This is a genomic window from Xylanibacillus composti, from assembly GCF_018403685.1.
GTDB lineage: Bacteria > Bacillota > Bacilli > Paenibacillales > K13 > Xylanibacillus > Xylanibacillus composti.
Genome location: NZ_BOVK01000004.1, coordinates 1 through 46,222, shown reverse-complemented (window position 1 = coordinate 46,222; position 46,222 = coordinate 1). Strand labels below are relative to the sequence as shown.

The 46,222-nt window shown below is 52.5% G+C and carries 43 protein-coding genes and 1 riboswitch; of the genes, 11 read left to right on the top strand and 32 right to left on the bottom strand.

Features of this window, described 5'->3' with window-relative positions; genetic code table 11:
• A partial coding sequence (locus tag XYCOK13_RS01545) for a hypothetical protein (protein WP_213410088.1) occupies positions 1–202 on the top strand: 202 nt, incomplete at its 5' end.
• 4 nt (positions 203–206) lie between these two features.
• Here the strand turns inward: XYCOK13_RS01545 and speB are convergent.
• Positions 207–1,076: an agmatinase gene (gene speB / locus XYCOK13_RS01540; protein WP_213410087.1), complete on the bottom strand. Its 870-nt coding sequence runs from the start codon at positions 1,074–1,076 to the stop codon at positions 207–209.
• Positions 1,077–1,119: 43 nt separating this feature from the next.
• Positions 1,120–1,950 carry a polyamine aminopropyltransferase gene (gene speE / locus XYCOK13_RS01535; RefSeq protein ID WP_213410086.1) on the bottom strand — a complete coding sequence of 277 codons (831 nt, stop codon included), beginning with the start codon at positions 1,948–1,950 and terminating at the stop codon, positions 1,120–1,122.
• Between the two features lie 402 nt (positions 1,951–2,352).
• On the opposite strand from speE, the gene XYCOK13_RS01530 reads away from it, so the two are divergent.
• Positions 2,353–4,416 (top strand): transglycosylase domain-containing protein, encoded by a 2,064-nt coding sequence (locus tag XYCOK13_RS01530; RefSeq protein ID WP_213410085.1) that lies wholly within the window; start codon positions 2,353–2,355, stop codon positions 4,414–4,416.
• Between the two features lie 105 nt (positions 4,417–4,521).
• Here XYCOK13_RS01530 and XYCOK13_RS01525 read toward each other — a convergent pair whose 3' ends face one another.
• Positions 4,522–5,028 (bottom strand): YwhD family protein, encoded by a 507-nt coding sequence (locus tag XYCOK13_RS01525; protein ID WP_213410092.1) that lies wholly within the window; start codon positions 5,026–5,028, stop codon positions 4,522–4,524.
• Positions 5,029–5,107: 79 nt separating this feature from the next.
• Between XYCOK13_RS01525 and XYCOK13_RS01520 the strand changes: the two genes are divergently transcribed.
• The 3 genes from XYCOK13_RS01520 to XYCOK13_RS01510 all read left to right on the top strand — a co-directional run bounded on the left by XYCOK13_RS01520 (position 5,108) and on the right by XYCOK13_RS01510 (position 8,818).
• Positions 5,108–7,192 carry a M1 family metallopeptidase gene (locus tag XYCOK13_RS01520; RefSeq protein WP_213410084.1) on the top strand — a complete coding sequence of 695 codons (2,085 nt, stop codon included), beginning with the start codon at positions 5,108–5,110 and terminating at the stop codon, positions 7,190–7,192.
• Between the two features lie 10 nt (positions 7,193–7,202).
• Positions 7,203–8,030: a hypothetical protein gene (locus XYCOK13_RS01515; RefSeq protein ID WP_213410083.1), complete on the top strand. Its 828-nt coding sequence runs from the start codon at positions 7,203–7,205 to the stop codon at positions 8,028–8,030.
• A 166-nt stretch (positions 8,031–8,196) separates the two neighbouring features.
• Positions 8,197–8,331, top strand: a riboswitch (cyclic di-AMP (ydaO/yuaA leader).
• 4 nt (positions 8,332–8,335) lie between these two features.
• Positions 8,336–8,818, top strand: coding sequence for a C40 family peptidase (locus tag XYCOK13_RS01510; RefSeq protein ID WP_373314291.1), 483 nt, complete (start codon positions 8,336–8,338; stop codon positions 8,816–8,818).
• A gap of 124 nt (positions 8,819–8,942) precedes the next feature.
• On the opposite strand, the gene XYCOK13_RS01505 is transcribed toward XYCOK13_RS01510, so the two are convergent.
• Positions 8,943–10,574, bottom strand: coding sequence for a stalk domain-containing protein (locus XYCOK13_RS01505; protein WP_213410082.1), 1,632 nt, complete (start codon positions 10,572–10,574; stop codon positions 8,943–8,945).
• A gap of 257 nt (positions 10,575–10,831) precedes the next feature.
• On the opposite strand from XYCOK13_RS01505, the gene motA reads away from it, so the two are divergent.
• Both motA and motB read left to right on the top strand, forming a co-directional pair.
• Complete coding sequence (gene motA / locus XYCOK13_RS01500) at positions 10,832–11,644, top strand: flagellar motor stator protein MotA (protein WP_213410081.1); 813 nt, start codon at positions 10,832–10,834, stop codon at positions 11,642–11,644.
• The gene (gene motB, locus XYCOK13_RS01495) at positions 11,622–12,425 is read left to right on the top strand and encodes a flagellar motor protein MotB (RefSeq protein ID WP_213410080.1); all 804 of its coding nucleotides are present in this window, start codon (positions 11,622–11,624) and stop codon (positions 12,423–12,425) included. Before motA ends, motB begins: the two co-directional genes overlap by 23 nt.
• Before the next feature lie 68 nt (positions 12,426–12,493).
• On the opposite strand, the gene hflC is transcribed toward motB, so the two are convergent.
• From hflC to XYCOK13_RS01480, 3 genes are all read right to left on the bottom strand, one after another.
• On the bottom strand, positions 12,494–13,372 hold the full coding sequence (gene hflC / locus XYCOK13_RS01490) for a protease modulator HflC (RefSeq protein ID WP_213410079.1): 879 nt from the start codon (positions 13,370–13,372) through the stop codon (positions 12,494–12,496).
• Positions 13,369–14,391 carry an FtsH protease activity modulator HflK gene (hflK, locus tag XYCOK13_RS01485; RefSeq protein WP_213410078.1) on the bottom strand — a complete coding sequence of 341 codons (1,023 nt, stop codon included), beginning with the start codon at positions 14,389–14,391 and terminating at the stop codon, positions 13,369–13,371. Before hflK ends, hflC begins: the two co-directional genes overlap by 4 nt.
• A gap of 209 nt (positions 14,392–14,600) precedes the next feature.
• Positions 14,601–15,107, bottom strand: coding sequence for a DUF420 domain-containing protein (locus tag XYCOK13_RS01480; protein ID WP_373314292.1), 507 nt, complete (start codon positions 15,105–15,107; stop codon positions 14,601–14,603).
• 319 nt (positions 15,108–15,426) lie between these two features.
• Here XYCOK13_RS01480 and XYCOK13_RS01475 point away from each other — a divergent pair, with 319 nt between their 5' ends.
• Positions 15,427–16,311, top strand: coding sequence for a thermonuclease family protein (locus tag XYCOK13_RS01475; protein ID WP_213410076.1), 885 nt, complete (start codon positions 15,427–15,429; stop codon positions 16,309–16,311).
• Positions 16,312–16,967: 656 nt separating this feature from the next.
• Complete coding sequence (locus XYCOK13_RS01470; RefSeq protein ID WP_213410075.1) at positions 16,968–17,387, top strand: hypothetical protein; 420 nt, start codon at positions 16,968–16,970, stop codon at positions 17,385–17,387.
• Between the two features lie 857 nt (positions 17,388–18,244).
• On the opposite strand, the gene XYCOK13_RS01465 is transcribed toward XYCOK13_RS01470, so the two are convergent.
• The 5 genes from XYCOK13_RS01465 to pdhA form a co-directional block, all read right to left on the bottom strand.
• Positions 18,245–18,994 carry a hypothetical protein gene (locus XYCOK13_RS01465; RefSeq protein WP_213410074.1) on the bottom strand — a complete coding sequence of 250 codons (750 nt, stop codon included), beginning with the start codon at positions 18,992–18,994 and terminating at the stop codon, positions 18,245–18,247.
• Positions 18,995–19,555: 561 nt separating this feature from the next.
• Entirely contained in the window at positions 19,556–20,968 is a 1,413-nt protein-coding gene (gene lpdA / locus XYCOK13_RS01460) for a dihydrolipoyl dehydrogenase (protein WP_213410073.1), read from the bottom strand.
• Between the two features lie 3 nt (positions 20,969–20,971).
• The gene (locus XYCOK13_RS01455) at positions 20,972–22,249 is read right to left on the bottom strand and encodes a dihydrolipoamide acetyltransferase family protein (RefSeq protein WP_213410072.1); all 1,278 of its coding nucleotides are present in this window, start codon (positions 22,247–22,249) and stop codon (positions 20,972–20,974) included.
• 12 nt (positions 22,250–22,261) lie between these two features.
• Positions 22,262–23,239, bottom strand: a complete 978-nt coding sequence (locus XYCOK13_RS01450; protein WP_213410071.1) for an alpha-ketoacid dehydrogenase subunit beta — start codon at positions 23,237–23,239, stop codon at positions 22,262–22,264.
• A gap of 111 nt (positions 23,240–23,350) precedes the next feature.
• Complete coding sequence (gene pdhA, locus XYCOK13_RS01445) at positions 23,351–24,436, bottom strand: pyruvate dehydrogenase (acetyl-transferring) E1 component subunit alpha (RefSeq protein WP_244864929.1); 1,086 nt, start codon at positions 24,434–24,436, stop codon at positions 23,351–23,353.
• Between the two features lie 274 nt (positions 24,437–24,710).
• Here pdhA and XYCOK13_RS01440 point away from each other — a divergent pair, with 274 nt between their 5' ends.
• Positions 24,711–25,442, top strand: coding sequence for an alpha/beta hydrolase (locus XYCOK13_RS01440; protein ID WP_213410070.1), 732 nt, complete (start codon positions 24,711–24,713; stop codon positions 25,440–25,442).
• A 6-nt stretch (positions 25,443–25,448) separates the two neighbouring features.
• On the opposite strand, the gene XYCOK13_RS01435 is transcribed toward XYCOK13_RS01440, so the two are convergent.
• On the bottom strand, positions 25,449–26,267 hold the full coding sequence (locus XYCOK13_RS01435) for a lipoate--protein ligase family protein (RefSeq protein WP_213410069.1): 819 nt from the start codon (positions 26,265–26,267) through the stop codon (positions 25,449–25,451).
• Positions 26,268–26,378: 111 nt separating this feature from the next.
• Between XYCOK13_RS01435 and XYCOK13_RS01430 the strand changes: the two genes are divergently transcribed.
• Positions 26,379–27,152, top strand: a complete 774-nt coding sequence (locus XYCOK13_RS01430) for a zinc ribbon domain-containing protein (protein WP_213410068.1) — start codon at positions 26,379–26,381, stop codon at positions 27,150–27,152.
• 70 nt (positions 27,153–27,222) lie between these two features.
• Here the strand turns inward: XYCOK13_RS01430 and XYCOK13_RS01425 are convergent, their stop codons facing one another.
• The 19 genes from XYCOK13_RS01425 to XYCOK13_RS01335 all read right to left on the bottom strand — a co-directional run bounded on the left by XYCOK13_RS01425 (position 27,223) and on the right by XYCOK13_RS01335 (position 46,185).
• A complete protein-coding gene (locus tag XYCOK13_RS01425) occupies positions 27,223–27,723 on the bottom strand; it encodes a hypothetical protein (protein WP_213410067.1) in 501 nt (166 codons plus the stop codon).
• 153 nt (positions 27,724–27,876) lie between these two features.
• Positions 27,877–29,781 (bottom strand): LTA synthase family protein, encoded by a 1,905-nt coding sequence (locus XYCOK13_RS01420; protein ID WP_213410066.1) that lies wholly within the window; start codon positions 29,779–29,781, stop codon positions 27,877–27,879.
• Between the two features lie 311 nt (positions 29,782–30,092).
• Complete coding sequence (locus XYCOK13_RS01415) at positions 30,093–30,983, bottom strand: TIGR01777 family oxidoreductase (protein ID WP_213410065.1); 891 nt, start codon at positions 30,981–30,983, stop codon at positions 30,093–30,095.
• Between the two features lie 242 nt (positions 30,984–31,225).
• A complete protein-coding gene (locus XYCOK13_RS01410; protein WP_213410064.1) occupies positions 31,226–31,495 on the bottom strand; it encodes an HPr family phosphocarrier protein in 270 nt (89 codons plus the stop codon).
• A gap of 120 nt (positions 31,496–31,615) precedes the next feature.
• Positions 31,616–32,548 (bottom strand): DNA-binding protein WhiA, encoded by a 933-nt coding sequence (gene whiA / locus XYCOK13_RS01405; protein ID WP_213410063.1) that lies wholly within the window; start codon positions 32,546–32,548, stop codon positions 31,616–31,618.
• Between the two features lie 5 nt (positions 32,549–32,553).
• Positions 32,554–33,540: a gluconeogenesis morphogenetic factor MgfK gene (gene mgfK, locus XYCOK13_RS01400; protein ID WP_213410062.1), complete on the bottom strand. Its 987-nt coding sequence runs from the start codon at positions 33,538–33,540 to the stop codon at positions 32,554–32,556.
• Positions 33,541–33,557: 17 nt separating this feature from the next.
• A complete protein-coding gene (gene rapZ / locus XYCOK13_RS01395) occupies positions 33,558–34,436 on the bottom strand; it encodes an RNase adapter RapZ (protein ID WP_213410061.1) in 879 nt (292 codons plus the stop codon).
• Positions 34,437–34,471: 35 nt separating this feature from the next.
• Entirely contained in the window at positions 34,472–35,422 is a 951-nt protein-coding gene (locus XYCOK13_RS01390) for an ROK family glucokinase (protein ID WP_213410060.1), read from the bottom strand.
• Between the two features lie 112 nt (positions 35,423–35,534).
• Positions 35,535–36,482, bottom strand: a complete 948-nt coding sequence (trxB, locus tag XYCOK13_RS01385) for a thioredoxin-disulfide reductase (RefSeq protein ID WP_213410059.1) — start codon at positions 36,480–36,482, stop codon at positions 35,535–35,537.
• A gap of 212 nt (positions 36,483–36,694) precedes the next feature.
• Positions 36,695–38,431, bottom strand: coding sequence for a tetratricopeptide repeat protein (locus tag XYCOK13_RS01380; protein ID WP_213410058.1), 1,737 nt, complete (start codon positions 38,429–38,431; stop codon positions 36,695–36,697).
• A gap of 83 nt (positions 38,432–38,514) precedes the next feature.
• Positions 38,515–39,468, bottom strand: coding sequence for a ribose-phosphate diphosphokinase (locus XYCOK13_RS01375; RefSeq protein WP_213410057.1), 954 nt, complete (start codon positions 39,466–39,468; stop codon positions 38,515–38,517).
• A 139-nt stretch (positions 39,469–39,607) separates the two neighbouring features.
• The gene (gene hisIE, locus XYCOK13_RS01370) at positions 39,608–40,285 is read right to left on the bottom strand and encodes a bifunctional phosphoribosyl-AMP cyclohydrolase/phosphoribosyl-ATP diphosphatase HisIE (RefSeq protein ID WP_213410056.1); all 678 of its coding nucleotides are present in this window, start codon (positions 40,283–40,285) and stop codon (positions 39,608–39,610) included.
• Positions 40,282–41,040: an imidazole glycerol phosphate synthase subunit HisF gene (hisF, locus tag XYCOK13_RS01365; RefSeq protein ID WP_213410055.1), complete on the bottom strand. Its 759-nt coding sequence runs from the start codon at positions 41,038–41,040 to the stop codon at positions 40,282–40,284. Before hisF ends, hisIE begins: the two co-directional genes overlap by 4 nt.
• A 48-nt stretch (positions 41,041–41,088) precedes the next feature.
• Positions 41,089–41,823, bottom strand: a complete 735-nt coding sequence (hisA, locus tag XYCOK13_RS01360; RefSeq protein WP_213410054.1) for a 1-(5-phosphoribosyl)-5-[(5-phosphoribosylamino)methylideneamino]imidazole-4-carboxamide isomerase — start codon at positions 41,821–41,823, stop codon at positions 41,089–41,091.
• A gap of 7 nt (positions 41,824–41,830) precedes the next feature.
• Positions 41,831–42,442, bottom strand: coding sequence for an imidazole glycerol phosphate synthase subunit HisH (hisH, locus tag XYCOK13_RS01355; protein ID WP_213410053.1), 612 nt, complete (start codon positions 42,440–42,442; stop codon positions 41,831–41,833).
• A 3-nt stretch (positions 42,443–42,445) separates the two neighbouring features.
• Positions 42,446–43,042 carry an imidazoleglycerol-phosphate dehydratase HisB gene (hisB, locus tag XYCOK13_RS01350; RefSeq protein ID WP_213410052.1) on the bottom strand — a complete coding sequence of 199 codons (597 nt, stop codon included), beginning with the start codon at positions 43,040–43,042 and terminating at the stop codon, positions 42,446–42,448.
• A 2-nt stretch (positions 43,043–43,044) separates the two neighbouring features.
• Positions 43,045–44,331 (bottom strand): histidinol dehydrogenase, encoded by a 1,287-nt coding sequence (gene hisD / locus XYCOK13_RS01345; RefSeq protein WP_213410051.1) that lies wholly within the window; start codon positions 44,329–44,331, stop codon positions 43,045–43,047.
• 3 nt (positions 44,332–44,334) lie between these two features.
• Positions 44,335–44,970 carry an ATP phosphoribosyltransferase gene (hisG, locus tag XYCOK13_RS01340; RefSeq protein ID WP_213410050.1) on the bottom strand — a complete coding sequence of 212 codons (636 nt, stop codon included), beginning with the start codon at positions 44,968–44,970 and terminating at the stop codon, positions 44,335–44,337.
• An 18-nt stretch (positions 44,971–44,988) separates the two neighbouring features.
• Positions 44,989–46,185 carry an ATP phosphoribosyltransferase regulatory subunit gene (locus tag XYCOK13_RS01335; RefSeq protein ID WP_213410089.1) on the bottom strand — a complete coding sequence of 399 codons (1,197 nt, stop codon included), beginning with the start codon at positions 46,183–46,185 and terminating at the stop codon, positions 44,989–44,991.
• Positions 46,186–46,222: the final 37 nt, after the last annotated feature.

Genomic DNA, 46,222 nt, shown 5'->3' with positions numbered 1-46,222 from the left:
CGCCCATGCTGGGCGTACCACGAAAGAAAACGCCTTCAAGAAAACGTTTTCTACATTATATAACAAAACTAACATCGGCGACAAGGGGAACGGTGTCGGATTTCTTATGATTATTTTTCTACAAAATAAGAGGCCCGTGCACCTTGCACCAGCCTCTCAATATGGGTTAAAAGTTCGGTATCGGGATGCTACAATGCTCTAAACTCTTACTTCACAAATCCCAGCAGCATCTCGCGAATCAGCTTGGAAGCTACGATCTGGGTCTGTTCGGAATGGTCGTACACCGGCGCAACTTCCACCAGGTCGGCTCCGACCACCTGCACATCGGATTTGGCAATAGCGTGAACAGCCGCCAGCAGCTCCTTCGAAGTGATGCCGCCCGCTTCCGCCGTGCCGGTTCCCGGTGCAGCCGAAGGGTCCAGCACGTCAATATCAATCGTGACGTAAACCGGGCGTCCGGCCAGGCTCGGCAGCTCCCGCTGGAGCGGCTCCAATACGTCGAAGGGATGGAAGTGCAAATGATTGCGTCCGTACTCGAATTCTTCCTTCATGCCGGAGCGAATGCCGAACTGGTAGACGTTGCCGCCCCCAATCAGCTCGGCAGCCTTGCGAATCGGCGTGGAGTGGGACAGCGGCTCGCCTTCATACTGCTCGCGCAGATCGGCATGGGCGTCGATATGTATTAACGCCAGATCGGGATAACGCGCATAGACTTGCTGGATCACCGGCCATGATACCAGATGCTCGCCGCCCATGCCGAGCGGGAACTTCCCATCTGCGAGCAGCCCCTTCACATAGTCGGCGATGATCTCAAGACTGCGCGCCGCATTGCCGAAGGGAAGCAGCAGATCGCCGGCGTCGAAGTAGCGAATCTCGTCCAAAGACCTGTCCAGATAAGGGCTGTACTCCTCCAGTCCGATGGAAACCTCGCGGATGCGCGCAGGGCCGAAGCGCGAACCGGGGCGGAAACTTACGGTATAGTCCATGGGCATCCCGTATAGAACGGCCTGCGCCTCCTGATAATTCTCGGAGCTGGCAATAAACACGTTGCCCGAGTAGGCTTGATCTAATTTCATTCGTTGCCTCTTCCTTTCTCTAGTTCAACTGCAGTTCCCGGCTTCAGTCTTGTAAAAGCTCCTCGACCAGCTTCGGCAGCGCAAAGGCCGCTTTATGCAAACGGGGAGAATAATATTTCGTGTTCAATTCCGCAATAGCGGACTCGTCCACGGCCAGCGGATCGTATTTTTTGCTCCCCATAGTGAACGTCCACAGTCCGCTCGGATACGTCGGGATATTGGCCCCGTATACTCGGGTAATCGGGAAGATTTCCTTCACATCGCGGTGCACACTGCGGATAAGGTCGGCCTTGAACCAGGGGTTGTCCGTCTGCGCCACGAAGATCCCGTCCTCCTTCAACGCCTCGCTGATCCCTTGGTAGAAGCCTTTCGTGAAGAGCTCCACTGCCGGTCCTACTGGCTCTGTCGAATCTACCATAATGACATCGTAAGCCTGCTTATGCTCATGAATGTGCATATAACCGTCCCCGACAATGACCTCAACTCTAGTGTTGTCCAGCTCGCCCGCGATTTCAGGCAAGAATTTCTTCGAATACTCAATGACCTTGCCGTCAATATCCACGAGCACCGCTTTTTTCACCTTCGGGTGCTTCATAACCTCGCGAATGACTCCACCATCACCGCCGCCCACTACGAGCACATGCTCCGGATTCGGATGCGTGAACAACGCCGGATGAGCCACCATCTCATGGTAGACGAACTCATCCCGGACCGTTGTCATGACCATGCCATCCAGAAGAAGCATCCGGCCGAATTCCACCGTATCCACAATGGCCAGGTGCTGAAAATCCGTCTGCTCGACTACTAACGTTTCTTTAATGTTGAATGTGATGCCGTAGTGCTCTGTTTGTTTTTCGGTAAACCATAATTCCATGCCGTTCAACCTCTTTCTTCTATATATCGATTATCGGTCTGCTTCCAAATTCGCTCTGGCTGCTGACGGGACTTTTTCCGTAGTGTGCCTCATTGGTATGGAAAACATCCCCTTGATTATAGATGATCTTTGCAAAAATGCAAGATATCCGGACGCCCTGCTTTCAAAAATATTTTGTAAAGGAAAAATCGAGTTGAAGTGAATAGGCTTCTCTATGATTTACCCATACTGCATAATAGATAACCTTTCCTTCCAAGGGGATCAAACTGCAAGGTCAACGGCTCGTCTGGAGCAGCTCTGCATCGTGTGGGCATGGACAAACATCGAAAAGCTGCAGGGCCGATTTGCGCTGCCATATTGACGTACACAGATTGGCTTGTAATGGAAAAAGGGGTTGGTGATATGGAGGAACGAAGCAGAAGTCAGCTACATCATTCTCCTCCTCGCTCGGGATGGCGCTGGATACGGAAGCTGATCAGCCTGACGATGTCAGTCTGCTTGCTGTGTGTGGCCACATTGGCGGGATCGCTTTTGTATTTGCGCGGGCAATCACTGCCTGTCTCCTATACGCCGCAGACGACCACTATCTACGATGCGAACGGGGAAGTGATTGACTCGCTGTTCAATGGGCAGAACCGCGATGTCGTGCCACTCGATCAGATCTCCCCGCATCTGATTAAAGCGACGCTGGCAATCGAGGATCATCGCTTCTTCGACCATTACGGCATTGACTTTCGCGGACTCGCTCGTGCCGTCGTTACGAATGTGCAGCAGATGAACAAGAGCCAAGGCGCCAGTACCATCACCCAACAGCTGGCTCGAAATCTGTATTTGACCCACGAGAAGACCTGGAACCGCAAACTAAAGGAAGCTGCCTATGCCGTGCAATTGGAAATGCAATATTCAAAGGAAGAAATCCTGGAGAAATATCTGAATCAAATTTATTATGGCCATGCGGCGTATGGTATTGAGGCGGCGGCCCGCATGTACTTCGCCAAGCCGGCATCCGAGCTGACGCTGGCCGAAAGCGCGCTGCTCGCCGGTGTGCCGAAGGGACCTTACTATTATTCCCCGTATATGAATGAAGCGAATGCCATTTCCCGGCAGCAGCTGATCTTAGATAAAATGGTTGAAGTCGGACTGATTACGCAGCGCGAGGCAGAAGAGGCGAAACAGGAGCCCTTAACATTTCAAAAGCTGGAACGGAGCGCGCCCGCTGAAGCTCCTTATTTCCGCGATTATGTGCGTCATGTAGCCGTACATGAGCTGGGGATTGATGAGCAGATGTTCGAAGAGGGCGGACTTGCTGTCTATACCACGCTTGATCTACACGTACAGCGTATTGCCGAACAGGCCGTTCGGGATCAACTGGGCAACAGCGAACTGCAAGCGGCTTTGGTCGCCATCGATCCGCGCAACGGGTATGTGCGAGCTATGGTCGGCGGAAAAAATTACGCGGAAAATCAGTATAATCGCGTATTTGCGGAGACGAGGCAACCCGGCTCCTCCTTCAAGCCGTTCGTGTATTTAACAGCGCTCGAGACGAACGCGTTTACGCCCATGACCAAATACTTGAGTCAACCGACTTCCTTCACCTATGACGAAGGACGCAACGTTTACCAGCCTAGCAATTTTGGCAATCGCTATCCGAATAAGGAAATCGATATGCGTGAGGCGATTTCAAAATCTGACAATATATATGCTGTGCACACGATCTTGGATGTTGGTGCGGAACAGGTGATCGAAACGGCCAGACGGCTAGGCATCGAGAGTCCCATGCAACCTCTCCCTTCATTGGCGCTGGGGACGTTCCCGGTGAGTCCCTTCGAAATGGCATCGGCGTTCAGCGCCTTTGCCAATGGCGGCGTGCGTTACAAGCCGGTTGCCATTACCCGAATTGAAGACAGCACCGGGCAAGTGCTGTATGAAGCAGAATCGGTGTCCGAGCAGGTTGTGGAACCAGCCTATGCCTATGTGCTCACCCATCTCATGCAGAGCATCTTTAGTCCCGGTGGCACGGGTTCCCGCGTCGCTTCCATGCTGAAGCGGCCTGTTGCCGGCAAGACCGGCACAACGGACTCGGACGCCTGGATGGTCGGCTATACGCCTGAGCTGGCAACCGCCGTTTGGGTCGGCTATGATCAAGGCCGTACGATCAGTGCCACAGAAACGCATCTGGCGGCGCCTATCTTTGCGGCGTTCACGGAACAGGCGCTGGAAGCTGTGCCTCCCAAGCTGTTCCCTGTGCCGGATGGCGTCGTCAGCGTGTATGTCGACCCGGCCACCGGGAAGCTGGCAGGCCCCGACTGTCCTGATCCGAGAGCCGAGGTATTCGTGCAGGGAACGGAGCCTACCGAAATCTGCATGCTGCACCATCCGCACGATGCAGAGCCCGAACCGCCTGCGGAGCAACCGGACCCGGACCGCTCATGGTGGGAAGACGTCAAGCGCTGGTGGAGCGACTAACGCAAGCTGCCCCCAAGTCCTCGTGACTGGGGGGCAGCTTGTTCGTATTGCCGCTAACGGGTCGAGAGTTTGTTCTTTATAAAGGCATCGTTCGCCGTTCGCCTGTTAGGACAGTCCTTGCTTAAGCTCCTCCGGAGATCTTTCCCACATCTCTTCATTATTCGCGATCAACGCTCTCTTCAAAGAAGCCCGTTCTGTCTCGCTCAGCCCCTCCAGTATTATGCGGCGCTTGAGCGCATAATCCATCAGGTTTACGTGATGAGCGAGAATCTTCCATCCGCGTTTGGCCTCTGTATCAATCGCCATCTCACAGGCCGTGACACCCGCGTAATAAGCCTCTCCCTGCTCAGTGCGATCCACCGCTACCCAGACGACCCAGCATTTGCGTCCGTTCGGCACTTCTGACCGTTCGGTGGTAAATTTGATGCCCCGCTCCACCTTGCTCTTGGCGTGAATTGCGCCGATATCCACGTATGCCTCGTCGCCATCGATAATGATGCTCGACAGATTGCTCAGGTTGATGGAACCTGCTCCAAAACCTTTATGATCTCTTTTCTTCGGCACAATATTTAAAGAAAGCTTCTCCGTTTTCTTCTCGTCAGACATGATCATCCCGCCTTTCAATTTCTTGCGACTATTCCTTTTGTGACAAGCATATACATGCTGTAGACGCTTGTCAACGAGGTGAGAAATGATGGTGCGACCCTGGAAACACAAAACATCCGGCATATGGGCGGTATTGATAATGCTGCTCACCGTCTTTGCCCTATTTCCGGATGGTCCGGACGGCGGCTCGGAACAAGCCGTTCCCGTCTGGACAGACGTTACACGATCTGAAGAAAGCCTGCTGTACGCCTCCGGCCAGCCGGAGAAGAAGCCCCAGACGACCGACAGCCAGTCATCGGGACCAGGCACACCGAAGTCAGCTTCGCCCGGCGCCAATCCGGATGCGGCTGGAGATGCGCCAGTCAAGCCCAAATCGCTCAGCGAGCATGTTACCGAATACCATATTCAAGTAACGCTTGACGAGGCCAACAAGCGGTTGACCGGCACCGAGACCGTCACATGGAAAAACCCCGGCAGCCAAGCGGTCCGCAATGTCGTGTTTCACTTGTATCCCAACGCCTTCCGCTCGAAGGATACTACCTTCATCCGGGAATCGGGGGGACGGCTGCGCAACGATCAGATGGTAGAAGGCGGCTGGGGCGAAATGCGCATTACCGGCATTCGCCATTCAGGCGAAGGCGACCTGCTGCACCGTACCCGCTACCTGCAACCAGATGACGGCAATGAGCAGGATCGCACATTAATGGAAGTCAAACTGGCCGAACCGATTCCGCCTGGCGGCAAGGTCACCTTGCATCTGCAGTTTGAAGTAGATTTGCCGAAAGTGTTCGCCCGCATGGGCTACCATGATGACTTTGTCATGGCCGGACAATGGTTTCCCAAAATCGCCGCCTATGAGCGAAAGGGAACAAGAGGCCGGGCAGAGGAAGGCTGGAATCTTCACCAGTACCACGGCAACTCAGAGTTCTACGCCAACTTCGGGATTTATAGTGTGCAGATCAATGTGCCGGAATCCCATATTGTCGCTGCAACAGGTTTTCCTACCGGCAAAGCTTCTGTCACCGACGGCCGCAAGATATACCGCTTCTATGCCGACGATGTGCATGATTTCGCCTGGGCGGCTTCCCCCCATTTCGTATACGCCGAAGAGCCTTATGCCGACAAGAACATACCGGGGGTTAAGATCAAGCTGTACCTGGATCCGCTGCACGCCGATCTCAAGGAGCGCTATTTCTTCGCGGCCAAGCAATCCTTGAAAAAGTATAGTGAATGGTTCGGTCCTTATCCTTATTCCACCTTGTCGATTGTTGTTCCCCCGGGGGAAGCGAACGGGGCTGGAGGCATGGAATATCCTACGCTGATTACAGCCTGGGGCGCAGCCGAGGAGCAGCCGGACTGGTCGCTGGAGCAGGTGCTCGTTCACGAGATCGGCCATCAATATTGGTATGGCATAGTCGCCAGCAACGAGTTCGAGGAAGCTTGGCTGGACGAGGGATTCACCTCCTATGCCGAGGATAAGGCCATGAAGGCCATTTACGACTTGTCCGGCTATCTGCCGCTGCAGGCCGCTTCCCTTACGTCGCCTGCGCCGTTGAGGCAAAATTCGTGGGAGTTCGAGAATCACCGCCAATACGCAGACAATGTATATACGCGAGCCAAGCTCGTGCTTATCGATATCGAAAGACAGATTGGCGAGCAGCGCATGCAGCGCGTCATGCGCTCTTATTTTCAACAATGGCGCTTCAAGCATCCCGGGACGGATGACTTCCGCAAGGTGCTGGAGAAGGTCACCGGACAAAGCTGGGACCTCTACTTCCAACAGTATGTCCACGGCGGACTCGTTCGCGACTATTCCATTCGCAGCATTGAAGTGCGTCCCGTTGAAGATCAAGGGAGGACGCGTTACGAATCGATCATCGTGGCCGAGCGCAACGGCGGCTTTTACCGTCAAGTGCCAATTCGGTTCGGCCTGCAGAACGGCACGGTTCTCACCGAGCAGTGGGACGGGGAAGAGAGCGAGATGAAATTCAGAGTCATCCAGGACAGTCCCGTTGCTTGGGCTGCCATCGATCCGGATCGGCACAATGTGCTGGACACAAAACCGTCGAACAATTTTATGCGCAGCGAAGCCGACGAGGTATGGCGAACACGCTGGAATATCGGGGTGTCGCGCATGCTGGAAACGGTGATCGGCTTGTTCGCGTGGTGAGGGGAGCGCTATGTGGAATTACGTAAAAACGGGCTTTCATGCCGCCAAAGGTCATGCCGGAATCTGGCTGCTGTTGTTTCTGTACCAATTCGCCTGGGGGTTCTTTCTGTTCCGCTGGATTAACAGTACCGTTACTCCTCTGCTCAAGCGCTATCCGGGAGATACCCTAAGCTCTTCTGATGTCATGCTGTTCTGGGCGGAAGCTGAATTCTGGCTTACCCGCACTAAGGAAGTCATGCCTTATGTGTGGATGCTCGGAGCAGTGCTGCTGGCACGAATGGTCTTGACTCCGCTGCTGAATGCGGGACTCTACTATGCCGTGCATCAGCGAGGAATGACAGGCAAGCGCTCCAGAAGACCGTTCCTGCGGGGGATCCGGACTCTCGGCCGCGCCTTCACAATCGTCTATTGGCTCAAGACCGTCGCTGCACTGCTGCCGCTTCTCTACATAGTGCCATGGCTGCATCAGCTGACGCTATCCGCCGGCTCATGGTCCCTTTACATGGGAAAGGGATTGCCTGCAATAGCTTGCTATCTGCTCTACTTGGCCGTCTTGCAGCTCATTGCCATGTATGTGCAGTTCGGTATTGCGGCAGATCGTCCCGCCCTTTTTTCTCTCGGGCTTTTGGCGAAAGGGCTGCTCCCCGCTTCCTGCATAGGGCTCGCTATCCTGGCCATAGCGGCTGCAGCCGCCCTGTTCTCTGCAAGCGTGTCGCTGTTCTGGGCCGGGCTGGTCGCCGTCATTCTTCATCAGATCTATACTGTGATTCGACCGTTTTTCGGCATATGGCATGTAACAGCTCAGCATCTCCATTGGAAAGAGAAAGCGTCCCTTTAATCTGTAAAAGCACATTTTGCGCCAGGCTGTTTCCCGGACATACCGTTTGGGGGCAGCCTCTTGCCTATTTCTGGAACCTTCTAATCTCTCATGAATATTTTGAAGAAGAAGCAGGAGTTTTGCGAACTTTGTAGAATAGTATACGCTGTGTGCATTTTCGACATCTCAGGAGAAGTCGCCTAATTCCAGTATGGAAACGGGGGAACCAAGTTTCAGGGTGAATTGGCCGGCATCGTTCGCGGCCATAGGGAACCTTCAACCGAACCCGGTAGCTAACCTCGTAGGCGCGGAAGGAGTCTTGGAAATTGAAAAAGGCAACAGCGGCGGCTTTTGCCGTAATCATGATGCTTTCGATCTTTGTCGGAAGCGCCCATGCCGCAAGTCCGCTGCAGGAAAAAGTGGACGAGCTGCTAGGGAAGCCGTACAAAAGCGGCGGCACCACGACAAGTGGCTTTGATTGCTCCGGATTTACCCAGTATGTGTTCAAGCAATTCGACATCGAGCTGCCACGCAGTTCCCGTCAACAGGCTTATGCCACCGGCGAGGATGTAAAGAAAGAAGATCTGCGTATCGGCGATCTCGTATTTTTCAATACGAGCGGCAGCGGCATCTCCCATGTGGGCATTTATATGGGGGACGGCACCTTCGCCCATGCGTCCTATGACGGTGTAGAATACACGGATATGGACGATGCGTATTATGCCAAGCGCTATGTATCGGCGCGTCGGGTCTTAGGCCAATTCATGTATGAGAAGCTAACCCAAGAAGAAAGCAATCCAGCCAATTAAGCTGTTTCTCATCCTGCCTATATGCTGAACAAGTCCTTCCTGCAATCAGGAAGGACCTTTTTATTTGCCCGCCACAAGAAAGCCGCTCCCGGCCAGTGCGGGAACAGCTTCATACCCTAGCTCTTCACGGTTCTAGTGCAAAAAAGACGACAGGAAAGTCAATGACGGCCTCCTGCCCTTGCCGATCCTGCAATCCGGTAATTTCCACCTCCAGCGCCTCTCCGGGAGCGAAGGCAGTTATGCCGGAAGGACGGAAGATAATGCAATAAGGAATCCCGTACCCTTCGTTGTTCACTCGGAAAAATTCACCGTTCTCACTGACAACCGTGTCCTGGCGATCCAAGCGCCATACCTTTCCGTCAGATAACCGTTTCAGCGTTACCTTCACGCGCGATTCGTCCGGCTTCGCATATTTGTCTGGATTCAGAGACACCGACCACGGATCATTGCCAGGGAAAAATTCGATCGGGAAGTAGCCCTTGCCCGGCCAAGTGACATAATCATAAGCTATGTCTGCCGCGCGGCGCTCCTCCTGAATGACGCGCATTACCGAGAACTGATTGTGGAAGGCCTTCCCCGCATCTTCTCCCCAATGATCCGCATAGCCGAATCCCGTCGCTTGCAATGACGGCTCCAAAATCCATCTTCTATGTCCGACCTGCGCCATATTGTAGACGTCCTCATCCCGCATGTATTCCTTCACGGACACCGCCGGACTTAACCGTTCTCCTTCCAAGCCTGTGGACACTTCCGCTAATGATCCGCTGTAGCGGCTATAGTACTGCGCCAAGTTGCTGCTCTTGGCAGCCGCAAAGCCGCGGTTGTAGAAGTCCTGCGTCATCTGCGACGGCCTCGGCTCCGGCTCATGGGACAATTGTCCGTGCGCGGCCAGCAGCACAGCCCCGTATTGCGCTTCCTCGTTCAAGCCGGGGTCCGCCTTCACATTGTCCGGCAAGTCGGCCAGGTAACGCACGAAGTTGGTCATGGCGACGCCATCGGCAATGAATTCTTCCCGAAGCTGTCCGAGACCGTATGGTGCCGAAGTATCAGGCTGAATCACATATGGCACGCCTTCATACGTCGGTGTCAGCTCCTGCCATCTCGCCCGAATATCATCAATCGTTTTCCAATCGTCAGGAATCGAGACGGCCGGCCTCGTCTTCGAGGCATCCGTCTGCCAATCGAATGGGCCGCCCTCAGGCGGGGCAGCCTCCCCTGTCGGCTGGGACCAGCTGTACTTGTCGTCGTGGCCCAGCTCGTTGATGATTGCCGTTTTGCTTTCCGCATTCCACATGACCTCCGCGCCAAGCGCTTCCGAGACGAAACGCAGCGGCACCATCGTGGCCTGATTGACCAGTCTGGCGGGTGTCTCCAGATCCACTGTCTGGGCATCGATTAACGCATATTCCATACCGATTCCCAAGGCCAGCCGCCGCTCCCCCTTCCGCGCGGTCACCACTTTGGTCCGCTCGTTCCAATCCACCTCGGCAGACAGCGCCTCGAAGATCGGCCGCATCGGCACCAGCAGACGATCATTTGCATAAACCGGGTCTACCTGTACTTGCAAGTGCTCGCCATTTACAATAATACGCGCTTTGTCCGCTGCTTCTGTAGTCCATGGCGCTGAGGCCAGCATAACACTCAGACTGACAAGCATGACCATCATCCAGCCTCTATGAATCCAACGGCGCAGCCTCGTTGATTTGCCCAATCCGCCCATTCCTTCCCCTTGTCCTTTTTTTCTGCATCGGCTCATGCATACCTCTTCTTATCCTGAGTGTCCATGCTAGCAAAAAGCCTTTGCATCCGGCTTCGAGTCATTCCTTCTTTCATACGGGATTATAAATTCTTGATTTCTACTACTTTATTTTCGCTGTCCAACCGATATTCCCATTAGGGACTTCAAAATCGTCTTTCCCCCATGAAGTCCAAGCAGGGATTGTACGGTTTCTGTCGAATACTGTATAAATCTGCAGAATGGTTTTTTCGGACTATAGAAAGAGGAGTGTAGATATGGAAAAATCCACAGTTATCGGGGTTGTACTAGGTTTTTTGGCGGTTGGTGTAGGCATGCTCTTGAAAGGGGCCGGTCTTGCTTCTCTCTATAACCCGGCCGCATTTTTGATCATAATCGCCGGTACCGTCGCTGCCATATTTATTGGCTTTCCCATGTCAGATATCAAAAAAGTGCCGGCCCTGTTCAAGAAGGTGTTCAAAGCTCAGCAGCTGACGCCTAAGAAAGATGTCATCGCCATGTTTATGGACTGGGCGTCCATTACTCGCCGCGAAGGCCTTCTTGCGCTAGAAAGCAAAGTGGATGAAATCAACGATCCTTTTTTGAAAAATGGAATGCGTATGATTATAGACGGCAACGATCACGAGTTTGTGCGCGATGTCTTGATGGAGGAGATTTCGGCGACCGAGGAACGTCACAAGGTGGGCGCCTCTATCTTCACCCAAGCGGGCACCTATGCCCCGACTTTGGGGGTGTTGGGCGCGGTTGTCGGTCTGATCGCCGCTCTGGCCAATCTTAATGATATCGACAAGCTCGGCCCGTCAATCGCTGCTGCCTTTATCGCCACCTTGCTCGGGATTTTCACGGGTTACGTGCTGTGGCATCCGATTGCCAACAAGCTTAAGCGTCTGTCCAAGCAAGAAGTGGAAATCAAGCTAATGATGGTCGAAGGTTTGCTGTCCATCCAGTCCGGTGTCTCCACCATTGCCATCAGCCAGAAGCTGGCTGTCTTCCTGACGCCGCAGGAGCGCATGGAAGAGAGTCAAGAAAGCCAGGAGGGAGCAGCGAATGAAGAAGCACAAACAGCATGATCACGAGGAGCATGTCGACGAATCGTGGTTGATTCCCTATGCGGATTTGTTGACCCTTCTACTTGCGCTGTTCATCGTGCTGTTCGCTTCCAGTCAAGTCGATCAGAAGAAATTCGACGAGATTGCCAGTTCTTTAAGTGCTGCCTTTAATGGCGGGGCATCCTTGTTTGAGCCTTCTTCCATCATCCCGATCAATGAGGAAATTATGCCCAATCAGAGGGAGAATCGAAGGCATGATCAGGCAAGCGACAGCGAACAGAAGAAAAAGTTCGAACAAGAGACGGTCGACCTGCAAAACTTGAAGCAGGAGTTGGACCAATACATAGCGAGCAACGATCTGAGTACTGAGCTGGAGACGGGTCTCGATAACGAGCAATTGAAAATTATCATTCGCGACAATGCCTTGTATTCGTCCGGCAGCGCTGAGGTGAAACCGGAGGCGCGGAACTTGGCGGTGGCAATCAGCGATATGCTGAGCCACTACCCACAATATGAAATTGTGGTCGCCGGCCATACGGATGATATTCCTATCCATACCGCCGAGTTCCCATCCAACTGGGAGCTCAGCGCGAAGCGCGCGCTGAACTTCATGAAGATTTTGCTCCAGAACGAGGAGATGGACCCAGGACGCATCAGCTCTGTCGCGTACGGGGAGCAGCGACCGATCGCCACGAACCGGACTGCCGAGGGCAGAGCAGCCAACCGGCGCGTCGAGGTTTCCATCATCCGCACGATTCAAGATGTGCCGGACTCGACGATCGGTGTCGAAGACGAGAACTAAAGCAAATGGAAAAGAGCCTTCTCCCACTTTTTTGGGGAGAAGGCTCTTTCTTCTTATGGCTCACCCAGTTATTGCTCGCCCAGCAAAATACGTGCGTATGGGGAATCAATCGGCAGCATAATAACCGGCTCACCCTGGAAGGTCGTCTTATAACTGTCCAAGGTGCGGTACAACTGGTAAAATTCCGGGTTTTGTCCGTAAGCTGCGTTGAAGATCTTCGCCGCTTCCTCTTCACCCTCCGCTACGATTTCCTTTGCCCGCGCTTCCGATTGGGCAATCAAGACCTGTGCTTCACGGTCGGCAATCGCGATGATTTTCTGCGATTCCTCATCCCCTTCGGACAAGTAGCGGGCCGCGATCGATTGTCGGTCAGAGATCATTCGGCTGTACACGCTCTGCTTGTTTTCTTCCGGCAGGTCCGTACGCTTGATCCGCACATCGATAATATCAATGCCATAGCCGCTGCTATTAGCAATCGAAGCTACCTCGCGCGTAATCTCATCGTTCAAGTTGCCTCGTGCTGTATTCTCGCTGATAATTTCGCCGTACTCAATCTCGGACAGCTTCCGCCGCACGACGTTATATACCGCTGAATCAATCCGCTGTTCTCCGTAAGAGACTGTTTTCAGCGTACGCAAGTACGCACGCGGATCTTCAATCCGCCATACGGTATAGTTGTCAACCAGGATAGGCTTCTTGTCCTTGGTCAAGATCGAAGCAGGATTGCTGTTATAAATCTTCTGGTACTTCGGCAAGGTTTCTGTCGTTTCAATAAACGGTATTTTCAAATAAAGTCCAGGTTCTTGATGCACACGCTTGAACTCTCCGAATTGCAGAACGACTTTAAACTCGCCTTCCTTAACCACGAACATGGATGCGAGGAGCAATCCCAATACAATCACGACACCAACGCCGATTCCTGCCCATCTTCCGTTTTTCTTACTCATTGTGCGCCACTTCCTCTCGGCTGTGTCGTAGATTCGCTTGAAGAGCTGGATCGCGTATTCATCAGCTCATTCAACGGCAAGTATTTCACTGTATCGCCAGAACCGTCTGTGACGAAAATTCGCGCATTCGGCAAAATCGTCTCCAGTGTCTCGATAATCAAGCGACTTTCCGTTACTTGCGGGTTATTCTTGTAAGCCTCGTACAACGCGTTAAACTTGGCTACGTCACCTCTCGCGTTCAGAATACGGGATTCCTTCTCTGCTTCAGCCTGCTCGATCAATGCTTGCGCCTCACCCCGAGCCTTCGGAATCCGGTCATTCTCGTATTTCCGAGCGTTGTTGACCTTTGTATTCTTCTCCTCACGGGCATTCGTAACATCCCGGAACGCTTCCTGCACTTCCCCTTCCGGCGGTTCGATGTCTTGGAATTTCAAATCCTGGATGAAGATGCCGGTATTGTACTTTTCGTTAAGCTCATCGAGCTTTTCTTTGACCTGTGTCTGGACCACGGTCTTCCCATCGGTGATCACATAATCAAGCGGCTGCGAGCCGATGACGGATCGTATGGCGGCGCTAGCGGAATTGACCAGGAAGACTTCAGGATCTTCGATATTGTACAGGAATGCTTCCATATCGCCGACCCGCCATTCCACAACCGCATCTGCGGATACGATGTTCTCATCCCCGGTTATCATCAGCGCTTCGTCTTCTACCGCTACAATTTGCCCATTGTTCTCCCGATAGCCTATCTCGATGCGCTGCGTAATATTCGCTTGCACTTTGACAACCTGTTGAATCGGGTACGGCAACTTTAAGTGCAAGCCCGCATCGGATGTCGATGTGTACTTGCCGAATGTCAAGATAGCGGCCTTCTCTTGCTCTTGTACCGTGTAGAAGCTTGTCGAGCCCAGTACGAGCACGACGAGCACGATGATACCGATTGCAATTTTCCTCCCCAAATTTTTGGGCAACTGAGGCATTTGGGGCATCTGGGCCCGTTCATACTGCTGCTCATCCATGTCGCGAGATCCTCCCTTTTTAAACTACTCTTTCATACGTATTCTACAGCATCCGGTTTCAGAAATGGACATTTCTCAACAATTCCCTACAAGCAGTTGCAGTCATGTCCCTCCCCTCCCAGCGCGAAAAAAAAGACCGCCGCAGCGGAGCCATGCTCGCTGAAGACAGTCCTTCCTCTTCTCTATTGCAAATTGTCGCCAATCCAGACCTAGTAATAAGGAGAGATCAACAAGTATACCATGACGCCAGTGAAGCTGACATACAGCCATACCGGCATGGTCCACCGCGCAATCCGACGATGTGCCTCCACCTGCATATTCAGGCCGCGTACGACCGACAGCAGCGCGAGCGGCACATTTACAACTGCCAGCACAATGTGGGTAAACAAGACAAACAGATAGATCCCTTTCAGCCATCCTGGTCCGCCGAACTTGGCCGGTTCGGTCAGGAAGTGGTAAGTGACATAGCAAAGTAGGAAAAACGCCGTCGTCGTAAAGGCAGCAAATATAAAGCGACGATGAACCTTGATGTTCTTCTTCTTGATCGCGACGAGCGACAACACCAGGAACGAGAAGGTGAATACATTGAAGATCGCGTTCATGAGCGGCAGTATCGTCACGTCGAAAGGCACTTCTCCTTCATATCCCGGCAAAAAGAACAAAATCGCTATGATGATGATCAGCACCGCTGATAATGCATAGACGAACATATTCATAGCCTTGGTACGACCGTTAGTCAATTTCGATGAACCCATGCGCACTGCCCCCTCATCCAGACGTATCATCCGCCTCTTTTTATGCTTCACACTAAGTACTAGCTTAATGAATTCTACAGCAAAAAACAACGCCCCTCCTTCATGCAATTGTGACAGTTCGGGTACGATCACCAGGAGAATGGCATAAATAAGCTTGCTAACGGCCGATTGCACAGAGATCTTTGTCGCCGAGCCAGCAAGTGCTTCGGCTGCAGGACGTTGCGTGAACACTCCATATGTCGTACTATCGACATAAAACAATCATCAAGAGGAGTGCATCATGCAAACCATAGTGTATCCGCTGCGTTTTCGTCTTCCCGCAATTATCGGCCTGCTGGTCCTGTCCGTTCTTCTTATGGCCGGCTGTTCTTCCGCCCCCGATTCCGATGCGTCGGACAGCAATCGGATTTCGGCCAAGATCACCCGCGTCGTCGACGGCGACACGATGAAGGCCATGATCGGGGACAAGGAGGAGACGATTCGGCTGCTGCTTATAGACACGCCGGAAACAGTCCATCCCAACAAAGAGGTTCAGCCCTTCGGACCCGAAGCTTCGAACTTCGCTAAGGAAATGTTAACGGGTCAAGACGTCATGCTGGAATTCGATGTCTCGGAGCGCGATCGGTACGGGCGATTGCTTGCCTACCTCTGGATCGGGGACCGGATGTTCAACGAAATGCTGCTGGAGCAAGGCTTGGCTCGCGTGGCTGTGTACCCGCCCGACATCCGTCACGTTGACCGGTTCCGCGAGATCCAGAAGACCGCACAACTGGCCGGTGTTGGCATATGGAGTATCGAAAATTACGCGCAGGAAGATGGATTTCACGGAGAAATTGAACTTGCCGATGTGCGCACGCCGTCCGAAGACGAATTGAACGCCGCCAGCTCGGCGACTATTGAAATTTCCAGCGTCACCACTCCTGTCTATGCCGGAGACTATGCGGAGCTAACCGCCCGCGTTCGTCCCGGCGCCAAAGCAGAGATTGACGTCATTTATAAGAGCGGCTCCAGCCGTGCAAAGGGTCTGGAAGAGAAGACAGCCGATGAGAATGGCCTTGTGAGCTGGACGTGGCAAGTTGGATCGAACACATCGGCGGGAACCTGGTCGATCGTCGTGCGCAGCGAGGGAGAAAGTGTGCGTACGACGTTCGAAGTGAAGCAATGAAGAATGCCGAAGACTGAAAACATGAAGCCCGAAGACATGATCTGAAGCGCCTGCACCGGTTCTTCGGTCTTCGCATCCATACTTGGTATGCCGCGTCTGACGGCTAACGGAACTCACAGACCTTATTCGGCTATTTTCTGCGGTCTGAAAAGCGTAACGGAACTCACAGACCTTAATATGTGGGAATTAGCCTGAATGCCTGCAATTGCGTAACAATAAGCGCCGTGGGTTCCGTTAGAATGAACATTCATCGAAAAATAGGTAAATAACATCTCTCCGTTCCGTTAGCGCATGAAATCCTGCCGTGAAGTGCGCTATTCATTGAATATGAGAGCGCACGTTCCCTTTGATTTTCTTGAGCGCTTGGTACAAGTTCTCACTGCACGCCATCCCTCTTATTTGGCCGATCGGCTGGACGAAGATAGTCACACCCTTATTCCCTTATCTTTTTTCAGTGATCCATACTCGCACTATATACTAAGCTTATTCTGTTCCACCTTGTAATCACCGCCCTTCTTTCAACCAATTAAGACAGACCAGGCACGCTAACAAATAGGAATTGGAAATTAATTAGCAACTTTCTGATCTAATTCCTCGTCTAAATATTAGCGCAGCAAGATCAGCCAAAGCGCAACTTGTGAAAGGAGCGAAAAAAAATGAAAATGAATACAGTTTCATTCGTTGTGGGGGCTGCTGCAGTGGCACTCCTTAGTTATTCTGCAATTTCTCATGATCAGGCTGAACAAAGCAAACCTTCGGTGACAGAAATCAGGATCAGCTTGGAAGAACATCAGCAGATGACAGAAACGGTTCAACGCTACTTGGAAGGAACGATTAACGAAGACGAACTGGCAAGTGCCCAACGGCTTCTGGATCGAAATCCTGAATTGGCAGCTACTGTAGAAAGAAAACGTACCATAAAGAATCAAAATCTTCCCAAGATATCTCGTGAAGACTATGAACGCATGGCCACAATTATACAGAAAGTAAACGAGGGAGAATTGCCGGAATCCGCACTGCAAGACGCTCAACCGTTGATCGAGCGAAACCCTTACTATTTGCACACTCACGATTAAACCGGACTAATCAAAAGCACATTTAGAAAAAAGTCAGCCTCTTGAAAGATAGCACTGCAAAACACAACCTAATTTCTTATCCAAAATCGTCTGCTGACACCTACAGGCGATTTCTTGTGTGAATCTACTTTATCAATTTATCGCGTTAAATCTTATGGTATAGCTAAAAGGGTAAAGAATGATCGTTATGCTCCGTATCAATCATCAACTTAACTTTTCGTCTCACTGCGAACTTTATCGGTTGGTACAACCACACTCTTCGAAAATTAAGAACGTGGATTTCGCTTTCATCTTTGAGCTTGTTCAAGATTCTTACTGCCTCTATTATGGCCGTTCCGCGAAAAAACCAAGGCATTCCTGCTGTTCTTTCTTCAGAGCGTGTAAATATTTGATGGGCGATTGATGGAGGAATCGCAAGTCAATTTGCCATGCAAACGACTTCTTGAACTGAATCCGGAAGATTAAAGAAGGTTCGAATGCGCTGCAGAGCATTACAGCAGCGATGGAGTTCGAGTTAAATGTTCGAGGAGTGTATAAAACGGCGCACCCATTATTAAACACTTAAATGCCGAATTAAAAAATTCCACGAACTGGCCATGATGAAATACCATGGCTTCTTTAAGATGCGGGTACGATGCTAACTGCCTTCGCGCTGAATGTCGAAATTCCGGTAGGGCTCTTAGGAAAAACACAGCTGGTCTCGTAAACGAGACCAGCTGTGTTTTTGTACATGTATATTCCTTTTAAAACTTCTCGAGAACAAGCAAATTAAGTGAATTTTGAAGTATTCTCATGAAATGTTCTTTCATCTTGTGACTTTTCAAACCAACCATCAAAGGGGTTTTATTAAATTTTAGTTAATAAGATACATAGTATCTCCCTTTGCTACCATAGTTAACATTATATACTTTTACCGAATGATATCCATTGCAGTAATATATAGCTACATCAGCATCAAAAGCATCAAGGAATTTTGTACTCACCCAAACAGAATCAATAGGGTCTTCACTAAAAAAGTCAGCAGCTACATAATTATAACTATCGTCTGGCTTTCCATTGTCCTCTGGGTAGCTGTTTACTTTGAGTGAGCCCGAGGAATAAATATCTGTTGATTTTTGCCCAAAATCATAGTATAGCACTCCTCTCGCGAGAAAATTCTGACTACCGCTATCTTTCCTCACTATAAAATTATCATTCTCACTTACAACAGTTTGATAGAAATAGGAGTTTTGTGATAGTTGTAAGCCATGTGCTTTTAATTCATTTAGATAATCCTTCTTAGGATAAATAAAAATCGAACTATTATCAAGTTTCCACCTTCCATCTTGAAATACGACATCATATGGTATCGTCGGATATTCCAATCCACCTACTGTTCTGGTAACAAAAGCTTCGTATTTGTTATCATCTACCTTTTCCGTCTTTTCCAAAGTATATATTGATTCTACGTAACCCGATCTCTGTAATTGTTTAGAGACATTAAAGAAATCGTGAACAGCTCGTTCAACTTCATAGTTTTCTTGTACTTTTCCTCCAAATGAAAATCCTGTAGTCATTGATGTGACAATAACGATAATCAGCACCAGTAAAGACCATCTTCGTTGCATTGTAAAACTCCTCTCTTAATATATTGATTATTCAGAATATTAATTTTCGAGCTATCCCCCTTTCCTTTTTTGTCATTTTCCAGCATACTATTTATAGTTTAATTTGTCAATTTATAGTTTGTTTTGCCCATATTTTTTCTGTTCAACTTAGTGTAGCCGATCCAATCACCTAACCCGCCCTTTCCATGGATTATTTCCTTCATTTATTTTAATGTAGCTGAAGTGGTTGAATGTATCCAAATGGATGTCAGATGGCGGAAGAGAAAGTCCAGCCAAGTCGTGCAGGAGCGCAACCTACTACAAACAAGTATTCGGAAGAGCTGAACAACCATGCAACTAGCAAGGTAACGGCCAAGTTCAGCAGAAACCAAGGCAAGAGCGAATTCGCAACAACCAGAAACTTCAGAAGTCTAGCCTAGTGAAAACAAATGCTTGTCGAATAAAAAACTGCCCCAAGTCCATCGGACCAGGGCAGTCTGTACGTATTTAGGTTCCAGATCACAGCACAGGTTAGCGCACGGGCCACGGAATCGCAAATCTATTCGCAACAGCAGCGATGGCTTAGCGCTGCACCATGTGCACGGCTTGCCCGAGTGCAGCCTCTGCCGTCTCCATGACGACTTCGCCAAGGGTCGGATGCGCGTGGATGGTCAACGCTACATCTTCCAGAGTAGCGCCCATCTCCACGGCGAGTCCCAGCTCGGCGATCAGATTGGACGCTTCCGGTCCGACGATCTGTCCGCCAAGTACCACGCCGGAAGCCTTGTCGGCTACAAGCTTTACGAAGCCTTCGCCCGCTTCCAGTGCAAGCGCGCGGCCATTCGCCGCAAAATTGAAGCGGCCGGTCACGACTTCGATTCCTTTCTCCTTGGCTTCCTTCTCCGTCAGACCAACGCTGGCGATTTCCGGATCGGAGAAAACAACCGACGGCATGCCCTTGTAGTCAATCGCACTGGCATGTCCTGCGATGGCTTCTGCCGCTACCTTGCCCTCATAAGAAGCCTTATGCGCCAAAGCAAAGCCCGGTACAATATCGCCGATCGCATAGATATTCGGGACACTAGTTCTGCACTGCTCGTCGATCTCGATAATGCCGCGGTCGGTCATCTTCACGCCAATGTTCTCCAGACCGAGATCATCCGTGTTCGGACGGCGGCCGACGGTCACGAGTACATAATCCGCCGTAGCTTCCTTCGCTTCGCCGTTGACTTCAAAACTGACGGTAACTTCGTCTCCGGTCACCTTGGATTCCTTAGCCATCGCTTTCGTATGCACTTCCACGTCCAGCTTCTTCAGCTTGCGGTCCACAAGACGAGTCAGCTCCGGTTCAAAGCCCGGGAGAATCTGATCCGAGCCTTCGAGAATAGTGACCTTGGTGCCGAATTTCGCATACGTCTGCCCAAGCTCTACGCCGATATATCCGCCGCCGATGACAATCATCCGCTTCGGCACTTCGTTCAGCGCCAGCGCTTCTGTCGAAGACAGGATACGCTTGCCATACTGGAACTTCGGCAGTTCAATGGGACGCGAGCCTGTAGCAATGATACAGTGATTGAACTTGAAGCGCTCTGCATTGTCTTCATTGCTGACGCTGACCGTCGTTGCATCGACAAAGTAGGCTTCTCCAGATACAAGCTTGATCTTGTTGCCCTTGAACAGGCCGCTGACACCGCCGGTCAACTTCTTGACAACGCCGTCTTTCCATGCCTGCACCTTGCCAAAGTCTACCTTAACGCCCTCAGCGCTCAAGCCCATGGCGTCCGATTCCTTCATAACCTCGAACCGATGAGCCGCCGAGATCAGCGCCTTGGACGGAATGCAGCCACGATTCAAGCATACGCCGCCAACCTCGTCTTTATCGACAACGACCACTGATTTGCCCAGCTGAGCGGCACGGATGGCGGCTACATAACCGCCAGGGCCGGCACCGATCACCAACACATCTACATCTGTTGAGAAATCTCCGACAACCATGGGTTACACCTCCATGATCAGCAGCTGCGGGTCTTCCAGCAGCTGTTTGATGTAATTCATCGCGTTCTGAGCGGTAGCTCCATCGATCAAGCGATGGTCGAAGCTGAGGGAAAGTGCCATCACTTGGCCGATCGCCAGTTCCCCGTCACGAACAACCGGCTTCTCCGAGATGCGTCCTGTACCGAGGATGGCAACCTCTGGCCAGTTGATAACCGGTGTGAAGAACATGCCGCCAGCAGAGCCGATATTCGTTATGCTGATCGTGCTGCCCTTCATTTCATGCGGTGCCAGCTTGCCTTCACGGGCCTTGCCCGCCAGCTCGCGAATTTCGTTGGCAATGGTCCAGATGTTCTTCCGGTCGGAATCCTTCACAACCGGCACGACCAAGCCGTTGTCCGTATCAGCTGCAATGCCGACGTGATAGTATTTCTTGTAGATAATTTCATTGTTCTCATCGTCGATCGACGCATTGAGAGCCGGGAATTCTCTGACTGCTGCGACCAATGCTTTCACAATGAACGGCAGATAAGTCAGCTTCACGCCCTTCTTCTCAGCAAGCGGCTTCGCATTCTGACGAAGCGCAACAAGCTTGCTGACATCCACTTCGTCCATAATGGTCACGTGCGGAGCAGTATACACCGACTTCGACATTGCGTTCGCAATGACTTTGCGCACACCTTTCAACGGTACGCGTTCTTCCAGAGCACCCGGTTCCGCCTGCGGCGCAGCAGCCGCCGGAGCCGGTGCACCCGCAGCCTTGGATGGCGCATTTCCGCCTGTGAAGCCATCAATATCCTCACGGGTAATGCGTCCGTTCTTGCCCGTACCCTGTACCTGGGCAATGTCGACGCCTTTTTCGCGCGCATATTTGCGAACGCTTGGCGTAGCCAGCACTTGCGTCTTGTCGACAGCAGGCCGTGCTTCTTCCGCCGATTTTGCCTGCGGCGCTTCGTTCTTCTCCTCTGCCTTTGCCGCGGCTGGTGCAGGAGCCGCTGCTGCTGGAGCCGGCTCATGAGCAACCCCCTGTGCAGGCACTTCGCCTTCTACTTCATACACCGCTACTACATCGCCAACGGTGCAGACCGTTCCTTCGTCGACCTTCAATTCTACAACCTTGCCTGTAACCGGAGAAGGCACTTCCACTACGGCCTTGTCGTTCTGAACTTCCATCAGGATATCGTCTTCCTGGATCGAATCTCCCGGCTTGACATGCCACTTGACGATTTCGCCTTCCATCAGGCCTTCGCCGAGCTCAGGAAATTTATATTCGAAATTAGCCACGTCCGTTCCTCCTTAGAAATTGATAACTTCCTTCACGCCCTTGATAACCCGAGAGGCGTCAGGCAGCCATTCCTTCTCAATCTCGCCGAAACCTAGCACCGTATCCGGGGAAGTAATCCGCAGCACTGGCGCTTCCAGATGCAGAATGCCCTGCTCCATAATGCGCGCGACGATCTCCGCTCCAGCGCCAGCTGAGCGCTGCGCCTCTTGAACGACAATGGCGCGGTTGGTCTTCTTGATCGATTCCAGAACGGTTTCCATATCCATAGGCACCAATGTGCGAAGATCGATCACCTCAGCCTCGATCCCCTCCTTGGCCAGCTCGTCTGCAGCCGCCAACGAGGTGTGCACCATCGCGCCGTAAGTAACAATCGTGACGTCCTTGCCCTCGCGCACAACATTCGCCTTGCCAAGCGGCACCGTGTAGTCGCCCTCAGGCACTTCGCCGCGGAATGAACGGTACAGCTTCAGGTGCTCCAGGAAGAAGACAGGGTCGTTATCGCGAATCGCCGACAGCAGCAGCCCTTTGGCGTCATAAGGATTGCTCGGCACGACCACCTTCAAGCCCGGTGTCTGCATCAGCAAGCCTTCGAGGCTGTCGGAATGCAGCTCCGGCGCATGCACTCCCGCACCAAAAGGCGTCCGGAATACGATTGGCGCGTTGTAGCGACCGCCAGAGCGATAGCGCATACGGGATGCTTGCGCACAGATCGAATCCATTACTTCAAAAATAAAGCCGATAAATTGAATCTCCGCAACCGGCCGATAACCCGTTATGCCAAGGCCGATAGCCAAACCGCCAATACCCGATTCCGCCAGCGGCGTATCGAATACCCGCTCTTCTCCAAATTGCTTCTGCAAGCCTTCTGTAGCGCGGAAAACGCCGCCTACATGACCGACGTCCTCACCGAAAACCAGCACATTTTCGTCCCGCTCCAGTTCTACGCGCATCGCATCGGTAATGGCTTGTATCATTGTCATTTGTGCCATAAGTCCGTTTCCTCCCTAACCATTTGCTCCTGAGTTTTTTTGGCATAACCCCGAATCGGCTATGCTCGTTCCGTGAAAGAAGCCCAAAGCGTCTGCCCTTTCAAGGATGATTTATTTCGTGAAGTCCTCTTTTTGCTGTTCCAGATATGGAGGCGTTTGCTCAAACATGCTGTCGATCAAGCCAGGTATCGTCATTTTTTCAACGCTTTCCGCTTTTTTGATCTGTTCGGCAACTGTATTTTTCGCTTCTTCCGTTACTTTCGCCTCGTCTTCCTCGGACCACAGATTCTTGGATTCCAGGAATTTGCGCATACGTACCAATGGATCGCGCTCTTCCCATTCCCCCTGCTCCTCTTTTGTCCGGTATTTGGACGGATCGTCACCAGACATGGAGTGTGGACCGAAGCGGTAAGTGATCGCTTCAATCAGCGTCGCCCCTTCGCCCTTCCTTCCGCGCTCAGCGGCATCCTGCACGGCTTTATAGACAGCCATGGCATCCATGCCGTCTACCTGCACGCCGTGGATTCCGGCTGCTACGGCCTTGTGGGCAATCGATTCCGAAGCGGTTTGCTTGGAAAAAGGCGTAGAGATCGCGTATCCATTATTCTGCACGACAAAAATGACAGGCAGCTTGAAAGCCCCGGCGAAGTTCATACCCTCGTAGAAGTCCCCTTGGGAGGAACCGCCGTCGCCTGTATACGTGATGGCAACCCGGTCAGTTCCGCGCTTCTTCAAGCCCATCGCGACACCCGCTGCCTGCACAATTTGCGCGCCGATAATAATTTGCGGCATCAACACATTCACATCTTCCGGAATCCGGCCGCCCTGCTGATGGCCTCTGGAATATAGGAAAGCTTGATACATTGGCAATCCATGCCAAACAAGCTGCGGCATATCCCGGTACCCTGGACATATAAAGTCATCCTGGCGCAATGCAAATTCGCTTGCTACCATCGTCGCTTCCTGGCCGGATACCGGGGCATAAAACCCGAGACGGCCTTGACGGCTCAGGCTGATTGCCCGCTGATCCCATACGCGGGTAAAGACCATCCGCCTCATTAATTCACGCAATTGTTCATCCGACAGCTGCGGCAGCAAATCCGGCTGAAGCAGCTTGCCTTCGGGAGACAGGATGGAAAGCGCCTCGACTGGCTCAGTGCGCACTTCATAATTAGACTGGTTCATGGTTTTGGCCATGACGGCTCACCTCTTCACAAAATTTTCATATCTGTCCTAACTGTTATAGTATTATTTTTGATCTGTTTTAGTACAACTAGAACTACATCTGCTTTGACTATTGGTGTTTTTTGATGTGTATTAGTATAACAGTTTCACTTATTATATAATACAGTCAAGAAAAAATCTATCGGTCATTCGGCAAACCTGGGTTGAATTTCTTTTGCTTATTGTGCGTTAAAGAAAGAAATCCTACTCAAAAAGTGCCATTCTTCTGGAAGAAAGGAGTCAACCGATGCACGATCCCCGCTATTACAAAAGAACAATCGAAAAGCGCACCCTACCCTCCGCCGTGTTAGGCGAAGAACGCCTGGTGCGCGTATATTTGCCTCCTGGCTACAACGATCTGCTCAGCTACCCCGTTGTGTATTGTCAGGATGGAGAAGAGTTTTTTCAGTTCGGGCGCATTGCCACCCATGCAAATCGCATGATTCTGGACGAAGGGGTCGAACCATTCCTTATTGCCGGCGTAGCAGTCGACGTCAAGAAACGCACAAGCGAATATGCGCCTGAAGGGGAGCGCTTCTCCGCTTATCAGCAATTTTTCACGCAAGAGTTAATTCCCTTCTTAGAAGACGAGTACCCAGTTAGATCTGCCCCTGGTCAGCGCATATTGGCCGGCGATTCCCTTGGCGGCACCATATCCCTTCATCTGGCATTGGACTATCCGGATTTGTTCCACAACGTATTGGCATTGTCCGGGGCTTTTCTCCCTTCGACGCAGGAGCGTATACGCAAGGAGACCGATCTGGCCTGGCTTCGGCTGTATATGCTGATCGGACTGGATGAACAGGAGGTCAAGACCGAGCGCGGCACCTTCGACTTCCTGGAAGCCAACAGAACCGCCCGCGCTCTGCTGGAAGAGCGGCGGACGGTTCTGCAATACGAAGAGAAACCCGGCAAGCATCTGTGGGGCTTCTGGCAGGATCACCTGCCGACCGGCCTCAAGCTGCTGCTGCCTGACTAAATGAGCTTAGCGGTCATAGCGATCCCTCAGAGAAGCAGCCATTGCATCCAAGGCATCATGCGGCTCCTCATAGACGTGCAAGATCTGGCGCGGCGGGCCTGCCCACTGCGCCAGGGTCTGCTTCAGGCGCTCTACCAGACGCTCAGCCGTGAATCCCGGTATGAGCTCGGCCAAGCTCGCTGTCCGGTCCTTCGTTACTCGAGGCGGCGCATCCGCTTCATTGCCCGAATGTCCTGCGGCAAGGGCATAATACTCCCTGACACGATTGGCCCTCTCCTGACCGCTTCCTTCTGCATTAATGAAGGCTTGTACGGCATAGGCCCGCGTTTGCCGCCTTTGGGCTATCCCGCAAAACTTCAATCCTCCTATGCTCAAATCATATTCTCCCGGACAATAGGCCCCCTGCACCTCACCCACGCCTACATCATCTGCTGAAGAAACCGCAGCAGCGATCCAGCGATACATCCGGTCGAAATCTTCATAGATGTCGATCCGTCCCGGCGGCTTGGGCACCAGCATGGTAATGTTGACTACGCCAGCGTCCAGGGGCACGGCGGCTCCTCCGGAGTTGCGGACCGCAACTTCAATACCCTGCTGCCGCAAATGTCGGATAGCTTGCTCCGCTGCAGGGAGCTTCCGATCCCGCAATCCCAATATGAGCGCTTGCTGATGCCGCCAAATATGCACTTCAGGCAGCTCCCCCTGCCCGACTTTTCTCCCCCTGAGCTCTTCATAGGCAAAAGGAATCAGGGCGTCTCCCGTCAATGGATCTGTTCTTTCGACGATACGGTATGAGCCTTCTGCCAGCCAGAATGATGGTTCCATTTTCCCCCGCCTCCCTATTTCCTTGCTTCGCTCTTACAGGAATTGAGCGATGAATGTCGAATTTTAGCATACCCTTATATTTTTGGAGATCAGAAAGGAGTTTTCCCCATAATGCCATGTGTAAAATGCGGAGTCAATTTGGACCCCCATGCCTTGTTCTGCCCACAATGCGGGACTAGACAAGAAGAAAGCAGCGAATCCGCTGCTGCGCAAGAGGCTGCAGCCGCCGAGCAAGCTGCAGGAAGCAACAGCCAAAGCCGACCTGCTAATGATACCGTTGCGAAAGTACAGGAGAATGTCAGCAAAGCCTCGAAAGAGTACTGGGCATTCTACAAAGCAAAGCTGAAGCGCCCTGCTGCCGGCAGTGAACAGAGCAGTGCGGATCAGTGGGTGAACGGCATCATTACCGTTGTGCTTACCGCGATCATGCTTCCTCTATCGATGTATCTACTTTACCAGATTCATAATGAGTACATAAGCGGATTTTTCATGACGGGCTACGGGCTGTTCTCTACTCCATTCACGACACTGCTTGTGCGCCCCTTCTTCGTCATCCTCGTATTGCTTGCAGTTATATACGGCGCGATTTATGTCTCCACACGACTGATGAAGAGTGAATACAGCTACAAGGATGTCCTTGGCCGATTCGGCGCCTACTTGGTTATCCCGATGTCTCTGCTGGCTGTGATGCTGCTCTTCAGCTTAATTGGGGTGTACCAAGCGGCCGCGCTCTTCTTGCTTCTCGGCTTCTTGGGTGCTGGCACGGCCATCAGCTATACGATTTACTCCCTGCGCAACAAGGATTCGGCGCAAGGACTCGATCCCTTCTACGCTGTTCTCTTCACTTATTTGATCGTAGGCATCCTTTATTGGATCATCAGCTAATGCAGCAAAGCGAAAAAAGCTGCCCCCATCGGAACACCGGTTGGGGACAGCTTTTTTTCGGCTATTCATCTTAACGCAGCGCTTCCGCTGCTTTGTCGAGCAGATCAGATGTTGCTTTCAAATTGCCGTGCATGTTTTCGACCAGCTTCTTCATTTCTTTCATATGTGCTTGTACAGCCTTCTTGTCTTCCTTCTTCTTCGCTTGAAGCAGCGCTTCCCGCTCTGCCATCAGCTTTTGGCCCAGCTCCTTGTTCGCAGCACTCAGCTTTTTCAGCTCATCATGATAGCCCTTCACCGCTTGAATGCCCCTTATATTGCCTTTTTCGGCGGCAATCAGGGTCTGCTCGAACAAGGCCTCTTTCTTCTCCATGACTTGCATCATCAATTCGAAGTGCTCGGATTTCTTCTCTTTTTTGTGGGGCCAGCCATGCGCATGCGCATGACCATGTCCTTCATGCTCCGCATGGTTATGCCCCTCGGTCGAATGATCCGGGTTTGCCGCCAGGGACATTCCGCCTCCACTTGCCATGAGCAGCACAGCTAGTCCTGCAGCCAGCCATTTGTTCACCATTGACGTCCACTCCTTCTTTGCTTGTAACTTCTGAATTGCTGACTATCTTAAGATGTCCCAATTCATAAAAAAAGTTTCATGTTCATCGCTCTTCTTAAATATTCACGCAAAAAAAACGGCTCGTTCCGAAGAACGGGCCGCCCTTTTCTCCTACTATTGCTTGATCGCGTTCGTTGGGGCATCATCCAATATAAAGCGCAACAAATCCCCGTAGATGATTTCATCCGAATAATTCAATGCTGTTCCCGCTCGCTCAATTCCAGGCTCGCATGCTGCAAGTTCGATCTCCGAGCCGTCCGCCCGATTGTAGCAAATTTCCGAAGTGTACACGTGGTCCTCATTCACAAAGCTGCCATCTCGGAAAATCGCAAATGGTACGCGGTTCTCTGCGAACAGATCGTAGCCGAAGGATAAATGGTCGCCATCCGTAATGCCTAGCAAGTGAAGCAGCGTTGGACGAACATCAATCTGACCGCCAACCGTACTCAGCGTCTTGCCCTCATGCCCCGGAATATGAATAATCAACGGCACCCGCTGAAGCTGAGCCTGTTCATACGGGGTAATCTCGCGGCCGAGAATTTCGGCCATGGCTTTCTTGTGATTTTCCGATATCCCATAGTGATCGCCATATAAAATAAAAATCGAATCCTCGTACAGCCCAGCATCTTTCACCTGCTCCATGAAATGCTTCAGGGCCTCGTCGAAGTAACGCACGGTAACGAAATAGTTGTCCACGGATGCATCCCCTGTTTCCGCCGGATCGATTAACGCGTCTTCCGGCTCATACTCATACGGGAAGTGATTCGTCAGGCTGATGAATTTGGCATAAAATGGCTGTGGCAGCTGTTGAAGAAGCGGCATGGACTGTTCGAAGAAATCCTTGTCGCGCAGCCCCCAGCCTACCGAGTTTTCTTCGGTTACTTCATAATAGCTCTTATCGAAGAAATGATCGTATCCCAGTGTGTCATACATCAGGTCGCGATTCCAGAATGTTGCGTCATTGGCATGAAACGAAGCACTCGTATACCCGTACTTCTTCAAAATTTGCGGTGTAGCAAGGAAACGGTTCTGCGTATGCGTGAAAAACACAGCGCCGCTCGGCAGCGCAAACATCGAATTGTCCACGATAAATTCGGAATCTGAAGTTTTGCCCTGCCCGGTCTGGTGGTAAAATTGATCGAAATAATAGCTGTCTTGGGCTAACGCATTCAGATATGGCGTGATCGCTTGCCCATTTAATTCCCGGTACATGACGAAACCTTGCAGCGATTCCATGGAGATCAGGAATACATTCTTCCCTTCGGCTGCACCGAATAGCGGCGAGCGCACATCCTGCTGACGTTGGGCCAAATACGATTGCGCGCTCTCCATGTCCGTACTGTCTGCAAATACGCGCCTCGTCTCCATCCTGGAGTTCATTACGAGATCATAGAGATGATAATTCATGGTGCCAATATTCTTCACAATCAGCTGCCGATCAAACGACCGGGACAGCAGCTGAGGCCGGGCTACTTCTGCCATCGCCCAAGTAATTAACAGCAGACAGGCGATAACGGCGAATCCCTTATATAGCTGTGGCCGCGGAAGCTGAACTCTGATACGTCTGCGACCGTACAACAGAAAGAGCAGAACAAAGAAGCCGGTAAAAATAAACAAATCGAACCATTCCAGTATGGTGACCACACTGCTGCCCAGACCATTCGTGTTGCGCTTCTGATACAAGACAGGCAGCGTTATAAAGTCATTGTAAAATCGAAAATACCATATGTTGACCGCAAGCAGCGCGGAAGTCAAAAAGCTGACGGCCAAAGCGGCAATATGCTGCCTTCGGCGGAAAATCAAAAAAGCAATTCCCAGCATCAGCATAGTCGAGCCGAGCGGATTAATCAGCATCATCCACTCCTGATACAAGCCCGTTATAGATAAATCAAAATAATATCTTTGAACCACATACGTGTTAAGCCAAATCACGATTGTTGCCAAGGCGAATAAACGCCAATGCGACAGTCGATTTAGAGACTCGCTTCGCCGCAGCTCGGACAAGTCCTTTCCCAGCATGGTTAACCCTCCTGTCCCTGTATTCCACTCCAAAGTTCTCTTATATACATGAATCCCCTATACTATTAACGCATTGTAAAGAAAAATGTTGCAAAACGCTACCGCGAAAACACCCGGCAATTCGCCCAAATATAGACAAAAAGATAAATGTAATCCTTCTACCTGCTGTTAACGCCGTCTTGCATTTTCTTTCACTGTAATTGGACATTTTTTCGCCAGTTGAAACACCAATCCGCATTTTTTGGGCTGATCCGCTGCAAAAAAAAGAAGCATGCGCCTCCACACAAAGCATGTCTCATCCAAACATCGGGCTAATCCTTCCCCGAAACAAGCTCTTGCAGCGCCGAATCCAGCTCCGGATAACGAAAGGAGAAGCCTTCCTCCAGCGCCCTTTTCGGCACAACTCGTTGTCCTTGCGTGAGCAGATCCGCCATTTCCCCGAATATCAGCCGCAGCATCAGGGCCGGCACAGGAAGCCAATGCGGCCGCTTCAAAACCTTAGCCACCGCTCGCCCAAACTCGTCATTCTGAACCGGCTCGGGAGCGGTCATATTGACCGGACCCTCTACTTGTTCTTGCCCCAGCAAGAAGACGGCAAGTGCCGCCCAATCACGCACATGAATCCATGACATCCACTGCTTCCCGCTCGCAATCGGCCCTCCTGCGCCCAACCGATAGGGAAGGAGCATCTTGCCGAACGCGCCGCCGTCCCGGCCGAGCACAACTCCCGTTCGCAGCTTGACCAAGCGAACACCCTTGATCAAGTCAGCCTCCTGTTCCCACTGTTTGACTACATCTGCCAGAAAGTCCTTGCCTGCCATGCCGGATTCCTCTGTAAAGGTCGCGTGAGCGGAGCAGCCGTAATAGCCGATTGCCGATCCTTGCAGGAACGCCTTGGGCTTCCGTTCGGCTTGTTCCACCCAACGGGCAAGAGCTGCGGTAGACTCCAACCGGGAACGAACTATACGCTGCTTGGCGACGGCTGACCAACGCTGGTTGATCGTCTCACCAGCCAAGTTGATGACTGCTTCTATTCCTTCCAGACAGGCCGGCTCCTGCTCCAGCCTCTTCCACGAAACAGACGGCATGTCCAACTGATCAGTCTTGCGTGTAATGAGCACCGGCTCGTGCCCCTGATTGACTAGCTCCTTCAGCAAATGCCGACCCAGAAATCCGCTTCCCCCCGCTACGGCTACTCGCATGGGCAACTCTCCTTCCCTCAAAAAAACAGCTTAAATAAAAAGAACCAGCGAAAAGGAGAACGCGCTTCCAAACTTGTGCTGAAGCATTCGCGCACACAACAAGCTCACGGATGTGGTCGCTCTATGCCGTTCAATCCAAGATTTTCGCTGCTCCATTTCGCAGGCTCATTAGCGGCGTATACCTGCCTATGTTAAAAAAGCTCCCTTGCGGAAGCTTGAGTGCTGCTTGAAATTGTCACCATTTATTGGTTTTCCAATTCTTCCTTGCTGACCAGATCAACCAAAGCGGCTACAGCCTGCTCCGCATCCGCGCCTTCTGCGCTAATCTCCACTTCAGTTCCTGAACTGATTGCCAGGCTCATGATACCCATGATGCTTTTGGCGTTTACTTTCTTATCGCCTTTTTCCACAAAGATTTCCGCAGAGAATTTATTCGCTTCCTGTACAAATAAAGCCGCTGGTCTTGCATGGAGACCTGTCTTCAGCTTCACAACCACCGGGCGTTTCGTCATTCGCTCTTACCCCCTACACCAAATGTCATAAGTCAAGTTACGCACAAGTAACGCACGAATTTCGAGCATTTTACAATATTATAGCATTTTTAGCTACAGAACACTAGAACCTTTGCATATTTATAAATTTCGAAGTTTATCTGCCATTTCGTCAATCTTGCGCAATCTGTGGTTCACCCCGGATTTGCTGACCTTGCCTTTGAGCATCTCGCCCACTTCCTTCAGGTTCATGTCGGGGTGCTGCAATCGGATCTCGGCAACCTCCCTCAGCTTGTCAGGCAACTGGTCAAGGCCGATGGCGCGATCCAGAAACTTAATGTTCTCAATTTGGCGAACCGCTGCGCCGATCGTCTTGTTCAGGTTCGCCGTTTCGCAATTGACGAGCCGATTGACCGAATTGCGCATGTCGCGCATGATGCGCACATCCTCGAACTTCAACAACGCTTGATGGGCACCAATAATATTGAGGAACTCGATGATTTTTTCGCCTTCCTTGATGTAGAGAATGTACCCCTTCTTGCGTTCCAGACAACGGCTGCTGATATCGAATTGTCCGGTCAGGCTGCATAGCGCCTGGCAGTGCTCCTCGTACAATGTCGCTATCTCCATGTGATACGATGCGCCTTCCGGATTATTGACCGATCCGCCTGCGAGAAACGCACCTCTCAAGTATGCCCGTCTACAGCAGGTTTTGCCAATAATCTGCGGGTCGATTCCCGGAGTGAACTGAAACCCCTCCGATACGATTCGAAGTTCCTGCAGGATCTCTTCGACACGATAGGGTATGCGCACAATATAGACGTTGTTTTTTTTCAGCCGCATTTTTTTCCGGACCAACAGCTCGCCATGCACTTGAAACAGCTTCTTCAGCAAACTGTAGATGCGTCTGGCGATAGCGGCATTCTCCGTGGAGATATCGAGCTGTACCCGTTGATTGGAAGATAATTGTACCGTGCCGTTCATCCGGATCAGCGCGGATAGTTCTGCCCGTTCACAACACGATGAAGCTTCGATCAGGGTTAATTCTTTTTTCGTAGCTGCAGCGAATGACAAGGTCCTTACCTCCTCTTCGACATTCCTTGCACAACCAACCGATGAATATGGTCGCTAAGCTTCTCGGCATTATGCCGAAGATAGGTTTGGAAAAGAACCAATTCATCTGCAATGACCTTATATCCCCGCTTGGTTACTTCCTCCCCATCCAGCTGAACCGCTTTGGCTCCTTTCTCTGCGTAGCGCTGCTGCACATCCTCGGGAATCGTCCCGTTGTTGACGATGACATAATCGAATAAACGATGCCCGACATGCCGATATACGGCATTTAGATGGTCGCTTACTGTGTAATCATCGGTCTCCCCAGGCTGCGTCATCACATTGCAAATGAAGAGCTTCAATGCGTCGGATTGCACAATTTCCCGGGCAATGCCGGGCACCATTAAGTTCGGCATGATGCTTGTGTACAAGCTCCCGGGGCCTATCAGGATCGCGTCAGCCTGCTGTATAGCCTTCACGGCATCCTCCAGGGGGCGGACATCGGCCGGCTCGATCATCACCTTGCGAATTTTTCCGCGCGCTTTCGGAATTTGCGATTCTCCTACAACCATCGTGCCGTCCATAAGCTCGGCCTTCAACACGATCGCTTCACCGGCAGCAGGCAGCACCTGTCCCCTTACTGCAAGCACGCGGCTCAATTCTTTGATGCCTGTGACGAAGTCGCCGGTAATCTCATTCATCGCTGCAAGAATTAAGTTGCCCAAACTATGTCCCGCTAAACCGTTACCGTTTTCAAAACGGTATTCGAGCATCTTCGCCAGCATCGGCTCCACATCTGCCAGCGCAATCAGCACATTCCGTATATCTCCCGGGGGAGGGATATGAAGCTCAGACCTGAGAATGCCTGAACTCCCTCCGTCGTCTGCTACCGTTACGATTGCGGTGATATCAAGAGGCTTATTTTTCAATCCCCGAAGCATCACGGAAAGGCCGGTTCCCCCGCCGATCACGACGACGCGAGGCAAGCTGTCCCGCCCTGATTCCGTCTTCATCGTTTCACCTCATCACATTATCGCTCGCTGTCTCTGTGGCTCACCCGAACAATCTCAGATTCGCCGCTGCCCAGCATCTTGCCCAAATACTCTGCTATGGCCACTGAACGATGCTTGCCTCCAGTACAGCCTATGCCAACTACAACTTGACTCTTGCCTTCCTTGGCGAACTGGGGAATTAAAAATTGCAGCATATCGAGCAGCTTTGTAAGAAACTCCTGCGTTTCCGGCCATTTCATGACATACTCATAGACCTCCTGGGTCTGGCCGGTATTCGGACGCAGCGCCTCTACATAGTGCGGATTCGGCAAGAAGCGCACATCAAAGATCAAATCCGCATCAATCGGAATCCCGTATTTGAAGCCGAACGATATCACATTCACGGAAAGCGAGCTTTGCTCCAAATTGGAGAATCGACTGGCTATCTTCTCCTTCAGCTGCAGCGGCTTCAACGAGCTCGTGTCGATGACCTGTGTAGCCAGACCCTTCAGCTCTTCCAGCAGCTTGCGTTCAGCCCGGATGCCCTCGAGGGGCAATCCTTCCGGCGCCAGCGGATGGCGCCGCCGGCTTTCCTTGTAACGCTGGACTAGGACACTATCCGTTGCATCCAAGAATAAGATTTCATAGCTTAACGTATAATTCTCGCGTATATACTGCAAGGTTTCGGTCAAGGTCGTAAAAAATTCCCGACCCCTCAGGTCGATTACCAGAGCTACCTTGGCAATTCTCCCTTTGGAGTGCTCAATCAGTTCTGCAAATTTGGGAATCAGCACAGGCGGCAAATTATCGACACAGAAAAAACCCAAATCCTCCAGACTCTGTACGGCGATCGTCTTGCCTGCGCCGGACATGCCGGTAATAATGACCAGTTTGGACAAGGCGTTCGTATCTGTCATGCCGCTCTCCCTCTTTCCTTCTTAATTAAGCCGGTTTAACGAAGCAGCAGGCCTGCCGCCCCGATCATGCCGGCGTCATTCCCGAGCTCAGCCGGAATAATATCGACATTCTCCTTCGCTTTCGCTGGTGTAAACTTCTCGAACACCTCACGAATGGCGTCAAACAAAATATCCCCTGCTTTGGACACTCCCCCGCCTACGATAAAGCGCTGCGGGTTTAACGTGACAGCTACCAGGGACATCGACTTGCCCAAATAATATGCCGCGCGGTTAATGATGCGCAGCGACACTTCATCGCCAGCTTTGGCAGCATCAAACACGTCCTTGGCTGTAATGGATTCAAGCAAGGACAAGGACGTGCGGTCTCCGCGCTCTACAGCGTCTTTTGCCATACGGATAATGCCCGTTGCCGAGGATACAGTCTCCAGGCAGCCTTGTTGTCCGCAGCCGCACTGGATGGCTTCCAAGTCCGGCACGATCGACAAGTGTCCGAGCTCGCCCGCCATACCTGCGCCGCCTTCGTGAATCTTGCCGTTAATGATAATGCCTCCGCCGACACCTGTACCGAGCGTGTAGAGAACAACGTCCTCAAATCCGCGGCCGGCTCCGCCCCACACTTCTCCTAATGCAGCCACATTGGCATCGTTGTTGAATTTGATCGGCACGCCCAGCTCCTCGGAAAGCCATTTGCCCATCGCCACATTGTTCAAGGCGCTGATATTGGCGGATAGATGCATAAATCCTTCTTTGAAATCCATAAAGCCGGCAACTCCAATGCCCACGCCCACAACTTGCTCCCACGCAAATCCGGCATCAGAAGCAACCTTGCGCACGTAGTCCGCAATGTTCTGCAGCACCCGTTCTGTTCCCTCGGCCGTTCCGGTAGGACCTTCAAACTTGTAAAGCAGCTGTCCTTCCCCGTTGCAGGCGCCAACCTTGATCGTGGTTCCGCCGAGATCCACACCGATATATACTTTCTTGTCCATCCCAACACACCTCATTCTCTGGTTATCAAGCAGGGCAAGAGACAGGCTCGCGCTGCGCCCGTCTCTTCACCTTGTGTCTGCAATATTCACTTGCCCTTGCACGGGCTCAGCCTTACAAGCTTTGGCTCCAGTCATGCGTGGCGCTGCCTTCCAAATACCGCTCACAGTCCAGCGCTGCCATGCAGCCAGAGCCCGCCGCTGTAATCGCCTGGCGATACGTATGGTCCTGCACGTCGCCGCAAGCGAATACGCCTGGAATATTCGTCCGGCTTGTACCGGGCTCAACAAGAATATAGCCTGTTTCGTCCGTGTGAATGGCTCCGCCCAGGAATTTCGTATTAGGCGTGTGGCCGATTGCTACGAAAATGCCGTCTGCCTCGAGCAGCTCTTCTTCGCCAGTGGCATTATCCCGAACCTTCAAGCCTTTCACACCATTCTCTGCCGCTACAACCTCAACAGGAGTCTTGTTCAGGCTCCACACGATTTTCTCATTCTCGCGAGCCCGATCCTGCATAATCTTGGAGGCGCGCAGCTCTTCACGGCGGTGCACGATGCGCACTTCCGAACCGAAGCGAGTAAGGAAATTCGCCTCTTCCATAGCCGAGTCTCCGCCTCCGACTACAATAATCTTCTTGCCGCGGAAGAAGAATCCGTCACAAGTCGCACAGGTGCTGACACCGCGTCCAATGTTGTCCTTCTCGCCAGGAATGCCCAGCAGCTTCGCGCTGGCTCCCGTAGAAATAATAACCGACTTCGCCTTCAACTCGCCCATGCCCTCCACCTGCAGCGTGAACGGCTGCTCGTTGAAGTTCACTTCGTTTACCCAGCCTGTCTTGAATTCGGCGCCGAATCGTTCGGCCTGCTTGCGCATATTGTCCATCAGCTCAGGACCCATGATGCCATCCGGAAATCCCGGGAAGTTCTCGACTTCTGTAGTCGTTGTCAATTGGCCGCCCGGCTCCGGCCCTTCGATGACAAGCGGGTTCAAGTTCGCTCGAGCCAAGTATATCGCAGCCGTCAATCCTGCCGGACCCGTTCCGATTATTACAGCATTGTACATCCTCATCATCTCCTCACTATTTATCCCACGAAAGTGATGCGTTCCTTCGAAGCGTTTTCCTGGTACTTTCGCGGGGCCCGATTTTTTACCCACGAAAGTGATGCGTTCCTTCGAAGCGTTTTCCTGATACTTTCGCGGGGCCCGATTTTTTTACCCACGAAAGCGATGTAATTCTTCGAAGCGTTTTCCTACTTTCGCCAGACCCCCGACATTTACGACAAGTATGTTTTCCATATTGCCTGCATTTTGCTTTGCAACCCGCATGTCTCATCAATCAGCTTGGCGTTCTTGCCGATGGTGGAACCCGAGACACCATAGAGCTCGGACAACTCCTTCATCGTCACGCGTTTTGAATGCATCTTCGCTGTCAAATATTCCAAGGCGGCCGCCCATCCTTTGGACTTGCTGATTCTCGGCACGTCCGGATATGCCTTGCTTAAGTATTCCACCCACAACGTTTGCATATCATGCCGCTGAATGAGGTCATACCGACCGTCCATCGCCTGCAAGGCATCTTCCAGCACAGATTGCCAGGCCGGCTTCCACACCGGCAGACCGGGACCGGGTCCATCCTGTGCGGCAATAACGGTCTTCTTGCCGCCCATCAGCGCCTTAACCGGTTCTTTGACACCAGCGGCTCGCAGGACGAATACGGCAACCCGCTTCAAATAATCATCCTCGTCCGGCTCAAGCAAAAACCGATGAAGCGTAGCCTTCACTTCCTCATCCGCAATCATACTGAGTGCCTGCATGACGTGCAGCTTCGTTGCCTGGTCTCCATGGCGCAGCGCCCAGATAAAGGAGGAGCGAACAAGCGGGTCCTTCTTCACTTCTTCCGGAATAGCCCCGTCCACCTGTTCGAAGTACTTGAATTTCTCCTCGAACGGAAGCTGGTACTGATAAGGCAGCTTTTGTCCGGGAGGGCGCTGCGTCAGACTCGCCCACTCCTTCAGATAAAATTCGGCGATCACCGAACCCGGATGGTGCTTCTTCAGCGATTTCCAATGGCGACGGGCATCCTCAAGCTTGCCCAGGTTAAAGGCCGCTACCGCTGCGAAATGAAGGACGCTGGGCTCGTCATGATGCATGCCGCTGCGAATCAGTCTGACGAAATGCCGGTAAGCTCCTTCTTGATCGCCCAGAATCCCCAGTGTCGTCGCAAGCTTATAAGTATGATCCATGTGAAATGGGTACAGCTTGCCGAGCAGCTCCTTCACGCCAGTTAGCTCGTCATGCCGCTTGGACTGCTGCAGGACCACAGCCAGGTTGCACAAGGCATGAAGATTCCCTTCATCATGCTCCAGCACTTCACGAATGGTCGCAATGCATTGCTTGAAGTCCCCCATATAATAGTAAGCCAGAGAAAGGTTGTTTCGTGCGGCCAAAAAAGTAGGATTTTGCTTCACCAGCTTCTCCAGTTTGCGCGTTGCCTCGGCGAACCTCCCTTCCTCCAGCAGCATGCGGGCCTGATCATGCTCGAACAAATGCTCCCGGCACTTGATGTTGCGCAGCTCAGCGGGCCGCTTGAGCTCCAAGCTGAGCATCTCCAGCATTTCCTCCGCTTCCTCGAGAAACTGGCCGTTTGAGTCAAGCTCCAGGTATTGAATCAACTGCTCCTCCGCCCGCTCAAACTGTTCCATATTGGCATAATTATTAGCCATATAGTAAAAGCATTCCGTCATGTCCGGATCTATGCTTTCCAGAATCATTCGCAAAATTCGATTCGATTCCTCATAATTGCCAAGCTCCGAATAAATCCCGGCCAGGTTGCAATAATTGACCGGATTATACGGCTCATATTCGGCAGCCCGCCGAAAATACTTCAAGGCCTTATCATAATGGAAGCGATCAAGAGATTGCACGGCTCGCTCGAAAAAGAAAGTGGCATCCATCTTGAGGTTAATAATATTTTGTTGTCCGGATTGGGCCACGCGCTCTTTCCTCTCCATGCAATAAGGCACCTCCATTTATCCAGAAAATATTCCAGCGGGCGGCTCGCAACGGACTACCTGCTGTTTCGAATAGCCTGCCCTTACACCCCGCCGGACTTGAACAGCGTACTGATCGAGCCGCCTTCGATGATAATGTGAATCGCATCAGACAGCAAATGGGCCATGGAAATGACCTTGAACCGGTCCGAGCAATCGGCCGGCAGCATGATCGAGTCCGTGACCACGACTTCCTTAATATTCGGGTGATCGAGCTTGCGGATCGCATCGCCGGAAAAGAGCGGATGCGTAGCGCAAACATACGCATCATTCGCCCCTCGTTCCTTCAATCCCTCCACGACATTCACGATGGTGGAACCCGTATCAATCAGATCCTCGATAATGATCGGCGTTTGTCCTTCGACTTCCCCAATAACATGGGTGATAACCGACTCATTATGCTTCGGACGCTTCTTGATCATAATGGCAAATGGCGCGTCCAAGTAGTTAGCCAGCTTCTCCGCAGTGGTTGCTCGGCCGGCATCCGGGGACACGACAATCGGATTTTCGATTTTTTTCGCCTTCAAATAGTCTGTAATCAGGTCAAGCGCAGTCAAGTGATCAACGGGAATGTTGAAAAATCCTTGAATCGCGGCAGCATGCAAATCAATGGTCATGACACGATCAGCGCCTGCTGTCGTAAGCACATCGGCTACCAGCTTGGCCGAGATCGGTTCGCGGGGAGCGGATTTTCGCTCCTGCCGGGCATAGCCGTAATACGGGATAACCAGATTGATCGTCCTGGCGCTGGCGCGCTTCGCTGCATCAATCATGACCAGCAGCTCTACAAACATATCGTTAATCGGATGAGAGAAAGATTGCACTAAGAACACATCACAGTTCCGAACCGATTCCTCGTAGTGAACGTAAAATTCGCCGCTCTTGAACCGGGAAACATTGATTTTGCCAAGGGAAACGCCCAGCTCCTGGCACATTCGTCCCGCAAGCGCGGGGTTGGATGAACCGCTGAATATTTTGATGTTGCCGCTACTACCCATTTACCATGACCCTCCTGCGTTTTTTCCTCGCTCCTATGACTCATGTCCCATTATACATCGAAACCTTCGACAAGAAAAATCAACTTGATGGCTTTTTTGCTCGGCAAATGTCGGAAACCGCACCTAATCCTGAGCTCTGCTACTGCTTCTTCTGTCCGTGCCGGCTGCGCAGAACGGCCAGCACCTCATCAATCGGCAGCTTTTGCTCGCGGAGCAGCACCAGCCAATGGAAGAGCAAATCGGCGCTCTCGTTGCTCAATTCCGCGGCATCGCGATTTTTGGCGGCAATGATGACTTCCGCCGCTTCTTCCCCGACCTTCTTCAAGATTTTGTCGACACCCTTCTCGAACAGATAGGTCGTATACGCACCCTCCGGCATTTCCGCTTCGCGTTCCGCAATCACTTGCTCCAGGCGGTTCAGGATCGCATAGCGGTCTCCCGTCTCGGCCGAATCCTGCGCCGAACGCTCTCCTGCCGGTACGAAACAGGAATACGTTCCGTTATGGCAAGCCGGTCCTGCGGGAACTACGTGGATCAGCAGCGTATCCTGATCGCAATCCTGGTACAGCTCCACAATGCACTGGATATTCCCGGAAGTAGCGCCCTTGTGCCACAACTCCTTGCGCGAGCGGCTCCAGAACCAAGTTTCTCCGGTTTCCAATGTCTTGGCCAGCGATTCCTTATTCATGTACGCCATCATTAACACTTCTTTGCTTACAGCGTCCTGCACGATCGCCGGAAGCAAGCCGTTCTCATCCCACTTTAGCTGTTCCGCCCATTGATCCGCATTCGCCACTGTATACTTGCCTGCCGTCATCGGACTTCCACTCCCTTCTCCCGCAAATATTGCTTCACCTCATGTATCGATACTTCTTTATAGTGAAAAATCGAGGCCGCTAGGCCCGCATCAGCCGCTCCTTCTGCAAACACCTCGTGAAAATGCTCTTCCCGTCCCGCTCCGCCGGACGCAATAACCGGGATGCCTACGCTTTCCGATACCGCGCGCGTCAGCTTCAAGTCGAAGCCGTCCTTCGTTCCGTCCGCATCCATACTTGTCAGCAGCAGTTCTCCCGCACCGTACTCCTCCATGCGCTTGGCCCACTCCAGCGCGCGAATGCCTGTAGCATTGCGGCCGCCATGCGTATAGACTTCCCATTCGCCCCATTCCGGGTTGAATTTGGCGTCAATGGCGACCACGATGCACTGTGCGCCGAATTTGCGCGCCCCATCCGATACCAATTGCGGATTTTTGACGGCAGCAGTATTGACGCCGATCTTGTCAGCGCCAGCCCGAAGCAGCCGCTTCATATCATCGACGTGGCTGATGCCTCCGCCTACTGTGAACGGAATCGTGATTTCGCCTGCTGTCCGGCGCACCACTTCTACCATCGTGGCACGTCCTTCATAGGAGGCGGAAATGTCAAGAAATACGAGCTCGTCCGCTCCCTCTTGATCGTACAAGGAGGCCAGCTCCACCGGGTCGCCGGCATCGCGCAAATTGACAAAGTTGACGCCCTTGACTACCCGGCCGTCCTTCACGTCCAGGCAAGGGATGATCCGTTTCGCAAGCATGCGATCGTCTCCTTTTCCTCTACAGTATGGTTGTCTTGCTCCAGCGCCTTAACGCTTCAGCGCTGCCAGCGCCAAGTCCAGTTGAATCGCGCCGGTGTACAGCGCTTTGCCGACAATCGCACCGCTGACGCCCTCTGATGCATAGCCAGCCAGACGCTCCAAATCCTCCAGGCGGCTGACGCCGCCCGATGCTATGACACTGCGGCCGGATACTTGCGCCAATCGCACAATTGCCTCGACATTCGGCCCCTGCATCATGCCGTCACGGGAAATATCGGTGAAAATAAACGTTTCCGCCCCTTTGTCGGCCAGCGCTTTGGCCAGTTCTTCCGCTTTCACCTCGGATGTTTCCAGCCATCCTCTTGTAGCCACGTACCCGTCACGGGCATCGATGCCAATCGCAACTCGATCAGCGTGCTTCGCCAGCGCCTCTTCGACAAAGGCCTGATCCTCTATGGCCGCCGTGCCTAGAATGACTCGCTGTACGCCTGCCTGCAGCAGCTTTTCGACGGCAGCCATCGAGCGAAGGCCTCCGCCCACTTGCACAGGCACTTGTACGGCTGAAGCAATCTCCGCGATCGTCTCTTCGTTGACCGGCTGTCCGGCCTTGGCGCCGTCCAAATCCACCAGATGGATCCAGGACGCTCCCTGCGCCTCCCAATCCTTGGCCACTGCCGACGGACTGTCATGATAGACGGTCTCCTGCGCATAATCTCCCTGGATCAGACGCACGCATTTCCCGCCTCGAATATCTATTGCCGGGTATATCACAAACTCGCTCATGTTCCGGTTATCCTCCATTCTTCGTCAGCTTCAGGAAATTGTCCAGCAGCTTCATGCCGGTGGCGCCGCTCTTCTCCGGGTGAAACTGCATGCCGTACACATTGTCTCTGCCTACGATGGCTGTGACCTTGCCGTGATAATCCGTGCTGGCCAACAAGTCCTCCGCCTTGTCAACCTGGACATGGAAGGAATGGACAAAGTACACATGACCTTCCTCCAGCCCGCCAAATATCGGAGCTTCCCGATGGTAGACGAGACGATTCCATCCCATATGCGGAATCTTGAATTTGCCCTGAAAGCGAACAACGCGGCCTGGCATCAGGTCCAAGCCTTGATTCCGGCCGTGCTCCTCGCTCTCGGTGAACAGCAGCTGCATGCCAAGACAGATGCCAAGCAGCGGCTTCCTGCCTTGTGCGTATTGGCGGATGACATCCGGCAGATCGAGCTCTGTCAAATTGTGCATGGCGTCTCCGAAGGCGCCCACCCCCGGAAGGATGACGCCATCTGCTTCCAGAATTTCACGTGCGTCTGCCGTCAGCCTCGCTTCATAGCCCAGTCGTTCAACCGCCTTGCTGACGCTGTGCAGATTGCCCATCCCGTAGTCTATAATCGCGATCAAGGGTTACAGCACCCCTTTCGTGGAGGGCACACCTTGCACACGCGGATCGATGGTTGTCGCTTCATCCAATGCGCGACCGAGCGCTTTGAACACCGCTTCGATCATGTGATGCGTGTTCTGTCCGTAATGCACGATGACATGCAAGGTGATCCGCGCTTCCAGCGCAAACTTCCATAGAAACTCATGAATAAGCTCTGTAGTCAGCGTGCCAACCTGCGCGGAAGGGTACTGCGCCCGGTATTCCAGGTGCGGACGATTGCTGATGTCGATCACCACCTGCGCCAACGCTTCATCCATAGGCACGAAGACGTTGGCATAGCGCTTAATGCCCTTCTTGTCGCCCAGCGCTTCGCGCAGCGCCAGCCCTAGGCAGATGCCGATATCCTCAACTGTATGATGGTCATCAATCTCGATGTCGCCGTTCGCGTCCACCTGCAAATCGAAGTGGCCATGCTTCGTGAACAGGTCGAGCATATGGTTCAGGAATGGCACATCGCTCTGGATGTCGGCCTGCCCGGTGCCATCTACCTGAAAGGAGAGCTTGATTTGGGTTTCGTTGGTGTTCCGTTCAATGCTTGCCTTTCTTTGCTGCTCAGCCATCTTTACATCCCTTCCTTCTCAAGTCTGATCGCGATGGCACGGGCATGGCCTTCCAGGCCTTCACCGCGAGCCAACGTCATGATATCCGGCCCGGCTTCAGCCAGAGCCGCCTTGCTGTAATAGATAAGGCTCGTCTTCTTAAGGAAATCATCCACATTCAGAGGGGAGGCATATCGGGCAGTCCCGCCAGTAGGCAAAATATGATTCGGCCCTGCGTAATAATCGCCTACCGGCTCCGAGCTGTAAGGGCCGAGGAAGATGGCTCCCGCATTCTCGATGCGGCCAAGCAGCGCAAACGGCTCTTCCACGAGCAGCTCCAGGTGCTCCGGCGCGATCCGGTTCACGGTGTCCACACACTCGTCCAAGCTGTCGGCTACGATGATCGCGCCATTGTCGGCCAGCGAACGCGCGGCAATTTCCTTGCGCGGCAAGGATTCCAGCTGACGCTCAATCTCCTGCTGCACTTGTTCCGCCAGCTTGGGAGACGCCGTCACCAGCACAGCTTGCGCGAGCGCATCATGCTCCGCCTGCGAGAGCAGATCCGCTGCTACATAAGAAGGATCCGCATGCTCATCAGCCAACACGGTAATATCAGACGGACCAGCGATGCTGTCGATGTCTACCTTGCCATAGACATACCGCTTGGCCAAGGCCACATAGATGTTGCCCGGCCCGCATATTTTATCCACGGCCGGTATCGATTCCGTGCCATAGGCCATAGCCGCGATGGCCTGTGCGCCGCCTACCCGATAAATCTCCTGTATGCCAAGCTCCGCAGCGGCAACCAAGATATAAGGATTGATGCCGGGTTCGCCAGCTGTAGACGGCGGGGTAGCCAGCGCAATTTCCTTCACGCCCGCGACCTGCGCCGGAATCACGTTCATCAGCACGGAGGACGGATACGCTGCTGTCCCGCCCGGCACATACAAGCCTACACGCTTGAGCGGGCGAATCAACTGCCCGAGCATGCTGCCATCCGGCTGGCTGTCATGCCAGGAAAGCCGCTTCTGCTTCTCGTGAAAGCTGCGAATGCGGTCAGCCGCGCGGCGCAGCGCTTCGAGGAACACTTTGTCTACATCGCTGTATGCAGCCTGAATTACTGTTTCCTCAACACGAAAATCACGGATTTCCATCCGGTCAAACTGCTTCGTATATTGACGGAGCGCCTCATCGCCCTGCTCCGCGACAGCGGCCACGATTTGCTTGACCGCGTCATGCTGCGCTTCTGTGCCATAATCCAGCTGCTGCTCCTGCTTGTATGCAGCAGGCTTCATGATACGTACAGCCATGTCTTACCCCTGCCTTCCTCCGATTCGATCCTGGAGCCTGTCGCATAGCGCCTGGATGTCGGTATAATTCATTCTATAGCTCACCCGATTGGCAATCAGTCTGCTCGTAATCGGGAACATCTCCTCCATCTCTTCGAGCCCGTTCTCCCGAATCGTCTGGCCGGTCTCGACCATATCGACGATGCGGTCAGCCAAGCCGATCAAGGGAGCCAGCTCAATCGAGCCGTTCAGCTTGATGACCTCCACCTGCTGACCCTTCTCCCTGAAGTATTGGGATGCTACATTCGGGTATTTCGTCGCTACTCGCGGATGCATGACGGGCTTCCAATTCGGCATGCCTATGACGGACATGCGGCAGCGGGCAATGCCCAAATCGAGCAGCTCATACACATCCCGATTTTCTTCCATCAGCACATCCTTGCCGACTACGCCAATGTCCGCCACGCCATATTCGACGTAGGTCGGGACATCAACGGGCTTGGCCATAATAAATTCCATGCCAATTTCCGGCACCGGAATGATCAGCTTGCGCGAATCGTCCAAATCCTCGGGAATGGAAATCCCCGCTTCTCGAAACAGCTTCGAGGCTTGCTTATAGATACGCCCTTTCGGCATCGCGACTTTCAATCTGTTGCCCATCGTTGTTCCCCCCTGCCATTAGCGAAATTCCAGGATCTCATCGTAATCCGTGCGTGAAGCCGGCTTGTCCGCAGTCTGACGATCTGCTCCTTCGGTTCCGACAAATACAGATGCCTTCATCGTCTCAACCGCCACCCCGTCCTTGCGGCGCAACTCCATCGCCGTTTGCAAGGCCTCTTTGCGCCGGCTTTCCTCATACACCACAAGCACCCGACGATCTGTCTCCAGCGGACGATTGCCCACAATCTCCAATATGCGATTCACCTTGAGCGCAAATCCTGTTGCCGGCGCCGGACGGCCGAATTGCTGCAGCAGGTTGTCATAGCGGCCCCCGCTGCATACCGGGAAGCCAAGCTCTGCAGCGTAGCCTTCAAAGGTCATGCCCGTATAATACGTAAAATCGCCGATCATCGTCAGGTCAATCAGAACATGCTCCTTCAGACCATAGTCCTCAATCGCTTCCCATATCCGGCACAAATGCGCTATCGCACGCTGCGCTGTTTGGTCTTGTGACAGCGCGACAGCGTGCTCGCACACATCGCTGCCTCCCCGCAGCCGCAAAATGCCTTCCAGCTCCTGCTTCGCCCGATCGGTCAGCGGCAGTGTCCGAATGCGGTTGCGGTAGCCCACATAGTTGCGTTCCAGCAAATACGCCTTCAGCTCCTGCTGGGCGTCCTCATCCTCCGGCAAAGCCTCCTGCAGCAGCCCGTTCAGGAAGCCTACATGGCCCAGAGCAATCTTAAAGTTGCTAACCCCCGCCGCCTTCAATGATTCCACAGCCAGGGCCACGATCTCTGCATCGGCTTCCGGCGATTCATCGCCGACAAGCTCTACTCCTGTCTGGAAAAACTCGGCCTCCCGTCCCGCTTCATCCTCCAACGCGCGAAACACATTAGCGTGATAAGCCAAGCGGATCGGCAGCTCTTCCTCACGCAGCAGCGATGCGACGACTCGCGCAATCGGCGCGGTCAATTCGGACCGCAGCACCATCGTGGTGCCGCGCTTGTCCAGCAGCTTGAACAGCTTGCTGTCCATCGTCGAGCTTGAGACACCCACCGTATCGTAAAACTCCAGCGTCGGCGTGATGATCTGCCGGTACCCCCATTTTTCCATACAAGCGAGCGTGCTCCGCTCGATTTGTCGCAATCGAATGACCGCATCCGGCAAGTAATCCTTCACGCCGGTCGGCTTTTCAAATACTTTCGGCTTGGACACGTTCTCCATTCCTTTCCACACGATTATATACATAAAA

What these genes read in the sequence shown, in the direction of transcription:
- XYCOK13_RS01375 (WP_213410057.1), bottom strand. Translation starts at nt 39,468, where the DNA reads ATGGGTAGTAGCGGCAACATCAAAATATTCAGCGGTTCATCCAACCCC.
- XYCOK13_RS01415 (WP_213410065.1), bottom strand. Translation starts at nt 30,983, where the DNA reads ATGCGAGTAGCCGTAGCGGGGGGAAGCGGATTTCTGGGTCGGCATTTG.
- lpdA (WP_213410073.1), bottom strand. Translation starts at nt 20,968, where the DNA reads ATGGTTGTCGGAGATTTCTCAACAGATGTAGATGTGTTGGTGATCGGT.
- hisIE (WP_213410056.1), bottom strand. Translation starts at nt 40,285, where the DNA reads ATGACGGCAGGCAAGTATACAGTGGCGAATGCGGATCAATGGGCGGAA.
- XYCOK13_RS01520 (WP_213410084.1), top strand. Translation starts at nt 5,108, where the DNA reads ATGATGGTGCGACCCTGGAAACACAAAACATCCGGCATATGGGCGGTA.
- XYCOK13_RS01465 (WP_213410074.1), bottom strand. Translation starts at nt 18,994, where the DNA reads ATGCAACGAAGATGGTCTTTACTGGTGCTGATTATCGTTATTGTCACA.
- speE (WP_213410086.1), bottom strand. Translation starts at nt 1,950, where the DNA reads ATGGAATTATGGTTTACCGAAAAACAAACAGAGCACTACGGCATCACA.
- hflC (WP_213410079.1), bottom strand. Translation starts at nt 13,372, where the DNA reads ATGAGTAAGAAAAACGGAAGATGGGCAGGAATCGGCGTTGGTGTCGTG.
- hisB (WP_213410052.1), bottom strand. Translation starts at nt 43,042, where the DNA reads ATGGCTGAGCAGCAAAGAAAGGCAAGCATTGAACGGAACACCAACGAA.
- rapZ (WP_213410061.1), bottom strand. Translation starts at nt 34,436, where the DNA reads ATGACAGATACGAACGCCTTGTCCAAACTGGTCATTATTACCGGCATG.
- pdhA (WP_244864929.1), bottom strand. Translation starts at nt 24,436, where the DNA reads ATGGCCAAAACCATGAACCAGTCTAATTATGAAGTGCGCACTGAGCCA.
- XYCOK13_RS01410 (WP_213410064.1), bottom strand. Translation starts at nt 31,495, where the DNA reads ATGACGAAACGCCCGGTGGTTGTGAAGCTGAAGACAGGTCTCCATGCA.
- motB (WP_213410080.1), top strand. Translation starts at nt 11,622, where the DNA reads ATGAAGAAGCACAAACAGCATGATCACGAGGAGCATGTCGACGAATCG.
- motA (WP_213410081.1), top strand. Translation starts at nt 10,832, where the DNA reads ATGGAAAAATCCACAGTTATCGGGGTTGTACTAGGTTTTTTGGCGGTT.
- hisD (WP_213410051.1), bottom strand. Translation starts at nt 44,331, where the DNA reads ATGGCTGTACGTATCATGAAGCCTGCTGCATACAAGCAGGAGCAGCAG.
- mgfK (WP_213410062.1), bottom strand. Translation starts at nt 33,540, where the DNA reads ATGAAGACGGAATCAGGGCGGGACAGCTTGCCTCGCGTCGTCGTGATC.
- hisG (WP_213410050.1), bottom strand. Translation starts at nt 44,970, where the DNA reads ATGGGCAACAGATTGAAAGTCGCGATGCCGAAAGGGCGTATCTATAAG.
- XYCOK13_RS01505 (WP_213410082.1), bottom strand. Translation starts at nt 10,574, where the DNA reads ATGAGCCGATGCAGAAAAAAAGGACAAGGGGAAGGAATGGGCGGATTG.
- XYCOK13_RS01450 (WP_213410071.1), bottom strand. Translation starts at nt 23,239, where the DNA reads ATGGCACAAATGACAATGATACAAGCCATTACCGATGCGATGCGCGTA.
- XYCOK13_RS01420 (WP_213410066.1), bottom strand. Translation starts at nt 29,781, where the DNA reads ATGCTGGGAAAGGACTTGTCCGAGCTGCGGCGAAGCGAGTCTCTAAAT.
- hisA (WP_213410054.1), bottom strand. Translation starts at nt 41,823, where the DNA reads ATGAGCGAGTTTGTGATATACCCGGCAATAGATATTCGAGGCGGGAAA.
- XYCOK13_RS01425 (WP_213410067.1), bottom strand. Translation starts at nt 27,723, where the DNA reads ATGGTGAACAAATGGCTGGCTGCAGGACTAGCTGTGCTGCTCATGGCA.
- speB (WP_213410087.1), bottom strand. Translation starts at nt 1,076, where the DNA reads ATGAAATTAGATCAAGCCTACTCGGGCAACGTGTTTATTGCCAGCTCC.
- XYCOK13_RS01525 (WP_213410092.1), bottom strand. Translation starts at nt 5,028, where the DNA reads ATGATCATGTCTGACGAGAAGAAAACGGAGAAGCTTTCTTTAAATATT.
- XYCOK13_RS01480 (WP_373314292.1), bottom strand. Translation starts at nt 15,107, where the DNA reads ATGAATATGTTCGTCTATGCATTATCAGCGGTGCTGATCATCATCATA.
- XYCOK13_RS01530 (WP_213410085.1), top strand. Translation starts at nt 2,353, where the DNA reads ATGGAGGAACGAAGCAGAAGTCAGCTACATCATTCTCCTCCTCGCTCG.
- hisF (WP_213410055.1), bottom strand. Translation starts at nt 41,040, where the DNA reads ATGCTTGCGAAACGGATCATCCCTTGCCTGGACGTGAAGGACGGCCGG.
- XYCOK13_RS01390 (WP_213410060.1), bottom strand. Translation starts at nt 35,422, where the DNA reads ATGGACAAGAAAGTATATATCGGTGTGGATCTCGGCGGAACCACGATC.
- XYCOK13_RS01430 (WP_213410068.1), top strand. Translation starts at nt 26,379, where the DNA reads ATGCCATGTGTAAAATGCGGAGTCAATTTGGACCCCCATGCCTTGTTC.
- XYCOK13_RS01380 (WP_213410058.1), bottom strand. Translation starts at nt 38,431, where the DNA reads ATGGAGAGGAAAGAGCGCGTGGCCCAATCCGGACAACAAAATATTATT.
- XYCOK13_RS01440 (WP_213410070.1), top strand. Translation starts at nt 24,711, where the DNA reads ATGCACGATCCCCGCTATTACAAAAGAACAATCGAAAAGCGCACCCTA.
- XYCOK13_RS01475 (WP_213410076.1), top strand. Translation starts at nt 15,427, where the DNA reads ATGCAAACCATAGTGTATCCGCTGCGTTTTCGTCTTCCCGCAATTATC.
- XYCOK13_RS01435 (WP_213410069.1), bottom strand. Translation starts at nt 26,267, where the DNA reads ATGGAACCATCATTCTGGCTGGCAGAAGGCTCATACCGTATCGTCGAA.
- XYCOK13_RS01470 (WP_213410075.1), top strand. Translation starts at nt 16,968, where the DNA reads ATGAAAATGAATACAGTTTCATTCGTTGTGGGGGCTGCTGCAGTGGCA.
- hflK (WP_213410078.1), bottom strand. Translation starts at nt 14,391, where the DNA reads ATGGATGAGCAGCAGTATGAACGGGCCCAGATGCCCCAAATGCCTCAG.
- trxB (WP_213410059.1), bottom strand. Translation starts at nt 36,482, where the DNA reads ATGTACAATGCTGTAATAATCGGAACGGGTCCGGCAGGATTGACGGCT.
- XYCOK13_RS01515 (WP_213410083.1), top strand. Translation starts at nt 7,203, where the DNA reads ATGTGGAATTACGTAAAAACGGGCTTTCATGCCGCCAAAGGTCATGCC.